63 protein-coding genes, 1 other RNA gene and 1 pseudogene (1 of these 65 running past the window's edge) are annotated in these 52499 nt (G+C 63.8%); 30 read left to right on the top strand and 35 right to left on the bottom strand.

Annotated features, from left to right (window positions below):
• A protein-coding gene (locus QMX83_RS00945; RefSeq protein ID WP_282294850.1) for a DNA cytosine methyltransferase crosses the window boundary here: on the bottom strand, nt 1-1299 show its 5' portion. Its footprint begins 621 nt before the window's first position; 1299 of the gene's 1920 nt are visible here — the first part of the coding sequence; the start codon lies at nt 1297-1299; its stop codon lies beyond the left edge, outside the window.
• Nucleotides 1292-1432, bottom strand: a complete 141-nt coding sequence (locus QMX83_RS00940; RefSeq protein ID WP_282294849.1) for a hypothetical protein — start codon at nt 1430-1432, stop codon at nt 1292-1294. Before QMX83_RS00940 ends, QMX83_RS00945 begins: the two co-directional genes overlap by 8 nt.
• A 29-nt stretch (nt 1433-1461) precedes the next feature.
• Here QMX83_RS00940 and QMX83_RS00935 point away from each other — a divergent pair, with 29 nt between their 5' ends.
• Entirely contained in the window at nt 1462-2184 is a 723-nt protein-coding gene (locus QMX83_RS00935) for a hypothetical protein (protein ID WP_282294848.1), read from the top strand.
• Between the two features lie 17 nt (nt 2185-2201).
• On the opposite strand, the gene QMX83_RS00930 is transcribed toward QMX83_RS00935, so the two are convergent.
• From QMX83_RS00930 to QMX83_RS00875, 12 genes are all read right to left on the bottom strand, one after another.
• Nucleotides 2202-2393: a hypothetical protein gene (locus QMX83_RS00930; protein WP_282294847.1), complete on the bottom strand. Its 192-nt coding sequence runs from the start codon at nt 2391-2393 to the stop codon at nt 2202-2204.
• 412 nt (nt 2394-2805) lie between these two features.
• Nucleotides 2806-3060, bottom strand: coding sequence for a hypothetical protein (locus QMX83_RS00925; protein WP_282294846.1), 255 nt, complete (start codon nt 3058-3060; stop codon nt 2806-2808).
• Nucleotides 3002-3742 carry an HNH endonuclease gene (locus QMX83_RS00920; protein ID WP_282294845.1) on the bottom strand — a complete coding sequence of 247 codons (741 nt, stop codon included), beginning with the start codon at nt 3740-3742 and terminating at the stop codon, nt 3002-3004. Before QMX83_RS00920 ends, QMX83_RS00925 begins: the two co-directional genes overlap by 59 nt.
• 99 nt (nt 3743-3841) lie before the next feature.
• On the bottom strand, nt 3842-4198 hold the full coding sequence (locus tag QMX83_RS00915) for a hypothetical protein (protein WP_282294844.1): 357 nt from the start codon (nt 4196-4198) through the stop codon (nt 3842-3844).
• A complete protein-coding gene (locus QMX83_RS00910) occupies nt 4195-4878 on the bottom strand; it encodes a hypothetical protein (RefSeq protein ID WP_282294843.1) in 684 nt (227 codons plus the stop codon). The genes QMX83_RS00915 and QMX83_RS00910 overlap by 4 nt, the downstream gene beginning before the upstream one ends.
• On the bottom strand, nt 4871-5191 hold the full coding sequence (locus tag QMX83_RS00905) for a hypothetical protein (RefSeq protein WP_282294842.1): 321 nt from the start codon (nt 5189-5191) through the stop codon (nt 4871-4873). The genes QMX83_RS00910 and QMX83_RS00905 overlap by 8 nt, the downstream gene beginning before the upstream one ends.
• 12 nt (nt 5192-5203) lie before the next feature.
• On the bottom strand, nt 5204-5704 hold the full coding sequence (locus QMX83_RS00900) for a hypothetical protein (RefSeq protein ID WP_282294841.1): 501 nt from the start codon (nt 5702-5704) through the stop codon (nt 5204-5206).
• Between the two features lie 14 nt (nt 5705-5718).
• Nucleotides 5719-6012 (bottom strand): hypothetical protein, encoded by a 294-nt coding sequence (locus QMX83_RS00895; RefSeq protein WP_282294840.1) that lies wholly within the window; start codon nt 6010-6012, stop codon nt 5719-5721.
• The gene (locus QMX83_RS00890; RefSeq protein WP_282294839.1) at nt 6009-6281 is read right to left on the bottom strand and encodes a hypothetical protein; all 273 of its coding nucleotides are present in this window, start codon (nt 6279-6281) and stop codon (nt 6009-6011) included. The genes QMX83_RS00895 and QMX83_RS00890 overlap by 4 nt, the downstream gene beginning before the upstream one ends.
• A gap of 13 nt (nt 6282-6294) precedes the next feature.
• The gene (locus QMX83_RS00885) at nt 6295-6600 is read right to left on the bottom strand and encodes a hypothetical protein (protein WP_282294838.1); all 306 of its coding nucleotides are present in this window, start codon (nt 6598-6600) and stop codon (nt 6295-6297) included.
• Nucleotides 6601-6748: 148 nt separating this feature from the next.
• Nucleotides 6749-6952 carry a hypothetical protein gene (locus tag QMX83_RS00880; protein ID WP_282294837.1) on the bottom strand — a complete coding sequence of 68 codons (204 nt, stop codon included), beginning with the start codon at nt 6950-6952 and terminating at the stop codon, nt 6749-6751.
• Nucleotides 6949-7179: a hypothetical protein gene (locus QMX83_RS00875; RefSeq protein WP_282294836.1), complete on the bottom strand. Its 231-nt coding sequence runs from the start codon at nt 7177-7179 to the stop codon at nt 6949-6951. Before QMX83_RS00875 ends, QMX83_RS00880 begins: the two co-directional genes overlap by 4 nt.
• Before the next feature lie 342 nt (nt 7180-7521).
• Between QMX83_RS00875 and QMX83_RS00870 the strand changes: the two genes are divergently transcribed.
• Nucleotides 7522-7941: a hypothetical protein gene (locus tag QMX83_RS00870; RefSeq protein ID WP_282294835.1), complete on the top strand. Its 420-nt coding sequence runs from the start codon at nt 7522-7524 to the stop codon at nt 7939-7941.
• Nucleotides 7942-8350: 409 nt separating this feature from the next.
• Here QMX83_RS00870 and QMX83_RS00865 read toward each other — a convergent pair whose 3' ends face one another.
• Nucleotides 8351-8788 carry a helix-turn-helix transcriptional regulator gene (locus tag QMX83_RS00865; RefSeq protein WP_282294834.1) on the bottom strand — a complete coding sequence of 146 codons (438 nt, stop codon included), beginning with the start codon at nt 8786-8788 and terminating at the stop codon, nt 8351-8353.
• A 72-nt stretch (nt 8789-8860) separates the two neighbouring features.
• On the opposite strand from QMX83_RS00865, the gene QMX83_RS00860 reads away from it, so the two are divergent.
• From QMX83_RS00860 to QMX83_RS00840, 5 genes are all read left to right on the top strand, one after another.
• Nucleotides 8861-9052, top strand: coding sequence for a helix-turn-helix transcriptional regulator (locus QMX83_RS00860; protein ID WP_282294833.1), 192 nt, complete (start codon nt 8861-8863; stop codon nt 9050-9052).
• Nucleotides 9053-9435: 383 nt separating this feature from the next.
• Entirely contained in the window at nt 9436-9963 is a 528-nt protein-coding gene (locus tag QMX83_RS00855) for a hypothetical protein (RefSeq protein ID WP_125361681.1), read from the top strand.
• Between the two features lie 413 nt (nt 9964-10376).
• Nucleotides 10377-12788: a DUF5906 domain-containing protein gene (locus tag QMX83_RS00850; RefSeq protein WP_282294832.1), complete on the top strand. Its 2412-nt coding sequence runs from the start codon at nt 10377-10379 to the stop codon at nt 12786-12788.
• Between the two features lie 360 nt (nt 12789-13148).
• The gene (locus QMX83_RS00845; protein ID WP_282294831.1) at nt 13149-13793 is read left to right on the top strand and encodes a hypothetical protein; all 645 of its coding nucleotides are present in this window, start codon (nt 13149-13151) and stop codon (nt 13791-13793) included.
• Nucleotides 13790-15757 carry a phage terminase large subunit family protein gene (locus QMX83_RS00840; RefSeq protein WP_282294830.1) on the top strand — a complete coding sequence of 656 codons (1968 nt, stop codon included), beginning with the start codon at nt 13790-13792 and terminating at the stop codon, nt 15755-15757. Before QMX83_RS00845 ends, QMX83_RS00840 begins: the two co-directional genes overlap by 4 nt.
• Before the next feature lie 696 nt (nt 15758-16453).
• On the opposite strand, the gene QMX83_RS00835 is transcribed toward QMX83_RS00840, so the two are convergent.
• The 7 genes and pseudogenes from QMX83_RS00835 to QMX83_RS00805 all read right to left on the bottom strand — a co-directional run bounded on the left by QMX83_RS00835 (nt 16454) and on the right by QMX83_RS00805 (nt 21572).
• Nucleotides 16454-16837 (bottom strand): response regulator, encoded by a 384-nt coding sequence (locus QMX83_RS00835; RefSeq protein WP_282294829.1) that lies wholly within the window; start codon nt 16835-16837, stop codon nt 16454-16456.
• Between the two features lie 30 nt (nt 16838-16867).
• Nucleotides 16868-17422: a cysteine hydrolase gene (locus QMX83_RS00830; RefSeq protein ID WP_282294828.1), complete on the bottom strand. Its 555-nt coding sequence runs from the start codon at nt 17420-17422 to the stop codon at nt 16868-16870.
• 13 nt (nt 17423-17435) lie between these two features.
• Nucleotides 17436-17933: a ferritin-like domain-containing protein gene (locus QMX83_RS00825; RefSeq protein WP_282294827.1), complete on the bottom strand. Its 498-nt coding sequence runs from the start codon at nt 17931-17933 to the stop codon at nt 17436-17438.
• Nucleotides 17934-18078: 145 nt separating this feature from the next.
• Nucleotides 18079-19841, bottom strand: a pseudogene (locus QMX83_RS00820) (glycoside hydrolase family 15 protein).
• A 72-nt stretch (nt 19842-19913) separates the two neighbouring features.
• Nucleotides 19914-20780 (bottom strand): SDR family oxidoreductase, encoded by an 867-nt coding sequence (locus QMX83_RS00815; RefSeq protein WP_282294826.1) that lies wholly within the window; start codon nt 20778-20780, stop codon nt 19914-19916.
• 108 nt (nt 20781-20888) lie between these two features.
• The gene (locus tag QMX83_RS00810) at nt 20889-21374 is read right to left on the bottom strand and encodes a DUF4126 domain-containing protein (protein ID WP_282294825.1); all 486 of its coding nucleotides are present in this window, start codon (nt 21372-21374) and stop codon (nt 20889-20891) included.
• A gap of 30 nt (nt 21375-21404) precedes the next feature.
• The gene (locus QMX83_RS00805) at nt 21405-21572 is read right to left on the bottom strand and encodes a hypothetical protein (protein ID WP_282294824.1); all 168 of its coding nucleotides are present in this window, start codon (nt 21570-21572) and stop codon (nt 21405-21407) included.
• A 155-nt stretch (nt 21573-21727) separates the two neighbouring features.
• On the opposite strand from QMX83_RS00805, the gene QMX83_RS00800 reads away from it, so the two are divergent.
• The 7 genes from QMX83_RS00800 (at nt 21728) to QMX83_RS00770 (ending at nt 26727) form a co-directional block, all read left to right on the top strand.
• A complete protein-coding gene (locus QMX83_RS00800; RefSeq protein ID WP_282294823.1) occupies nt 21728-22891 on the top strand; it encodes a zinc-dependent alcohol dehydrogenase in 1164 nt (387 codons plus the stop codon).
• A 1-nt stretch (nt 22892) separates the two neighbouring features.
• Entirely contained in the window at nt 22893-23855 is a 963-nt protein-coding gene (locus tag QMX83_RS00795) for an acyl-CoA dehydrogenase (protein WP_282294822.1), read from the top strand.
• The gene (locus QMX83_RS00790; RefSeq protein ID WP_282294821.1) at nt 23843-24601 is read left to right on the top strand and encodes a PIG-L family deacetylase; all 759 of its coding nucleotides are present in this window, start codon (nt 23843-23845) and stop codon (nt 24599-24601) included. The genes QMX83_RS00795 and QMX83_RS00790 overlap by 13 nt, the downstream gene beginning before the upstream one ends.
• The gene (locus tag QMX83_RS00785) at nt 24598-25185 is read left to right on the top strand and encodes an SAM-dependent methyltransferase (protein ID WP_282294820.1); all 588 of its coding nucleotides are present in this window, start codon (nt 24598-24600) and stop codon (nt 25183-25185) included. Before QMX83_RS00790 ends, QMX83_RS00785 begins: the two co-directional genes overlap by 4 nt.
• Entirely contained in the window at nt 25182-25892 is a 711-nt protein-coding gene (locus tag QMX83_RS00780) for a glycosyltransferase (protein WP_282294819.1), read from the top strand. Before QMX83_RS00785 ends, QMX83_RS00780 begins: the two co-directional genes overlap by 4 nt.
• A gap of 2 nt (nt 25893-25894) precedes the next feature.
• Entirely contained in the window at nt 25895-26161 is a 267-nt protein-coding gene (locus QMX83_RS00775; RefSeq protein WP_282294818.1) for a PQ-loop repeat-containing protein, read from the top strand.
• Between the two features lie 89 nt (nt 26162-26250).
• Complete coding sequence (locus QMX83_RS00770) at nt 26251-26727, top strand: YetF domain-containing protein (RefSeq protein ID WP_282294817.1); 477 nt, start codon at nt 26251-26253, stop codon at nt 26725-26727.
• Between the two features lie 572 nt (nt 26728-27299).
• On the opposite strand, the gene QMX83_RS00765 is transcribed toward QMX83_RS00770, so the two are convergent.
• Nucleotides 27300-27449 (bottom strand): SOS response-associated peptidase family protein, encoded by a 150-nt coding sequence (locus QMX83_RS00765; protein WP_282294860.1) that lies wholly within the window; start codon nt 27447-27449, stop codon nt 27300-27302.
• A gap of 211 nt (nt 27450-27660) precedes the next feature.
• On the opposite strand from QMX83_RS00765, the gene QMX83_RS00760 reads away from it, so the two are divergent.
• The 3 genes from QMX83_RS00760 to QMX83_RS00750 all read left to right on the top strand — a co-directional run bounded on the left by QMX83_RS00760 (nt 27661) and on the right by QMX83_RS00750 (nt 29886).
• A complete protein-coding gene (locus QMX83_RS00760; protein ID WP_282294816.1) occupies nt 27661-28089 on the top strand; it encodes a BLUF domain-containing protein in 429 nt (142 codons plus the stop codon).
• Nucleotides 28090-28786: 697 nt separating this feature from the next.
• Nucleotides 28787-29086 carry a hypothetical protein gene (locus QMX83_RS00755; RefSeq protein WP_282294815.1) on the top strand — a complete coding sequence of 100 codons (300 nt, stop codon included), beginning with the start codon at nt 28787-28789 and terminating at the stop codon, nt 29084-29086.
• Nucleotides 29087-29625: 539 nt separating this feature from the next.
• Entirely contained in the window at nt 29626-29886 is a 261-nt protein-coding gene (locus QMX83_RS00750) for a hypothetical protein (protein ID WP_282294814.1), read from the top strand.
• A gap of 40 nt (nt 29887-29926) precedes the next feature.
• On the opposite strand, the gene QMX83_RS00745 is transcribed toward QMX83_RS00750, so the two are convergent.
• The gene (locus QMX83_RS00745) at nt 29927-30415 is read right to left on the bottom strand and encodes a hypothetical protein (protein WP_282294813.1); all 489 of its coding nucleotides are present in this window, start codon (nt 30413-30415) and stop codon (nt 29927-29929) included.
• Between the two features lie 429 nt (nt 30416-30844).
• Here QMX83_RS00745 and QMX83_RS00740 point away from each other — a divergent pair, with 429 nt between their 5' ends.
• The 3 genes from QMX83_RS00740 to QMX83_RS00730 are packed head-to-tail and all read left to right on the top strand — an operon-like array spanning nt 30845 to nt 33065.
• Nucleotides 30845-31513 (top strand): nucleoid-associated protein, encoded by a 669-nt coding sequence (locus QMX83_RS00740; RefSeq protein WP_282294812.1) that lies wholly within the window; start codon nt 30845-30847, stop codon nt 31511-31513.
• A 57-nt stretch (nt 31514-31570) separates the two neighbouring features.
• Complete coding sequence (locus QMX83_RS00735; RefSeq protein WP_282294811.1) at nt 31571-31882, top strand: hypothetical protein; 312 nt, start codon at nt 31571-31573, stop codon at nt 31880-31882.
• The gene (locus QMX83_RS00730) at nt 31863-33065 is read left to right on the top strand and encodes a hypothetical protein (protein WP_282294810.1); all 1203 of its coding nucleotides are present in this window, start codon (nt 31863-31865) and stop codon (nt 33063-33065) included. Before QMX83_RS00735 ends, QMX83_RS00730 begins: the two co-directional genes overlap by 20 nt.
• A gap of 171 nt (nt 33066-33236) precedes the next feature.
• Here QMX83_RS00730 and QMX83_RS00725 read toward each other — a convergent pair whose 3' ends face one another.
• From QMX83_RS00725 to QMX83_RS00710, 4 genes are all read right to left on the bottom strand, one after another.
• Nucleotides 33237-33719, bottom strand: a complete 483-nt coding sequence (locus tag QMX83_RS00725) for a hypothetical protein (protein WP_282294809.1) — start codon at nt 33717-33719, stop codon at nt 33237-33239.
• Nucleotides 33720-34084: 365 nt separating this feature from the next.
• Nucleotides 34085-35338, bottom strand: coding sequence for an integrase arm-type DNA-binding domain-containing protein (locus QMX83_RS00720; RefSeq protein ID WP_282294808.1), 1254 nt, complete (start codon nt 35336-35338; stop codon nt 34085-34087).
• A 161-nt stretch (nt 35339-35499) separates the two neighbouring features.
• Nucleotides 35500-35891, bottom strand: a transfer-messenger RNA (tmRNA) gene (gene ssrA, locus QMX83_RS00715).
• A 149-nt stretch (nt 35892-36040) separates the two neighbouring features.
• The gene (locus QMX83_RS00710; RefSeq protein ID WP_282294807.1) at nt 36041-36352 is read right to left on the bottom strand and encodes a hypothetical protein; all 312 of its coding nucleotides are present in this window, start codon (nt 36350-36352) and stop codon (nt 36041-36043) included.
• A gap of 199 nt (nt 36353-36551) precedes the next feature.
• Here QMX83_RS00710 and QMX83_RS00705 point away from each other — a divergent pair, with 199 nt between their 5' ends.
• Nucleotides 36552-37763 (top strand): hypothetical protein, encoded by a 1212-nt coding sequence (locus tag QMX83_RS00705; protein WP_282294806.1) that lies wholly within the window; start codon nt 36552-36554, stop codon nt 37761-37763.
• Nucleotides 37764-37799: 36 nt separating this feature from the next.
• On the opposite strand, the gene smpB is transcribed toward QMX83_RS00705, so the two are convergent.
• Nucleotides 37800-38303, bottom strand: a complete 504-nt coding sequence (gene smpB, locus QMX83_RS00700; RefSeq protein WP_282294805.1) for an SsrA-binding protein SmpB — start codon at nt 38301-38303, stop codon at nt 37800-37802.
• A 57-nt stretch (nt 38304-38360) separates the two neighbouring features.
• On the opposite strand from smpB, the gene QMX83_RS00695 reads away from it, so the two are divergent.
• Nucleotides 38361-38789 carry a type II toxin-antitoxin system RatA family toxin gene (locus QMX83_RS00695; RefSeq protein WP_282294804.1) on the top strand — a complete coding sequence of 143 codons (429 nt, stop codon included), beginning with the start codon at nt 38361-38363 and terminating at the stop codon, nt 38787-38789.
• Between the two features lie 3 nt (nt 38790-38792).
• Entirely contained in the window at nt 38793-39050 is a 258-nt protein-coding gene (locus tag QMX83_RS00690; RefSeq protein ID WP_282294803.1) for an RnfH family protein, read from the top strand.
• A 6-nt stretch (nt 39051-39056) separates the two neighbouring features.
• Here QMX83_RS00690 and bamE read toward each other — a convergent pair whose 3' ends face one another.
• Nucleotides 39057-39452, bottom strand: coding sequence for an outer membrane protein assembly factor BamE (bamE, locus tag QMX83_RS00685; RefSeq protein WP_282294802.1), 396 nt, complete (start codon nt 39450-39452; stop codon nt 39057-39059).
• 103 nt (nt 39453-39555) lie between these two features.
• Here bamE and fur point away from each other — a divergent pair, with 103 nt between their 5' ends.
• Nucleotides 39556-39963 carry a ferric iron uptake transcriptional regulator gene (gene fur, locus QMX83_RS00680; RefSeq protein WP_282294801.1) on the top strand — a complete coding sequence of 136 codons (408 nt, stop codon included), beginning with the start codon at nt 39556-39558 and terminating at the stop codon, nt 39961-39963.
• Between the two features lie 59 nt (nt 39964-40022).
• Here the strand turns inward: fur and recN are convergent, their stop codons facing one another.
• Nucleotides 40023-41684, bottom strand: a complete 1662-nt coding sequence (gene recN, locus QMX83_RS00675; RefSeq protein ID WP_282294800.1) for a DNA repair protein RecN — start codon at nt 41682-41684, stop codon at nt 40023-40025.
• Nucleotides 41685-41795: 111 nt separating this feature from the next.
• Here recN and hrcA point away from each other — a divergent pair, with 111 nt between their 5' ends.
• From hrcA to QMX83_RS00645, 6 genes are all read left to right on the top strand, one after another.
• Entirely contained in the window at nt 41796-42863 is a 1068-nt protein-coding gene (gene hrcA / locus QMX83_RS00670) for a heat-inducible transcriptional repressor HrcA (RefSeq protein WP_282294799.1), read from the top strand.
• An 81-nt stretch (nt 42864-42944) separates the two neighbouring features.
• Nucleotides 42945-43460, top strand: coding sequence for a nucleotide exchange factor GrpE (grpE, locus tag QMX83_RS00665; RefSeq protein ID WP_282294798.1), 516 nt, complete (start codon nt 42945-42947; stop codon nt 43458-43460).
• 153 nt (nt 43461-43613) lie between these two features.
• On the top strand, nt 43614-45548 hold the full coding sequence (gene dnaK / locus QMX83_RS00660) for a molecular chaperone DnaK (protein ID WP_282294797.1): 1935 nt from the start codon (nt 43614-43616) through the stop codon (nt 45546-45548).
• A gap of 117 nt (nt 45549-45665) precedes the next feature.
• Nucleotides 45666-46790 carry a molecular chaperone DnaJ gene (gene dnaJ, locus QMX83_RS00655; protein WP_282294796.1) on the top strand — a complete coding sequence of 375 codons (1125 nt, stop codon included), beginning with the start codon at nt 45666-45668 and terminating at the stop codon, nt 46788-46790.
• 64 nt (nt 46791-46854) lie between these two features.
• Complete coding sequence (pdxY, locus tag QMX83_RS00650; protein ID WP_282294795.1) at nt 46855-47763, top strand: pyridoxal kinase; 909 nt, start codon at nt 46855-46857, stop codon at nt 47761-47763.
• Complete coding sequence (locus QMX83_RS00645) at nt 47760-48872, top strand: prephenate dehydrogenase (RefSeq protein WP_282294794.1); 1113 nt, start codon at nt 47760-47762, stop codon at nt 48870-48872. The genes pdxY and QMX83_RS00645 overlap by 4 nt, the downstream gene beginning before the upstream one ends.
• Before the next feature lie 151 nt (nt 48873-49023).
• On the opposite strand, the gene QMX83_RS00640 is transcribed toward QMX83_RS00645, so the two are convergent.
• The 4 genes from QMX83_RS00640 to QMX83_RS00625 all read right to left on the bottom strand — a co-directional run.
• Nucleotides 49024-49203, bottom strand: a complete 180-nt coding sequence (locus QMX83_RS00640) for a hypothetical protein (protein WP_282294793.1) — start codon at nt 49201-49203, stop codon at nt 49024-49026.
• A gap of 67 nt (nt 49204-49270) precedes the next feature.
• Entirely contained in the window at nt 49271-51037 is a 1767-nt protein-coding gene (locus tag QMX83_RS00635; protein WP_282294792.1) for an ABC transporter transmembrane domain-containing protein, read from the bottom strand.
• Nucleotides 51034-51639, bottom strand: coding sequence for a YigZ family protein (locus QMX83_RS00630; RefSeq protein ID WP_282294791.1), 606 nt, complete (start codon nt 51637-51639; stop codon nt 51034-51036). The genes QMX83_RS00635 and QMX83_RS00630 overlap by 4 nt, the downstream gene beginning before the upstream one ends.
• Before the next feature lie 38 nt (nt 51640-51677).
• On the bottom strand, nt 51678-52499 hold an 822-nt coding region (locus tag QMX83_RS00625), incomplete at its 5' end, for a hypothetical protein (RefSeq protein WP_282294790.1).

Raw genomic sequence — 52499 nt, 5'->3', positions numbered from 1 at the left:
GCCGGATCCGCCGCCGTAGTAGGGAGCCACCAGCGGCGTGGCCACCGCCTGATCGCCGCCCTTGGCCGTGGTAATGGTCCGGATCGGCTTTGCCGCCGAGCGCGGCACGCCGGCGCTGCTGGTGTTGGAGGTCGGAACGATGATCGGCTCGACCAGCTGTGGCCGTGCGCAGCCCGGGCGCTCGCTGCCAGCACCACCGGTGGTGATCGTCGGCAGAGGCTGCTCGACGTCCCGCGCGGCACCGCCGCTGCCGGTCGCCAGCACCAGCCCGACATGGCCGCCGCCGGCCGTCAGAGTAGGCAGCGGCTGATTGATCGACGCCGCGCTCGCATGCAGGTGCTGCTCGCTGGTGCCGCTCAGGGTGACCAGCATCGGCTGCACCGCGATCAGGCCCAGCTCGATGGCCTCGGCCCGGGAGAACACCAGACGCGGCTCCGTGCTGTCCAGCAGCGCCTGCACCGCTTCCTGGTAGGGCTTCGGCCAGCTGTACTTCACCGCGCCGGCCTTGATCCGCTTCAGCGTGTTCGGGCGCAGCGGCTTCTTCCGGCGGAAGATGCTCTTGCCGGTCATGGACCAGTCGATGACCTCACGGGCACCGCGCCAGCGCTCCCGGGTGCCCAGCAGGTCGGTGCTGCCGGCGCGGTCGTGGGTGGCCTCGGGCCAGGTCAGCGGCTTGCCATCGCTGCGGCCGATCAGGAAGAAGCGGCGGCGAGTGGTCGGGTCGCCATAGTCGGCGCAGTTGAGCACCTTCCAGTCGACCTTGAAGCCGATGGCCTCCAGCGCCTGCACCCAGGCACGGAAGTACTCACCGCGGCGGGACTTGATTGGCCGGCCGGTGTGCAGGCTGCACGGACCCCAGTCCATGAACTCCGGCACGTTCTCGACCAGGATGCGCTTCACGCGCAGTTCCGAGCACCAGCGCACCACGTGCCATGGGTCCATGCGCTGCTGATCGTGCACCGGCCGGCCGCCGCGCGCACGGCTATGGAACACGCACGAAGGGGCGGCGATCAGCAGATCCAGCCAGCCTTCCGGCACCAGGGACAGGGGCAGGACGGATTCCAGGTCGGCGCAGTGGATGCGGTCGGCGTCCTCCGGGTGATTCCGGCGGTTCGTCTCGATGGCGACCGGCCAGTGGTTCACCGCGACCAGACGCGCGGGGCGACCCAGCTCGCGCATGGCACGCTTCGCATCGTTGGACAGCCCGCCAGCACCACAGAACAGGTCGCCGATGATGGCGGACCGGACGCGCGACCTCGACGTGATGCGGATCTCGGGGGGGCGGGAACCGTCAGCCATTCCGCTGCTCCCCGCGCGCTGCTTCCAGCATTTCGCGCAGGTCCAGCTGCACGGTCAGGTCGGAGTGGTTCTCCTGGGCGAGGCGGACGGCCTCTTCCAAGGCATGGACACGGTCATTCAGGCTGACGCTCATGGCAGAATCGGCTCCAACAGGGAGGGGTTATGGCTATCGAGATTTGTCCGCTTGCCGCGGACTTCGGAAACTGGGCGGACTGGGCAGGGGTAGCGACGTCTGCGTTCGCATTGATCGTCGGCACAGTTGTGGGTGTAGCCACCGCAGCGGGCACAATTGGGGTTGCGCTGCTCGCTCACAAAACAAGTGAGCGAGCTACACAGATTTCTCATGATGCAAAGGCCATTGCCGAGAAGCAGCACAGTGATTCTGTTGCCGCCAAGCTTGGCGCTGGACGGATACTCGGCAGTCTGCTGGCGATTGAGATTCGAGTTCTGCCGATGAAGATTGCTGATGCCTTGCATAGATACGAAGCAGCCGTGGATTTCAACGGTCTCGTCGTGGCAGATATTTCCAAATTTGAGCAAGTCGTGAGCGAACTCGCTCGGGGCTTTATGCCAGCTGCGCAAGGTCTTCAAGAGCAGCTTCATAACCTTCCCGTCCAGCTGGGAGGAGATGTTGCGACCTTGATTGGAATGACCCGCGAACTTGGGAGTACCAGCGTTCTTGTCAGCAGCAGAATTCTCAGAAAACAAGACGAGTATGGAGATATCGTGTTCGCTGGCTACATGACATCGAAGCTCGATCTGATCTCTCTCAAAGAGCAGATCCAAGCCATGCTTGCGTTTAGTGTTCGCACAGCTACGGACTTCAATGCTTTCGCAGGCGGAGAAGCGAGTGACTACGGACCTGAACGCGCATTTCTTGAGTAGATTCTCCGTCGTGCCAGTCACGCCGCCACCCCCGTCGCCAGCAAGTCGATCTCGTCCACCAGGTCGCGCAGGTGGCGGCGTGCGCGGCGGAGCTGCGCGGCAGTGACGGTCATCTCGGTGTCGGCGATGAGGGGCAGCGCGTGCGAGTGCGGGGCTTTCTCATGGTCCCGACGTGGCAGACGGAAGGCGATTGCATGGGTGTCTTCCATCAGGACGCAGCTCAACGTGGTCCCATTCGCCTACTCCGGTAGGCTTCGTGATCCTGATCTCTCTCGCTGACGAGCGCCTGAATCCAGGCATCGACCTCCGCTTCTAGCCACCTAACCGAGGCCCCTACGGCGATTTGTCTAGGAAAAGTCCCCGACGCGATCTTGGAGTACAGCGTCGACTTGGGCAGCCCAGTGCGATCGACGACCTGCTTGATACGGAGAAGCCGTGGAGGTGGTGGTGACGTCGTAGGCAATTTGTCTTCCTGTCTAGCAGAGTGCATAACGGTGTTCTTTTCATGTTGGTAGGTGGTCATGCGGCCACCCACATCGGTAAGCTGGAACGGCTGGATTTGTTGGACATTTGCGCGCTCTTTTTAGCCATTAGGAAGGGTGGGTGTGGGGTTGGATCTGATCACGAGCGCCCTTGGGGAAGCTGCGGTGCCTGTTGCGGCGCGGTGATGGCGGCGGCGAGCTTGCCGGTCTCGTCCATCAGTCGAATGGCGTCGAGCTCGACCTTGACTGCGCCGATGTAGGTCGTGGCCACGATGGAGCTGGTCTTCGCGCGTTCGATCACGTGCTTCATCTGCTCGGTGTCGAGCGTGTCGTCATCAAGCCGCTCCAGCATCGCCACCAGGTGATCGCGAACGTGACTGACCTTGTTTTTCATGTTGCTGCTCCTGCGTGCGTCTATTGATTCGTCGCGTGATTCGCGATTTCAGGTGGATGAGCTCTTTCACTTCCGCTGGATAGCGGTTGTGAAACGTGTTGCGGCGCATGTTCTCCGCCAGCGTCAGGACTTCCAGACGCTCCGCTGTGATCTCGGCTGATACGAAGGTCTTCATGCCGGGCTTGAACACCACGATGCTTCCGTGCGGAACCGGCCCGTGCGTCTGCTCCCAAACGATCACGTGGACCGGTCGCCAGCGCTTGACCGGGAAGATCGTCGGGTCGTCGGTGATCTTTCGGATCAACACCTTTCCCCGGGAATCGAGCTTTTCGGTTCCGATGGGCACGTAGTTGGGTGCATCAGAGGCGGGCCGGCCCTTCTTGAACTGCGTCTGTGCCATGCGACCGGTTGACCAGCCAGGGCGTCGGACACCCTTGTTGACAGGCACGTCTCCCGGCTTGAAGCGCGCCGCGATAGAGGCGGGTTCGTCACTACCGTTCCAGAGCCTGGCCATCGGCTGCGTTTCGAAGTCATCGGCCTTCTTTAACGCGAGCTTTGCCGCACGTCGATAGACGGATGCTCTTTCGCGCCCTAGCACGTAGGCGATCAGGAAGGCCGGGAAGCGAGGCCAGTTCAAGCGCAGCGTCTCGTCTTCGTCAGGTGTCCACGTCCTGCGGCTCATGCGAGTAGACCCAACTGTACCGAGGTCGAGCCGGATGCGATGGCCGCAGCGGACAGGAACGCGAAGCGAGAGCGCTCCATTGTGTTGAGCGGGAGAGCGTCAGCCACGTGACACGTCTCCCACCGCCGGACGCACCAGCCAGGCCATCGGCCCGTCTTCGGTATCCAGCACGGCGGCCACCAGCCAGCCTTGGTAGTCGCCCGTGGCGGGGTTCCACGCGCCCAGCTCGGCGTAGTAGGCATCGCCGCCGTCGATCAGCGCTTCCTCGGAGAAGGCGTCGTCGTAGTTCTCGCCCCACACCACAGCGGCCTCGTAGCCCTGGGCCGCGATGAGCGGTTGCAGATCCGTCGATTCGTCGGCCTCTGGAACGTCCGGATGAAGGAACATGCCGTGGTAACGGTTTGCAACGAAACTCTGGTCATAAAGCGGAAGGCCGGTTTTCTGGCTGATGGTCATGCCTGGATCCTCTTGAACTCGATTACCCACACCCACGGGTTGCTTACCCAGGTGCCCCCCGTGCTGGTCCACAGGTCCTGGAAGGCGAACCCGGCAGACCGGTGCCTGCCGGCAAGGGCGTAGCCGTTCATCCGTTCGTGATCGATGCCTTCGGCCACGGCGTCGGCCTCGCTGATGGCGTGCAGGCGCTCGACGCGCACGGCGGTGATTTCCACCAGCAGCCGACACGCCCAGCGCGGCATGTGGATGCTGGGTCGCCAGCCACGAGGGAGTTCACCGTCGGCATCCACCCACTCCGGTGCCGCAGCCCCATCGGCTGCGTACACGCAGTGCGCGGTGTCCTGATACCGAGCGATGTTTCTGGCCCAGTAGCCGTCCTCATCCATTTCCTGCTCGGAGACCAACGGGCCTTGCCAGGTCTCCCGCACCCATAGGCGTTCGCCGGGCCGTCCGAACGGGCAGGGCCAGGAGTGGAAGCGCTCGTCAGCCGGACCGAGCGTCCACCACTGCCCGCTGTCATCCTCGGCGGTCCAATGCGAGGGGTCGTTGGGGTCTGCACCCATGCCACCGTTGAAATCAAAGCCGGGCGGCAGCTTCACGACACGCCGGGTCTGTGTCTTGCGACCGTCCAGGATGGCGCGCACCATCGGCCCGTTGAACAGGATGGGGTGCTCAGACATGGGGAATCTCCTGCCTTGCCGACAGCGGCGAGGACTCCTGGTCCAGTCCTGCAGGCGCAACCACCAGCGGGATGTTGAAGCAGCTGGGGCGGTGTTCTTCGATCAGCGTCTTCTCACGCGGCGTAATGGCACGCTCGCCGCCGTCCCAGTACATGACCACGGCACCTGGCGTGCCGCCGGCAGCCACGAGTTCTTCGCTTGGCGACAGATCGACGGCTTGGCCGGGCGTGAGTACGAGGTCTTGAGGCGTGCGCTTTGCCACGTGGGGCGAATCGCGGCGCACGGTCTTGCGGTGGACGATGCGATATTTCATGGCGTTCCTCGTTCAGAAGGTCGCTTTGCAGAAGTCGGGGCTGCGGAAGATCGCGGCGGCGTCGTTGATTTGCCGCCGGCTCTGGTCGGGTCGAAGCGGGGTGTTCTCCATCACCTGGATCTCGCCGCCTTCCGAACGGAAGCGTGCGACGGCAGCTGCCAGCTCCTGGCGCTCGGCCTCCTTGTGCCGGATCGACGTGGCGTGGGTGCTGATGGAGCGACTGGGCGGCAAATCCGGCTCGTCCATCGAACGCGTGCGCGGGATGACCGCGTCCGGTGCCAGCATCAAGCGGCGCGTGCGATCGCTGAGCAGCCACAGGCGTGCGCCGGCCTTGGTGGTTTCGCACAGCTGGCCCGTGGCACACATGGCGTGCAGGGTGTAGTCCAGCTGCGCGTGCGTGCAGTCGAACCGCCCCAGGGTCAGTAGTTCCTCTGTGGAAGCGCCTTCCGGTCGGTCCAGGAGGAGCGTGCGAAGCGTCGCGGTGCGAGCAAAGGATCGGGTCTTGCCAGCCATGTTTCTTCTCAAGTTCAGGATTTGGGAGAGGGGGCGTTGCGAACGGACACGCCGTTGCGATCCAGCCAGCGCCGGATGGATTGAAGGCAGGTGCCGGAGAGCGGATAGCTCTTGCCACCCACGATCAGGCGGCGCGTCGCGACGGTTGCGCGCAGGCTGGGGGCGACGGATACCTCGGCCGGGGTGGCGCTGTAGGGACCTGCGTACAGGCCCGCCCACACCCAGTTGGTGCAGATCATCAGAACGAGCGTCGTACCCTGATGGCCAGTTGCAAACTCCCGGCTGAGGGAAGCGCGGGGCGCGCTCATGCCAGGCCTGCCTTTTCGACGCCCTGCGCGACCAGCTCGTCGGCTGCGACCACGCCTCGCGCGGTAAGCGTGGCCGTTCCTGGGCAATCAGGGTCGTCAAAGTCCAGCAGGGCTCGCTCGTACAGCCAGTTCACTACCCGGCGACTGAAGATCCGCGCAGGGTTCTTGGTTGAGCAGAACCCCCCGCGCGTGCGTCGCAGTGCGTTGTTCTTGTCGCCGCGCGCCACGATCAGGGCGGCGCGTTCCATTGGTTTGAGTGCAGCGGCCATCGTCCTCTCCTGGTCAGGCCGCTTGCGGCGCGGCAACGGCGGCCAGGCGGGCGAGCACGTCGGCGCGAGCGCGAGCGAGGTGGGAGATGGAGATGAGCAGTTCCGCCTTGGTCGGGTCTGTCCAGCGCAGTTCGGCGATGGCCAGCGACGGGCTGGGCACGGTGGCCAGTTGGCACTGGTGGCACTCAATGTGAATCAGCGGTGGGCAGGGCGCGCCCAGCTGGTGGCCGGAGGGCGCGCCGGTGGTGGTCACGATTTGCGGCCGGTGGCCGGGCTTGCACAACGGAACGTCGGCAGGGCAGGGGCGTGCGACTTGCATGGCAGTCACCTCTGAGCGGTTGCTTGATGGGAGGCCGTAACGCCGGGCGCGGCAGTGGACTGCGCGTTCCAGATTTCAAGAACGCGCAGGGGCACGACGACGGCAGCCACGATGGCCAAGCCGATCCAGGTGGCGCGAAGGCGCGGACTCATGCGATCGGCCTCGCGTGGACGCGGGAAGAAAGAGCGAAGGCTTGGCGGGCGTAGTCACGTGCCAGCGACTCATGGCAGAAGGCCGCACCGTGCATGCCCTTGGCGCGGCAATCCGTTGCGCCGGAAAGGTTGATTTCGCAAAGCTCGGCCAAGCGCTGCACGCGATCGAGCTCGGCGGGGGTAAGGCTGGTGCGCTTCATGAGCGCACCTCGGAGACCATGTCCCGGGATTCGGCTTCCACCCGGCGGCTGGCGACTGCCATACGACGGGAACGGCGCAGCTGGTTGCGGCTGTGTTCGCCAGCGCTGCGAACCCACAGTTCGTTGGCACGGGCATGGTCACGGGCGGCCTGCGCCAGCAGGCAGCACGCTGCCCTGATGGGCAGAGGGGCGATTGCGGTCGATTCCGCGACACTGCTATCGAACATGGCGCTCTCCGAGTGAGAAGAGGACGCCGGCGGGCCATGTTGCCTGGGGAGTGGCAGCGGCAGACCGGGCAGGGGAGGACCCGTCATGCCGGGCGGCCCGCCGGTCGCCCGCCAGCACTGCTGGCAGAGCGAACATTAAGCGCGCTTTACGATCGGTGTCAAGCGCGCTTAGCGAATTGGTTGGGTGGCGCTCGGGTGGCCATTGGTATCATTGGCCTGCGGCAGGAGGCCGCCTCAGTTTGGGGAGAGGGTATGAAGGTATGGGTAGCGGGTCTGATCGCGCTGGGTGTGGCAGGCGCGGGGGTAGGTCTATGGCGGACTCTTGAGGCTGGGAGTGACGTGATGGTCGAGCAGCCGAGCGAATGGCGACCGTCGAAGCAGGTCACGTTAGCCACGCCGGATGGGGGCACCAGAACCGTTCACTTGCAACCGGACGAGAAGGCGTCGCGCGATGCTTCCATGGCGCGCATTGTCGCGTTCGATCTACTATGGAATGATGCTGTGCGATTAGCGTCTAGTACCCCACGCATCCAGTTGGCTGGCCCAATCCGAGAAATGCAGAGTTTGGTAAGGGAGAGCGCTAGCGTCGAGTTGTCGCCGTGCTTCGATGCGGGTCGGCCGTACTGGACCGGCGGTCTGGATGCAGAGGTCCGTGCAGCTATTGCCTTCATGGCTTCCCAGAGGCAGGCCAAAGATGAGGCTGAGCAGGACTCCAGCGTCAATCTGAGCAACTGGGCGAAGGTGGTGGACGCCTGTCGATAACAGGCGTCCCGCTCGGTCACATGGCGGGGGGCGCGTCAGGCGCGCCCAAGCCCTGCTGGGCACAGTCCTCTAAGCACCTCATGCGCTCAAGCAATTCGTGCAGTTCGTCATCTGGAAGTGACGACATGAAAAGCGAATTATTGCGGTCCAGGACGCGTTGAATCTCATTGGTCCACCCGTACCACCCAGCAATGCGAGTGATCTCGCGCGAAGCAACAGCACGCCAGTCAGACTGCAGTGGAACCGGCGCGCTGTAGGTCTCGAAGTGTTGGAATCTACGCCAGGCTTCCGTCTGGCTTTCAGAGTAGCGAGGTGGGTTTTCGCGGATAGGTGTTGCTTCGCTGAGTAACTGCCGCAACCGCGACACCTTTTCCCGTGACGACATCCTGTGTACCCCCTGTTGCCGCTCTTAGGCTGCGGCAGCTTGGACGAAGCGCAGCACCTTCGCCCGTGGCAGTTCCTCTTGAAGCAGGTCGTACGCTAGAAGCGTCACTTGAGCCCGCTTGTCGGGTGGTAGTTCCAGTCCTCGTCCGTCGAGGGCTTCGGCCACCAGCTGGAACGCAACTATCCAGCTATCCAATGTCACAGGTTGAGACGGCGGTGAGTGTTCAGCTGGAGAGGTCGTGCTGCGCTGTCCTAGCAGCAGCTCGCGCGCATCCATCTGCACAGCGTCGGCAATCTTGAAAAGCTGTACAGCCTTGACGTGTTCCGGAACGACGTTGTCGTTGAGCCAGTTACTTATGGTGGCTGTGGTGGTATCCGAGGCGCGCGCAAGGTCGGCCGGCTTGTTGATCCGGGCGGTCTGCATAGCGCGCTGGAGGCGCTGTCCGAGGCTAGTGCTGGGCATAAGCCAGCTTAACAATTGAGTTGATAAGGGGGCTTGACTCAGAGTTAAGACCTCTTAATACTGTGGCCGAATATGACCCAGCCACTGACCAAGCATGAAGTGAGAACCGCCCTCGGCTTAGACACCGATGCGGATTTGGCGGAGCTGTTCGGCATTTCCCGAGCTGCCGTCGCCCAATGGGAAAGGGACAAGCCGATTCCGGAGTTGCGGTGGCTGCAACTGCAAAGGCTTAGACCTGACGTTGGGGAAGGTCCGGAGAAATGACTGAGCATCAAATGATCCTGCTAGATCCCGCGCTGGGCAACAGCGACGTGGGGCTACTAGTCGATCCAAGCCTTCTTGTTACCTGGCACCCGGACAGCGTGGCGTTTGATGCTGACGGCTGGGTGGCGCTTCGCAGCTTCGGACAAGCCGAAGAGCGGCCGTTTCATTGGAGGGAGGTGCCGGCACATGGGTAGCTGTCTGCTCGAACGTTGTGAACAGGACCGCTATGACACCTCCGATACCACCCAACGCGGAGTAGGAGCGCAGGGCCGTGAATCGCACCCCGCCTTGGAATCGGATCAGTTCGCTCATAGCTGCCATCGTGTGGCAGGGCGGGTTGCAGGCGGAACGATGAAACGCCTTACCTCTCAGGGGGTAGCCGCATGACCTGTGCCCGTTCCGACATCTACTGGCGCGACGCGGCCTACAACGCCGTCTCGCGCATGCCCGGCAGCGTCAACGCTGCCGCCGCGTACCTGACCAAGCGCCGAGGTGCCGCCATCAAGGGCGAGTCCCTGCGCAAGAAGCTGCGCGGGCTGGAGGGTGAGTCGCTCTCCATGGAAATGATGGAGATGCTCACCGACTGGATGGTGGAGCAGGCGGCGGGCACATCCGTGGCCACCGACTGGATCCTGTCCCTGGCCGCTCAGTTCAACCTGACCATCGACCACGTGCCCGTCGCTCCCGACGCGGTGGCCGATGAGATCGCCGCGATCCGGGACAAGCTGCTGCACGTCTCCAAGTTCTGCGGGCAGCTGTCAGCCGTGGCCTTGGATGTTCTGCAGGACGACAAGGTCACCCTGGAAGAGGCGGACCGCATGCTCGATGCATTGCAGGATCTGCGCTCCATGTGTCACCGGATCGAGCGAAACCTGCGCCGGGCCTTGAAGAAGAGCAGGGCGCGGGCATGACATGGTCACTTACCGCGCGCCCCGGGCACCACGTGCACACGGCAAGCGCATCGTCAGTGCGGCCGCGCGCCGTGAGATTGAACGGATCGAGCAGCTGCTGTCCGGGTCTGAGGCTGGACCAGTCGGTGATGCCGCGCTGGCCGAACGTGAGCGCACCTGGGCGGCGCTGGAATCTGTGGAGCAGAGGCAATGTTCCCTACAGCTTGAGGTCTGCCGCGATGGCGAGCCCTGATCGCGCCCCTTCCCCCCGGGGAGCAATGGAAACGCGGTCGCGTCGATTCAGTTCGCTCGCGCCTTCGAAGCTGAACGTCGAACCTGAACGAGCGCCGGTCGATGGGTCCTCCTGGGTCATGCGTTTTGCGGGTGATCAAGCGCGCACTGCTCGGGTACACAGCGGCTCTGGAACTTACTGAATGTCTGCCAATTACTCTGATGTCCTCGGCCAGCTGACCGCAGCTGGCCTGCTGATCGATACTTTGGACACCAGCGGGCGCATGGTGCGCTGCCGGGTCGAAGGGTCGCGCGAGCGCCGCGGCTGGTACGTGCTGCATGAGCTCAACACCAGCAGCGGCGATACGCTGGTCGTCGGCACCTTCGGGGTCTGGCACGGCAACGACAACGGGGCGCAGAAGGTGGAGCTGCACAAGCGCGACTGCGCTTTCTGCCAGGAGCAGCGCGAGGCGCTCAAGCGCCGGCTGGCCGAGGACCGCCGCCGGGCAGAGGCGGCGCGGCTGGAGCAGAACCGCCGTGCGGCCGCGCGTGCGACGGCCGCCTGGAACAGGGCGCTGCCGGAAGGCGAGGCTGACTACCTGGTCGACAAGTCGGTGCAGGCATTCGGGCTGCGCTATGGCCGCAGCGGTGTCGCATTGGTGCCTCTGCTGGATCCGAACGGCTCCGTGCACGGCCTGCAGGTGCTGCGCAGTGCCAAACAGGCCAAGGCCAGCAACAAGCCGGCCAAGGAATTCTGGCCGCCTGGGCTGGCCAAGAAGGGCCACTTCCACCTGATCGGCGGGACACCGCAGTGGATCCTGCTGGTGGCCGAAGGCTATGCCACCGCGTCCACCCTGCACATGGCCACCGGCTACCCGGTGGCCGTGGCCTTCGATGCCGGCAACCTGATGCCGGTCGCTTCATCCTTGGCAAAGCGGTATCGCAGCGTCAAGGTGCTGGTCTGCGGCGATGACGACGTGCTGCAGAAGTGCCGGCGCTGCAAGTCGCGCCTGGTGCTGGCCGACGCCCCGGAGATCTGTCCGACCTGCGGCGAATCGCACGGCGCATCCAATGCCGGCCTGCTCGGCGCGGAAGCGGCGGCAATGGACGTGGGCGGCGCGGTGCTGTTGCCCAGCTTCGCCGACGAGGAAGACCGGCGCGAGCGCTTCATCGACACCGGCCGCAAGATCAGCGACTTCAACGACCTGCACGTGCTCGAAGGCCTGCACGTCGTGCGCAGCCAGGTCGAGGCCCGCATCACGGAGCTTTCGTGGCGTCCCCGTAGCGAAAATTACGCGCCTTTGCTCACCACCACCGGGGACGGGGGCAAAGCCAAGCTCAAGCCCATCGACTCGCTGGACGAACTGCTGGAGCGCTTTGCGCTGGTGTACGGGCAGGGCGGCACGGTGTTCGATCACAAAGAGCACATGCTCATGGCGCTGGCAGACATGGGCCACGCCTGTGTGCGCCGCGAACTGCACCGTGCCTGGATGGAACACCCCGGCCGATCCATCGTGCGCGTGCGCGAGGTGGACTTCGACCCGTCCGGCACGAAGGAGGGCGTCACCTGCAACCTGTTCGCCGGCTGGCCGACCGTACCCAAGGCCGGTGAGTGCTCCAAGCTGCTGCACCTGCTCTGGCACATGTGCGGCAACGAGTCCAACCAGAAGGCCCTCTACGACTGGGTCCTGAAATGGCTGGCGTACCCGTTGCAGCACCCGGGGGCCAAGATGAAGAGCACCATCGTCATCCACGGCCCGCAGGGCACCGGCAAGAACATGTTCTTCGATGAGTACATGAAGCTGTTCGGGGACTACGGCCGGGTGCTGGACCAGGCCGCGCTGGAAGACAAGTTCAACGACTGGGCCAGCCGCAAGCTGTTCCTGCTGGCCGACGAAGTGGTCGCCCGCACCGAGGTCTACCACCTCAAGAACAAGCTCAAGGCGCTGATCACCGGCGACCGGATCCGCATCAACCCCAAGAACATCCAGGCCTACGAGGAAGACAACCACGCCAATCTGGTGTTCCTCTCCAACGAGGCCATGCCCGTCGTGCTCGAAGAAGACGACCGCCGCCACGCGGTGATCTGGACGCCGGACAAGCTGACACAGGCGTTCTACGAAGAAGCGCTGGAGGAGATCCGCAACGGCGGCACCGCCGCCTTGCACGATTACCTGCTGCGGCTGGACCTGACCGGGTTCACCAACGGCACCAATCCGCCGATGACCGATGCCAAGCGCGAGCTGATCGGTCTGAGTCAGGACAGCCCGCAGCGGTTCCTGGATGAGCTCTATGGCAACGACATACCCGGGGTTAAGCCCCGGCCGGCGCTGTCCAAAGAGTGGTATGAGCTCTACAAGGTGTGGTGCAACAAGGAGGGCGTGCGGCCTGCGCCCAACCCCAAGTTCGTCAATGCCCTGGTGCGCAAGCGACAGATCCTCCACCCGGACCGGGCGCGCAAGCGCTACATCGTGGGCCAGAACACCCTGGGCCCGCACGGGTTCTTGATGCTGGGACCGACCAAGCCGGAGGACGACCGCAGCGAGCAGGCCTTCCTGGGCGATGAACTGGTGGCCTTCCGCAATGCTTTCAACGACTACCGGGGGCGTGCATGAGTCGCTCGCCTGTAGACGTGCGGGACGTGCGGGATGGTGTGCGGGCATCTGTGCGGGCATTTGGCCTAGTGGCAGTAGGGCTGTGCGGGACGTGCGGGACTGCCCTAACGCACCTGCGCGGGCGTGCGCGTAGCGATGCGCCGCTTTGCACACACAGGGGTGCGCCCGCCCGCGCGTATAGGTGCCCGCACATCCCGCACGTCCCGCACAACGCAGGCAGCGCAAGCGTTTCGAGCCTCTGCGTTCCCGCACGGCACGCCGCACGTCCCGCACGCACGCTTGCACGTCAGGCACCTACGCTCGCGCGCGCGTTTTCTTCTGTCACTGCTCTTTTGAAAAAAATGGAAGGGGAGGCTGTAGATGGCTTCTGAGGACGTACAGGTCACGGGCAAAGAGCTGGCGGTGCTGATTGGCTGTCGGCCGTCCTACATCGTGGAGCTGAAGAAGAAGGGTCGCCTGGTCAGCGCTGAAGACGGCAAGGGCTACCTGCGCGACGCCTCCCTGGCGCTGTACGCCCAGACCCAGGATCCGGCCTACAGCGCCGTCGCCGCCCGCCATGCGCAGGCGCGGGGTTCTTCGCTGGCGGGGGCGGGGGAAGGGGGCGTCACCGACGCAGGCTCTGACGCTGAAGAGCTGGACGTAGACGCAGACGCGGATGGCGAAGGCGAGGGCAGGGAGGGCTCGCCGGCTCCTGCGACCCCCGATGCCAAGCGCAAGGCTAAGGCCTTGGCCGACAAGGCCGAGATCGACGCCAAGGCTGCTGCCCGCGACTACGAGGTCAGCATGGGCAAGCTGCTCGATGCCGCCCAGGTCGAGCACGAACTGGCCGAGGCGGCCACGGCGATTCGCGTGGAACTGGAGCGCATGGCCGACACCTTGGCACCGCAGCTGGCCGCTACCAGCGATGAGGCCCGCTGCCGCGAGCTGATCTGGAACGAGGTCAGCCACGCCCTGGAAGAGATGAGCCGTGGCTTCCGCGTGGCCGCGATGGCGGTGGCCGAATGACCGCCCAGGCCCGCATCCACACCGTGCTCGCCCGCTCGCTGCAGCCGCGCCGCCCGCTGACCGTCTCGCAGTGGTGCGACGAACACATGCGCCTGTCCACCAAGGGCAGCAGCAAGGCTGGCCGGTGGGTGACCGACCGCAACCCGCCGCTGCGCGAGCCGATGGACAACATGTCCGCGCGCAGCCCGGTGCACGACCAGGCCTGCATGTTCCCGATCCAGTTCGGCAAGAGCCAGATCGCCACCAATTCCATCGCCTACTGGATGGACTACGCCCCGGCCCCGATCATGTACGCGCTGCCGGGCGAGGCATCCATGAACAAGTGGGTGAACCAGAAGCTCAACCCGATGATCGAGGTGTGCAAGGCGGTGCGCAAAGCCCTGAGCAGTACCGCCAGTCGCGACAGCTCCAACCAGCGCACCTTCAAAGACTTCGCCGGTGGCCAGCTCTACGTGGAGCACATGGGCAGCCCGCAGCGCCTCAAATCCACCACTGTCAAGAACCTGGTGGTCGATGAGATCGATGAAGCCCCGCAGGTGCTGCTGACCGGCGATGACCCGGTCAAGATGCTGGACGGTCGCACTTCGTCCTTCCCGACCACCTACAAGCGGCTCTACATCAGCACCCCCGGCATCACCGGGCTGAGCCGGATCTCGAAGCTGTACGAAAAGTCGGATCAACGTCGTTACCACCTGCCGTGCCCGCACTGCGGCCACTTCCAGCACCTGCAGTGGAGCGGTCTGCACTGGTCGCCCGATGCCAAACATGCGTGGTACGCCTGTAGCGAGTGCGGTGCATGTATCGAAGAGCACCACAAGGCCGACATGATTGCGGCCGGCCGTTGGGTGCCCGCCAACCCGGACTCGCCCATTCGCGGTTACCACATCAACTGCCTGTACTACCAATTTGGCCTCGGCCCGCGCTGGGTCGCCCTGGTGCGCGAGTGGCTGGACGCGCAGAACGACCCGGCCTCGTTGAAGACCTTCGTCAACGACCGTCTGGCCGAGACGTGGGAAGACCCCAAGATGCGGGCGGTGAAGCACAACGTGATCGCCGACCGCGCCGAAGGCTACCGCCTACGCCACGCGCCGCGCGGCGTGCTGGCCATCACCGTCGGAGTGGATACCCAGGACAACCGCCTCGCGGTTCACGTGGTCGGCTGGGGAAGGGGGATGACTGCCTGGACGATGGACTATGTGGAGCTGGCCGGAGACCCGGCCGAGGAAGACGTGTGGGTGGCGCTGACGGATCTGCTCAATCGTCCCATCGAGCGCGAGGACGGCGTGCAACTGCGCCCATCGGCCACGGCCATCGATGCCGGCGGCCACCGGACCGAGGCGGTCAAGAACTACGTGCGTCAACGCAAGATCACCCGCGTCATGTGCATCTTCGGCGCGGTGCCCAACAACGCCCCGATTCTGTCCAAGGGCAAGCTGGTCGATGTGACCTGGAAGGAACGCACTGACAAGCGTGGCATCACCATTCATCACGTGGGCACCGTGGCGGCCAAGCACTACCTCTACAGCCGCCTTGCGGCCGACGCCGAACGGCAGGCCGAAGCGCGGCTGGTGCGCTTCAGTGATGAGCTGCCGCAGGAGTTCTTCCCGGGCCTGGTGTCGGAGGTCTACAACCCGGTTAAGAACCGGTTCGAGAAGCGGGTCACGCGCAATGAACCGCTCGACACATGGGTGTACGCCTATGCCGCCGCGCACCACGCCGAGGTGCGTCTGCACCGATTCACCAAGTCCGACTGGGACGCTTTGGAGGCAAAGTTGGCAGCATCAGTTGCAAGCGCGGGTGCGGATTCCCGTGAAACCGACTCGGGTGCCGAGAACGCTCTTTGCGATGTGCAAGGACAGGGCGAAATGGATTCCCGTGGAACATCGATGTCGCCCAAGAGACCGAGTGACCAAGGCTTACGTCCGCGCAGCTCTGGCTTCGGTCGAGAGGGGTGGGGGCTGTAATGGCAGACGGTAAAGTGAGCACTCCGCAGCTGCGTGCGGCCCCTGCCGCAGAAGCAACTGCTGGTTGCGTAAGGGACAAGGAACTACGAGAACTGCAGCCAGTAGACCTTCTGCTTTCCTTTGCTCCCGATGAATGTACCTGTCTACGCGACCGTGATTCCCGTGAAACATTAGAAGTTCCGAACGATGGAGGAGTCGAATGCAAGAAAAAGAGCTCGAACGGAAGGATGGTGAGAGGGGGCAGTGATGGCGAAGCGTAGCGAGGTTGCCGACCAGTTGCGCGAGCGGCTAATGGCCGCAATGCTTGCGGATATTGGAATCAGCGAACGGATGGCACAGCCCTTTGTGGAATCAGTTATGGACTGCTTCGCAGGGGAGCAGCTCTACTTCCCGGCACGCGCTCGGGTGAGGGTGTACCCGGTCGATGAAATAAGCGCGGCGCTCTTAAATGGTGCTACCGTCAAGCACGTCCTAAAAAGGTTCGGGATGTCCAGATCCAAGCTGCATTCGCTGTTTCCCGGGGGATTGCCTCGGTCGAAAGAAGGCGCGAACCCTAAGTATGGCTAGGGAAGAGAGGGATCTTGGGCGAAACCTCATTCTAAAGTGGAACGTGCACACTACATTAGCTACAAGGTGGTCGCGTCGGGGCAAAGAGTGTATTTCCAGTCGTTTTTATTGCTTTTGACACTCGGTCCATCAATACGATGCGTGCGCCAAAGTCGTGCGGACAGCCTCTTGAAGCAACTCAAGGTGGAATGGTTTGGCGATGAATGGAGCATGCTGATGGCGCGTTGGCACTAGCTGTCCGTAGACCGCAGAGGCAAACAAGTACGGGGTATTCGCCGTGGCGAGTCTGTCGGCCACCGGAAACACCGCTCCGTCGCGTAGTTCCACATCCAGTACCGCTAGGTCGAATATTCCGGTTTCAAGCTGCCACAACGCGTCCAGAACGCTGTAAGCGTGGATGACCTCATGGCCGAGGTCGGTGATTGCCTCTTCCACGAATCCCGCCAGGTGCATGTCATCTTCCACCAACAGGATTCGGGCGGAAGGGCGGGTGAGTGACGGCATGTTCTGCATGTTTCTTGTCCATGAGAGTTTCGGGCTGCTTCAGCCCATACATTCCTTGATCAGGTCCGGGGTATCCAGCACTTTGGCCGCGCCCGAGCGCGCAAGGACCTCAAGTGCCGCTTCGCGCCGGTCCGGCAGCGCGGCCACTGCCCGTTTGGCTACCACCGTCCTGTACTCGCGTGAGTTGGCGTCCAGTGCGGTGGCTAGCACGCAGGAGTCCAGTGCCATACCACACAGCACCAACTGGCTCACCTGCAACTTGGCCAGCAGAATGCCAAGGGGGGTGGCGAGAAAGGCCGAGTGCTTTGGCTTCAGGACAAAGTAATGACCCGCGCCAGGGCCGAGATGTTTTACCACCTCAGCAGAACTGCCGCCGTTATGGCGGCAGTCCCGTACCAGTTGCGGAAAATCCCGCTGCCAGTCACCGAAGTTGTCATTGGCGTAGATCACCGGCAGCTCGCGCCTGTCGAACTCGCGGCGGATGCGCGCGGCCTCCTTGGCCGCATCAATCGCAGCCGGGGCCAGCTTGTCCGACTCAGGGAAGTCAAACAAGCTGAATGCATCAATGATCAGCAGCGCGGTTCTGGACGCCATGGTGCTTTCGGGCTCAAGCCGCTTGGACAGCCTTGGCATTGCCGCCGCTCTTGGCGAGAATGGTCAGCTTCTCGTCGGCGGCCTTTTCTTCCTGCAGGGTTTCCAGCAACAGCGGCAGCGCATCTTTGTAGTCCAGCTGCTTGGCCAGCGCGGCAATGGTGCCATACGAGGCAATCTCGTAATGCTCGACCTTCTGCGCGCCACCAATCAGTGCCGCATCGCGCACCGGGCCTTCCTCGATGGAATCGATGACTTCCTTTCCTTCTTCCACCAGGCCCTCCATCGCGGCGCACTTGATGCGCTTGAGGCGAATGCCGAGGATCTCCACCACCTGGTCAATGCGGTCGATCTGCCCCTGGGTTTCCTCCAAGTGGGTTTCGAATGCGGTGGCTAGATCCGGGTTGGAGGCGGCACGAGCAAGGCGCGGCAGGGCCTTGGTGAGCTGCTTTTCAGCGCTGTAGATATCGGAGAGTTCGTGGATGAACAGGTCTTCTGCGGTCCTGATGGCCATGGAAGGCACTCCGTATAAAGTGAGTGGATAACTTAGCGCGGCCGGCGTAGTGCGATGGGCTAGACGGAGTGAATACAAATGGAAGGAAAAGGCCAAAGCAATCGCACCACATTTACATAAACTGTTCATCCATTCATCGGCGAACCTACACTCCATCAACAGAAAACGGCGCGTGCACCAGCGCGAGGTGACTCAGAGCCTGAGGCGTGTTGCCCAGTCCCTGATCGGTGAACGGATCCCACATCTCCGACATCAGCCCGACATCGTTCTGGACCCGGGCGAGCAGGCTGCTGAACAGTCGCCTGGCTTCCTCCGTGTCACCCAGCAGCCCGTAAGCTTCCACCATCCAGAACGCGCAGCTGATGAATGTGCCTCGCAGTCACGCATGCCGCTGTACCGCCACAACAAGTCGTCGCTTTCGTCGGACAGTTCGCGGCGAATCGCCTCGCGTGTGGAAATGAAGCGTTCGCGTCGCGCCTCGGCCAGGCCAAATCGTGAGGCGAGCATGAGGCTGGCATCCAGGCGATCGCTGCCGGCGTACATCACGTAAGCCTGGCGCGCTTCGTCCCAGCAGTGCGCGTCAATCCATTCCAGAATGCGGTCCCGCTCCCTCTGCCACCGAGGCAGCCGTGCCGTGGTGAGGTGCCCGGCCTGGGCCAGTTCGCAGGCACGGCGAAGCGCCGTCCAGAACTCCACCTTGGACATGGTGTAATGCTGCAGCTCTTCCCGCTCCCAGAAGCCACTATCCTTGCGCATCCAGATGTCCGCACACTCGTCGGCCAGCTCGAACAGCAGCCGGGCGGTGGTAGGGTCGAGGATGTGTCCGGCATCCAACATGCGGCTCGCCATCTCCAGCACGTCGCCGTAGGCACAGGTCTGCAACTGGTCGGTGGCCGTGTTGCCAATGCGCACCGGCTGACTGTTGTGGTAGCCGGGGACATCGATGAAGCGCTCCTATCGATGAAGCGCTCCTCTTGTACACGCTCACCCCGCAGGGTGAAGCAGGGGGCTACGCCCGGCCGATGCTTGCCAATAGTGGTCATGAGCCAGCTGAAGCCGGCCTTGGCGTCGGGCAGGGCACCCACACGCAGGAAGGTTTTGATGACATAGGCTGCATCGCGCACCCAGGCAAACCGGTAGTCCCAGTTCTTGTCGCCGCCGATGCGCTCGGGCAGAGAGGCACTCACCGCCGCAGCGATGGCACCGGTCGGCGAGAACCACAGGAACTTCAGGGCAAGCGCGGAGCGGATTACCTCGGCGCGAAGACTGGCGTCGCAGTGCAGATCATCCACCCACTGGTGCCATTCCCGGTCCGAGCGGTCAATGCGCGTATCGATCTCCTCCAACGGCGGCACCGGCAGCACTTCATCTTGCGACGCCAGAAGCGCGACAACCTCGCGGTCACCCGCATGCAGGGTGAGGCGACCGCGGACTTCGCGGTCATCGCAGTGGGTGATCTCGGTATGCTCGGGATAACGCAGCATCGTCATCACCGGGCCAGCGTGATGCACACGCCCATTCGGCGTGCCGCTCAGCCAAGGCGAGCAGGTACCACTGCGGGCACCCGGCTTGTAGACCAGGTCGAAGGTCGCCACGCCTTCCAGACCCTCTACCCTCCGTGCCAGCTCCGCCCATGGAAGTCGACCGGCGGGACCGCTGTTGAGGGATTCGGTAACCAGAGCGGTGCCCGTGGCCGTGCGCACGCGTGTCTCCAGCATGTTGCTGCCTTCGCGGTACGGTTTTCAGTTCGCGCGCCTGCAGCGCGAAGCGGCCGCCGTTCGGCGCATCTAGCATCCGGTCCAACCGAGGGGGCGCGTCCATGCAGGGGGCGCACCACCAGTCAATGCTGCCATCGGGGGCGATAAGCGCACTGGAGCGCCCATCGTCAATGGCCGCATAAGTGTGGATGGGAGCGTATCCATCGTCATCCCGGAGGGGCGTGGCCCCCGGGGCGACTTCAAGCTGCGGCGACTCCACCACTTACAGCGTAACTGCACCGCCGGACACCGTGAGCAGCGCCCCGGAGGTGTAACTGGCGCTGTCAGCGGCCAGCATCACGTAGGCTGACGCCAGTTCCGCCGGCTGCCCAGGACGCCCGAACGGGGTCTGGCTGCCAAACTGTTCCACTTCCTCGGCGGCCATGCCTGCGGGAATGAACGGGGTCCAGATTGGACCAGGCAGCACCGCGTTCACGCGTATGCCTTTCTCGGCCAGCAGGCCCGCCAAGCCAATGGTGAGGTTGGCGACTGCGCCTTTGGTAGCGGCGTAGGGCAAGATGTTGGGAGTGGGCTTCTTGGAGTTGACCGAGGCGGTGTTGATGACCGAGCCACCGTCCTGCAGGTGCGGGACGCACAGGCGGGTGAGGTTGAACACTGCATGCACGTTGGTTTCGAACGTCTTGCGCCAGTCGTCAAGAGTGATGTCGTCGAACGACTCGTAATAGCGCTGGTAGGCCGCGTTGTTGACGAGGATGTCCAGGCCGCCCAGCTCAGTGGTGACCCTTTCGATCAGGGTCTTGGCTTCGGCGTCGTCGCTGATGTCACAAGGGCAGAGCACTACTTTCTGGCCCGCCTCCTCGACAAGCGAGGCAATGCCCTGTGCGTCCCTCTCCTCACCCTTGAGAAATGCGATGGCGACATCCGCTCCTTCGCGGGCGTAGGCAATAGCCACAGCTGCGCCGATGCCGCTGTCCCCGCCGGTGATCAGCGCCTTCTTGCCTTTCAAAAGCCCGTTCCCGACGTAACTCTTCTCGCCATGATCCGGCCGCGGATCCATCTTGTCGGTCTTTCCGGGGAAGGACTGCTGCTGGGCCTTGAAAGGCGGCTTGGGATAGTTGGGAACGGGCATGTTATCGGCCTCTGCGGTGAAAGTGAGGGCAGTGTGCGCGGCCGCAGGTAAACACTGCGGCCTGACGATGTGGATGTACCGTGCACGCAACGCGGTCAGCGTGTGGCGCTACCGCCTGGCCGGACGACCCTGCCCACTGCGTGACGCCCATTGTGTGATCAGTGCCGCACTTCCGACGGCAATAGCATCCTCAACCGCACCGGTGCTGGTTTGCCCATACCGCGCAATCGCGCGCATGCGCAGGTTGAAGGTGAAGTAGGCCATTCCCACCGCAGTCGCGGCACCCAGCACAGCGCCCAGCTTTCGCTGGCGATAGGGTGCCAACGCCGCTCCGGCGATTACGCCAGTGCCAACGCGAGCCACCATCCCTGCTGGCACAATGCGGTCGGGCGCGGACTTCATTTTGTCGCCTGCCAGCTCGCCACCGGCCAAGGCCAACACGGCGGCCGAGGCCAGCTTGTTGCCCAGCAGGCGCGGCGCTCCGTTGTCGGCAGGTAGCTGGCCGGTGCGGGCGGCGTTGGTCACCGCTGCAAGTGGCGTCATGGCGCGCATGCCTGCAACCGCGCCCATCAGGATGGAGTGAATCAAAGCCATGTCATTCTCCGTGAAGTTGAGGGCGGCATATCAAGGCTTGGGCGGACGTTCGTAGTCGTCGGGTTCGGCGGTGTGCTCCGCGTCCGGCATGTCTTTCTCCTTCCACTTGGCGTCGTCGTTGCGAAGCCTGTCCGGGGTGTGAGCCTTTTTCTGGTCGTCGACATCCGCACCAGGATTGAAAGGCAGTTTCTCGTTCATGCGTCTGCTCCGCATCTAGGGTTGAACGCATGCTGCGCTTGCCGCCATGAGTACAGAGTGTGGGCCGAGTGCACAAATCGACCACACAATGGTCACCGTCGCCGGACATGAGTGGGTCTATTCCTAGGCTAAACGACATGGCGAGGGCCCTATCAATGCGCGCATTGACTTACCACGGCAGCAAAGACGTCCGCGTGGACACCGTCCCTGACCCGACGTTGGCTGCTGACGATGACCTGATTCTTAGGATCACGGCGACCGCCATCTGCGGCTCTGATCTGCATCTGTATCGCGGGAAGATTCCCGACCTGCATACCGGTGACGTACTCGGTCACGAATTCATGGGGATCGTTGAAGAGGTCGGCCGCGGGGTTACCGATCTGCGTCCCGGCGATCGTGTGGTGGTGCCGTTTGTTATTGCGTGCGGTGAATGCTTCCACTGTCGTCTGGCAGAACATGCCGCCTGTGAAACCACCAACACCGGCAAGGGCGCGGCAATGAACCAGAAGGGCATCCGCCCGCCGGCTGCCTTGTTTGGCTATAGCCACCTGTATGGAGGAGTGTCCGGCGGCCAGGCTGAATACGTCCGCGTACCTAAGGCAAACGTCGGGCCGCTGAGAGTTCCCGATGCATTGCCGGACGAGCAGGTACTGTTCCTTTCCGACATTCTTCCCACCGGCTACCAGGCGGCGATCAACGCCGGGGTCAAGCCAGGCTCAACCGTGGCGATCTTCGGGGCAGGGCCGGTCGGGTTGATGAGCGCGGCATGCTGCCGCCTGCTGGGGGCCGAGACCATCTTCATGGTGGATCATCTGCCTTACCGGCTCGCGTTTGCTGCACAGACCTATGGCATAACGCCAGTGGACTTCAGCAAGATCGATGACCCCGCTGAGTATATCGTCACCCAGACCAATGGCCGCGGCGTGGATGCCTCCATTGAAGCGGTTGGGTTTGAGGCAGAAGGCAGTGCCCTGGAGTCCGCGCTTACCACCCTCAAAGTCGAGGGCAGCAGCGGTGTCGCCATCCGTCAATGCATCGCCGCCACCCGCCGCTGCGGCACGGTGAGCATTCCCGGCGTCTACGCAGGCTTCCTGCATGGGTTCCTGCTGGGTGATGCGTTCGACAAGGGGCTCACCTTCAAAATGGGCCAGACCCACGTCCAGGGACTGATGCCGGAGTTGCTGGATTACATAGGGGAGGGTGCGTTGGACCCGGGTGTCATCATCACCCACCGCCTGTCGCTGGAAGACGCGGTGCGAGGTTACGAGATCTTTGATCGCAAGGAAGAGGATTGCCGCAAGGTGATTCTGACGCCCTGACATGGACTGCCTTTCCGACCACGCCGCACCCGCGCTCGAGGCTAGAGTCCGCGACGTGCTGTCCAGACAGCCGACACTCCCGCTACCCGGTCGCGGCAAAACACTCGATCGCTGGCGGGCATTGGCGCGCATTGCAGGTCACGACCTGTGTGTGGCCAAAGCGCTGGAAGCCCACTACGACGCGCAGGCGATTCTGGAGGATCTGGGCGCTGAACCACTGGCGCAGGGCGTGTTAGCCGCAGTATGGGCCTCCGAGGGCCCGCAAGCCACGTTGCGCTTCGACCCGGCCTCCGGGACCATCAGTGGCCTGAAGCCGTGGTGCTCTGGTGCGGGTCTCGCAGATGTCGCACTGGTGTCCGCGGCAAGCGAGGCGGGCGGCCGCCTGGTTCAGGTCCGCGTGGACGCGTCGGGCGTGAGGCACCTCCCGCAGTCCTGGCATGCCACTGGCATGGGAGGCATCCCCAGCGGCAGTGTGGAATTCGCCGAGGTGCCCGCTGAGCCGATCGGCAAACCCGGTGCGTATCTGGCCCGTCCAGGGTTCTGGCACGGTGGCGCGGGCATTGCCGCCTGCTGGTATGGCGCGGCGGTGGCCCTCGCGGCACCGTTGCATCGCTCACCACGGGTAGCAGATGATTCGCAGCAGGCCGCGCTGCTCGGCAAGGTTGATATGACCCTTAGATCGTCCGCTGCCTTGATGCGCGAGCTGGCCGCTGCCATAGACGATGCTTCGTCCTGCTCGCACCAAACCGATGTCCTCCGGCTGCGCTGCGTGGTTGAACGCAGCTGCACGCACGTGCTAGACGCCGTCGGGCGCGCCCTAGGTCCTGCCCCGATGTGCTTGGACTCAGCCCACGCGCGACGGTGGAGCGACCTGACCGTCTTCATCCGTCAGAGCCACGCCGACCGCGACTGGGCCGAACTGGGACGCGCCATCCAGACCGGGGAGACGCCATGGGAGCTGTAGCTCGACGCATTGCGGGGCAAGGCAACCTGCAGGCGGACTGGGAGGCTAGCAGGTGGCTGCAGGCCCTGCCTGAAAGCACTGCCTCCGCCGTACTGCATGACGCACGCAGGCTTGTTGTGATCTCGCCGCACCCCGACGACGAAGTGCTGGGGTGCGCGGGAATCATGCAATCGGCGGCTGCTGCCGGCATTGCGATACACGTTATCTCCGTCACGGATGGAGAGGCCTGTTATCCGGATCAGCCACTATGGCCGCCGCTACGCCTGCGTGACGCGCGTCGCTGGGAACTGGCGTCCGCCATGCGCGAGCTCGGGTTGGACGGCGCGCGCGTAACCCCGTTGGGGCTACCGGACGGCGGGGTAACCGCCCGCGAGGACGAACTGACCCAGGCAGTGGCCAGCCAGCTGGTATCCGACGACGTCGTACTGGCTCCTTGGGTCCTCGACGGGCATCCCGACCATGAAGCCGTAGGAAGAGCGGCTCTGGCTGCCGCCGCCGATAAGCGTGCACGCGTCCGCCAATACCCCGTCTGGGCATGGCATTGGCTGGATACTCATGCCGCCAGCAGCCATTGGACTACCGCGACCCGAATCCCCATGAGCACGGCAGCCATGAAGCGCAAGGCAACGGCGATACGCGCGTTCGCCACCCAGATCGGCGACGTCGAAGGCCTGAACTGCGAACCAATCCTGCCGCACCACGTGACGGCACGCTTCCACCGACCGTTCGAGGTGCTAATCGGATGAGCATCGCCGCCTACTTCCAGCAGATCTATCAGCAGGCCGATCCATTCCGTTACCGTAGCCGGTGGTATGAGGAGCGCAAGCGCGCCCTTACCTTAGCCTGCCTGCCGCGCCGCCGCTACGCACACGCGTGGGAGCTGGGGTGCTCGAACGGGGTGCTGACCGCGGAGCTGGCCACCCGGTGCGACGCGCTTCTCGGCACCGACATCAGTGGCGATGCGGTGGCACAGGCGGCGCTGTCCACCCGGGACTGCCCGCAGGTCGTCCTGCAGCGGGCCACGCATCCCCAGGACTGGCCGGAGGGAGTCTTCGACCTGATCGTAGTAAGCGAGGTTGGTTACTACTTAGACGCAGGTGCCTTGGCGCTGCTGGGGCAGAAGCTGCGCAGCAGCCTTGCTGACGGGGGATTGTTGCTGGCCTGTCACTGGATCCATCCATTCGATGAGGTGAGAAGCTCCGCATATGCAGTACACCAAGCGCTACGCGCAGACCTGCCTGAAGTATTCAGCTACCACGACGACGATTTCCATCTTGAAGGCTGGAGCACTTCGACCACCAGCGTCGCCGAGCGCGAGGGCCTGCGGTGATCGCGATGATCGTGCCCGCACACAATGAGGCCGAAGCGATCGGTCGTTGCTTGGCCGCATTGCGTGAAGCGGCAACGCATCCGGGCTTGGACGGCGAGGAGGTGCTTACGGTTGTGGCACTGGATGCCTGCAGCGACCAGACAGCGGCAGTCTGCGCGCGCTACGGAGCCGTAACAGTCGCCGTTGATGCCAGGTGTGTTGGAGTGGCGCGCGCCTGCGCAGCAAACCACGCACTCGCGCTCGGCGCACGCTGGATCGCCAGCACCGACGCCGACACCACCGTGCCCCCGGATTGGCTCTGGAAGCAGACCACCTGCGGCGCGGAGGCGTTCTGCGGAATCGTGGAGGTGGTCGACTGGCTGGACTATCCCAGCTCTCTGCGTGAGACATTCGAGCGCCGAGAAGTCGCCAAGGATGGTCACGCCCATGTACACGGCGCAAACCTAGGCGTCAGCGCAGCGGCCTACCGCACCGTCGGCGGGTTCGCGCCCCTCACCACCGGCGAAGACGTCGCGCTGGTGCGGGCCTTGCAAAAAGCCCGACTGCCCATCGCATGGCACGCCCGCCCCGTGGTCGCGACCAGCGCCCGACGGGCGGCGAGGGCTCCCAACGGCTTCAGCGGCTTCAGCGGCTTCCTGCAGGCGCTCGAACGCGAGGCGCTGGGAGCAGGTGTCCGATTGCTGCCTTCCCCGGCGGCAGCGGGGTGAGCATGTCCCCGGACCTGCTTGGTTGGGCGGCAACCGCCGTCCTAATAGCCACCCTGACGCGGCAGATCTACAAGCAGCACCAAGCGGGTTCGACCGACGGAGTCTCGACGTGGCTGTTTGTCGGACAGATCACCGCCTCGGTGCTGTTCATCGTCTACAGCGCGCTCATGGGGTCGCTAGTATTCGTCGTCACGAACAGTCTAATCTTCGTTACGGCAGTAGTGGGACAGGTCTTGGCGGTCCGCAGGCGTCGCTCCCAGACGAGATGAAGGTATAGATTCCGGCAAGCCCACTGGATCACGAAGATTCCACGGCCCGTCTTATATCAATCCTCTGGAGCAAATCCATGAGCGTGAGAATGTCTGACCTTTTTGACCTGGGTATGCCCTGGTTCGAGTTCATACTCCGGGCGGCGGCGGTCTACATCGTGGTACTGATGCTTACACGACTCAGTGGCAAGCGCTCCATCGGCCAGTCCGCCCCCTTTGACATGCTGGTAATCGTGCTGCTGGGTACGGCCGTGCAGAACTCGCTAATTGGCGAGGACACCTCCTTACTCGGTGGCTTGATCCTCGCGGCAACGCTGCTGACACTCAACTGGCTGACGGGCTATATGACTGCCCGCAGCCACAGGCTGCATGCCTGGGTGGAAGGAACGCCTATCATTCTTGCCCGAAATGGGAAGGTTTTCTGGGATCAGTTGCGCCGCTGCAATGTCGCCCCAGAAGACCTTGATGTGGCAATGCGCAAGGAGGGATGCGAGGGGCACCATCGGATCAAGCTAGCAGTGCTGGAAACGTCTGGAGACATCACTGTAGAGATCGAAAGCGGATAGGCTGTACGCCGAATAGGCCGCAACTGGGCGATGAGTACGGGCACCTCTTTCGGGGCGGAATGTATCGTTCAGGTAGCACTTCGGATTTCAAAGCTCAGAGCGGCTGGGTAAAACTGACCGCCCCCAAGCTACAGGCCATCGCCCAAGCGATCTCTTCCCATGTGTAGGCGTACCTCTGCGCTGAGCGGGCGCGCCATGATGCTATCGGCCTGATCTAGAGCTAGAAGAGGCAAATGCGTACGACGTGTCCCAAGGCTGTTCCGAGACGGTCGGTTAGCCGGCGACTGGCTTCAGCAGCTCTTGGCGGTTGTTCTTAGGGCGTGTTGACCGACCGGCTTACCCGACAGGCTTCCATCGGCGGCACTGCGGCGGCCAGCAGCATGGCCATTGCGGCATCTCTGTCCGCGGCGATCTATTCTTCAGCGTGGGCGGCCGGCAGCCAGACCGGCATGCGGTCGTAAATGTTAGCGGAAATCCCGCTGCTGTCCCCGGTGATGACGGGGAAGGTGCCCAGGTTGTCGGGTTCAGCAGCGGGCTGGTGTTCTCCCTGAGCCCGGCGGCCCACAGCGGCTCTACCGCATGGATGAACCACCGGTCTTTCTTGCTTCCTCGGCGTTGATCGACCGTTCGTAGTAGCCGGTAGTTGGCACCAGGCAGCGCTGCTTCTTGAAGGCGGCGCGGAATGCTGGCTTTGTGGCCACGGGTTCGATTCTGGCGTTGATGGTCCAGCTCTGCAGGCCCTTGGCCTTGGCCCAGAAGGGCAGGAGCCCCCAGGCCCGTTCCGGTCCGGCAGCACGGACGCGCTGGGTCGGGGGCGAGGTTGTAGCTGGCCGGTATGGCGACTAGGTCGCCCACAGCGTATTTCACACCCGGGGTATTGAGTGCCTGTTAGGGTGGAACCAGCAGGGGGCGATTCACACTGGAGGGCAGGGCATGACGCTTCACGCTCTCGTTTATTTCAGCCAAGCGGTGCCTAGGCTGACTATTGACAAGATCGATGATTTGACCCAGGACGCAGCTGAGCACAACCACCTTGCGGGTGTGACAGGCATTCTTCTCACGGACGGCAGTCACTTCCTGCAGTACATTGAGGGGCCGAGGGACGGGCTGGCCTTGACCTACTCTCGCATTCTCAATGCTCGCAGCCATACTGAGATTGTTGAGCTCGGGCGAAGCCGAGGCGGCCAGCGCCGCTTTCCATACTGGTCGATGCGCTGGATCCCTGTGGACGAGCCTGAGCTGCGCATCGCAGTTCGCAGTGATTGGCGCGGATTGGCTCAACGTCGCGTCGGGACGATAGAAGGCATCGCGCATACGGGGATTGATCGAATGCGCTCATTGGTTAGCCCGTACATCAACTAGGCGACGAAAGCTCGGCCTTGGCCGAGCTTCTTCTTTCGCGGTAGCCCAGCAGAGCTAGCTTCTGTTAACACGCAGAAGCAGGTCGCGACGCTGTTGGTCATCCAGCATTGTCGCAAGTTCCTTTCGGAGTAATGTCGCTACCTGGGTGCAGGAGTGGCAGGTGAGCTCCGACGTCACCCCATCATCTTCCAGACCTGCAGAAGGCGCGAAGGTGCCTCGCTCGCCGCACCGATAGCAAGTAGCGTCGAAGGACTGAACCGATTGGATTTCGCCCGTGCGGCGCAAGATGGTTGCGAAGACGCGATGAACCCTAAAGTGGGCTGAAAAACCATCTGACATTGGGTCACGCTTCTCGAAGGGCTAAACGCGGTAGCAACTCTTGTTGCGCCGCCAGAAGCGTTGTGGTTTCCACTATACGCACTTTACTCACTCTGAGGTGAAAACCTATCGACATGTGGTAGTCCCCGAGCCGATTTCGCGCGGCCTTAACGTCCCGAACTCCACATTTGGTGTTAGTGAGGGCGGGAGGCATCTCGCCCCACTGGCAGCATCAGCCCCGCTGCCTTCCTGGCCGCTTTACCGGATGCGCTGGCTATCCGCCGCTGTTCCCTCAGCAGCTGGTGCATCCGGGGCCAGGCTTTCGGCCGGGGCCGACCTCTCGCAGGATTGGAGACGGCCGTCCGCAGGATTGCGCGCCATGCTCCCTCCAGACTTCCGCTGGCACGCCATTGGCGGTGCAGATCACGACCGCCCAAATCAGCTGCTGCTCGACTGTGTTGAGGTGGCTCGGCTGTACCGGCGCGTGGACGATCACACTTGGTGGATTAGCCTAAACAATAAGCGCGACCGGGAGCTGCGGAAGCGCAAGCTTTGCAGCGGGTATCGGCAGGGCAAGGCCGGCGCGGAGATCTGGGCGGAGCGGCACCAAGACCGGTTCCGGGCGGAGGTGGACCGCTATCTGCAAGGCTTGAAGGCCAACCAGCGACCGACGATTTAGACCTCTTTTAAGCGGTTCCACGCCGCAGGGGCTGGGTTGTATTATGTGAAGATCAAGTGAGCTGAGACCGTGTTCGTGAAGCGGAAGTACTGGTATGTCTCCGAGGACCAAGGAAATTGGTATGTCAGAGAAGGCTGGCACGGCCTTAGTGACGATCTCGGGTCCGGCCAAGACGCTAAAAGTGATGCGGTCCGTGAAGCCTGTAAGCAAGCCAAGGAGCGCCACGAAGAATCCGGGGCACCCACGGGGGTTCGGGTCCAAGGCTTGGACAGGCGATGGTGGGATGAGTTCGCTTATGGCAATGAGAGTTGACTGTCCATTGCGCGTCTGCGATTCAAGCCGCCCTTCTTCGCGCGTAATGCACTTATATGCCGTCAAATTCGCCGCCAGTGCCGTCGCCCAGCAGTGGGCTGAGCGTGATGTGCACCTTGGCGGCTCAACCCGAATGCGTGGTCAACCCCCGCCGATTCTCTCGGCTAATCTGCGCATTCGGGGCTAGGTCTCTGCCTCTGCGGGGATGCGGGAAGACCGTCCGTAGAATGGCGCTCCATGCTCCCCCCAGACTTCGCTGGCATGCCGACAAGCCCAACCAGCTGCTGCTCGACTCAGTCGAAGTGGCCCGTCTCTCCCGCCGCGTCGATGACCACACCTGGTGGATCAGCCTCAACAACCAGCGGGACCGGGAGCATCGGAAGCACGTGATCTGCAGCAGCTACCACCAGGGGAAGGCCGGCGCGGAGATCTGGGCCGAGCGGCACCAGGTGCGGCTCCGCGCCGAGGTGGACCGCTATCTCCAATAGCTGACGGCCAAAAAAAAATCACGCCTGATGCGGTGAGCACTCAGGGATCTTCTTGCTCCCTTATCCACTCCAACACGGCTTTCAACTCGCGCTGATCGTAATACGTCGGTGCCGAGCGTGGTTCAAATGCACCGTCCGAAATTGCAGCTTCGAAAGAAAGCCGCGCGGCTTCATAGTTTGGGATATGCAAGCGTTTGATCATCTCTAGAACCTGATTGGGGTCTGAGAATCGCTTCTCTGCAAGCCAAGATAAAAGAGTGACGAGTCCATCTGGGCCGACGAAGCTCGAAAGCGGAAGGTCGGCAACTGTGTAGCGCTTCGCTGCCACCCACTTGGCCCCATCGTGGTAGCAGGCATTTCGATGATTTGCGAAGGGAGAAGCGAGCCGATGGTGCACGAGCCTGAGTTCATGGAGCCCGCCTTCCCATTGCTCCGAGACGGTCCCGTTAAGCCATTCGACCCAGCCGTCCTCCACGCTCAGGATTGGGTGGCCGCACTGATCGCACTTCCAAGGTGGATCAACTTCCATAACGCCTCCTTGCTTGATGATGACTATAAGTTGTAGCGTGGGCCCAAGACGGCTGCAAGTATTTCCGCAGCTGTCCAGCGGCTACCGGCAGGGCATGGGTGGTGCGGAGATATGGGCCTACTGGCACCAGGTGCGGTTACCGGCGAGGGTCGATCTGTACCTGCAGCGTCTGAAGGCAGCCAGGCCGCCGGTGTTGTAGGGAGGGGGGCAACCGATTCCTCTCTGGCCTGAACCCTGGCCCGACATCGCGGGTTGTTCCTGGGTATCAACAAAGTAGTAACTGCGAGCGCTAGGCCTAGCGGGCTCCAGTTGGCAATCTCAGCCTGTGCGAGACTGGCCTGTATCATGGGTAAGGGGCGGATTCACCAAGCGAGGGGCTACTCAAGTAAGCTATCTATGCGATTCGCACGGACGTGCCAGGGGGGCGCTATGGAAATTACGGATGCAATCATTCACCGCTTGCATAAAGAGCAGCATACGTCGGGACCTGAAAGTGTTCAGATTCACGCGCGGGCAGATCAGCTTCCTTTAGATGAGACGCTGGAGTCAGTTTGCAAGCAGACTTTGCTGCTGTTCAACCGGAAGGGCAACAATACTGGCACTTTTGGTGAGAACGAGGATGTCCATCGTTTCCCGATTCGAGTACAGGAATGCCTAGATGAATGGACCACTTTCGTGGAGTTCACCGGCCATGCTGTTGAAATAATAAAAGGTGCTATGTCAAAGGCTTCGGCAGCCAATGGTGGGCATGCATTTTTCGTCCGGTATAAAGCCGGCGCGGACGAGTTCCTTATGGTGGCGATGCTGAAGCTGCGAGAAGGGGCAGGAATCGATGAGGATAGCCTGGGCTTGTTGCCTACGCTGGTGATCGACACGGACAAGTTGCATGAGGCGGCCCGTTTGAATATCACGCGTTGGAAAAATTCGGAAGAGCCGTATCTGACGTTTATTAAGGGAAAGGGTGCCGACGAAGTCACTGCGTATTTCAGAGAGGCTCTCGCCTGCGAGTCGTACACTAGTGGTAGGCACCATACGAGCCAAGTCATTGCAGCCGCAGAGGCCTACGTTAAGTCGCTCGCCCTCAGCCCTGAGCAGTAGCGAGAAAGATGGACGGAGGTTCGTGAGCGGCTATTTGACACCTTTGCGCAAAATAAGATGGAGGTTGGTCTTACTGCGATAGCTGTCGCGGTCGAGCCTCTTTCGCCAGAAAATTTTGAGGGTTTTGTGACAACGGGTGGTGGCGCGGCTCAGTTTCAGATCAGTCATCAGTTTAAACCTGACAGAGAGTCATATCGTGGTTTGAAGCGAGTGCGAGCGAAGATTGGTTCGATCTCGCTCGCTTTTGACATTGATGACGTCAAGCAAGGGCGAGTCGCCTACGACGAGGGCGCAAACGCGCTCCTGATTCGAGACCCGACCGATGAAGTGAAGAAGGAAGTAAAAGACAATGCGACCCCCGGCGCTTAATACGCCCCACGAAGCAGCTCTTTGGCTGGAAGAAGTGTTTCAGAACACAGAGGAGTCGATGTATGTCGGTGACCTCGAAGGCGTCCTGCCGGCAGAGTTCGACTTCCAAGGGGTGTGCGACGCGTTGGAGGTAGTTGGCGGGGGAGTCTACTGTGCTGGCAATCCAAACACGAGACGCATCCGGTTTAATCTTGCATCGGGTGGAGTGTATCGCAACCTGGCGGAGTTGATTGAGTATCAGAAGGCTAATCAAACTGAGCTCCCTGTTCGCTTTGCGCTGCAGGATATCGGATACCGTTACGCTGGTGACGCTTCAAACGCGCCGAATGATGTGCTTGGCTACCTGGACATGGTTCAGCTCGCTGCCCTGGTGAAGAATTTGGCGGATTACGCGACCTCGGCTGAGCTTTATCGTAACTTCGTGGTGAGACCAGATGCGAGGTTTCGCATACGAATGCAGTATGACGTTGCCGACCTGCGACCCATCCCTGACTTGCAGGGTTTCGTTCGAGATTTCATTAGTTCTGAATATCATTCGGCTGAAAAGAAGGATATCGCTAGAGATAGCCTCGCGGAGATCGTCGGTTCGCGTGAGGAAGTCTCACTTGGAGAAGTTGCGTCGTCATTTGAGAGGATATCGAAAAGTGCACGGACGTCTTATGCGATGCTTCTATCCAAGTTCTCCGTAGCAAGTGTGAGAAAGGAGATTGATAAGCAAAACTTGGAAGATACGTTGCGGCTGAACAAGACCTTTTCAGAGATACAGAATCAGTTGCTCGCACTGCCTGCAGCGCTTCTGATCGCTGGTGCCACTATCGAAGTGGGAAAAGCATACAAGAATGCAGCGGTACTGATAGGCGTCACGATCTTTGCGATCCTGATGTGGCTCCTTATACATAATCAAAGAAGTTCCGTCTTGGCCATTCAGGCCGAGGTCGACACTCGTAAGGCCAATCTGAAGGATCAGCCAGAGCTTGTCTCCGCTCAGTACTCTGAGCAGTTCCAAAAGCTGGGAGTGCGCGTGAAGAAGCAACTCCAGACGCTCATGGTTGTGCGGGGCTTGGTAATCCTGGCGTTGGCTGTTGTGCTCTACGCAGTGGTCGACAGTGCAAATGATGGGCGGTTGTCGGAGGGACTTATTGCGTTGTTTAGGCTTGCCTTTTGTCTGAACGGCTCTCCCTGATCCGTTGTCGGGCGTGGGATAGTCGTTCCGCAATGTTTCCAATGGACCTTGAGGGACAAGAGCTGCGGCGGTCAAGAAGCAGTGATGATGCGTAACAGATCTGCGTCCAAGTAGCGGAGACTGAAGTAAATTGCCTCAGACTTTTAATCTTTGGTGCGGCCGGTTGCGTGTTCACTGGTGCTTGATAGGGAGTACGAGGTAGCCCCTCTTTCTTGCGTAGTCGAGTCCGCCTCCGGCAAGCGAGTACGTCTGCGCTAGGTCATGGTTCCATCCCGTTCTAACCCAGCCCACTCTCTGCAGAGCTTGTAAGGCTTGCTCAACGTCGGATTGCGGATAGGTGGATGAATCCATCTCAGGGAGCGCGAGCAGTTCCGCGAGCTCGCCGACAGTGAGCTCTTTGTGGTCGACTAGGCGCAAACCTCTGATGCAGTCGGTCTGGATGCTACTGGGGAAGAAAAGTCGCTTCCTGGCCACAGACCCTAGTTGCTTCCACACGCCATCTTTAGGTCGCTTGGCCTCCGTTGCCCTCCGCGTCATCGCTCTCCAAGCGCTGTGCGCGTACCAGCCCGCAGTGGCCCCCAGGAAAGCAGCCCACAGAAACGCCCAGGGGTACTGAACAATTATTGGCCAATAACCCTTCAGCTCTTCGATCATCGGTCATCCTTGGGCGGCACAGAGGGCGGGCTGGATTCCGCTCCGCAATCGTTGGAAAGATGACAATTCTACCGGCAAATTCGATTGTCCTGCGAGACGGATTGCGGAGCGGTTCCGTGGCTTAGGTCATTGATTTAAAAGGATAAATTCGGAGATTCCCAGCCTACTGAGCGAGGTCTCTGTGGGGCCGCAGGACACAGCATCCGGCACAGCTTTGGCACAAGTAACCCCCAAACCCTTGCTGCGTCTAGATGGGTCGCCCCCCTCCTAAGGGGACAATGAGGAGCGTGTACTGAAGTGCCGGGTCGCAGACCGGGGCTAGGCCGACTGTGTTCAGCGTGGTGCGGCCGAATTAAGCGCGATCTCTACCCGGTCGGAGCCAAGCTGGATGAGAGGGCAGGGGGATGATCCGATCGATTCCGCACCACGCTGCATGACCGAAGGCTGTCGAGATAGTCGGCCCATTCCTGCATCATCCGGACCCGCTCCGCCAGATGGGTGGTGCGGTTATACGCTCGACCATTGGGATCTTTCACCGCGTGCGCCAGCTGATGCTCGATGATATCGGGCCGGAAGCCCAACTCCTCGTCAAGAAGCGTGCGAGCAGTGGCGCGGAAACCGTGCCCGGTGACAGTGTCCTTGTCGAATCCCATGCTCCGGAGCGCAGCCAACACCGCCACCTCCGACATCGGCCGTGAGTCCGAGCGCAGGCCAGGGAACACGTAGTTGCCGGCGTAATCCGTGGGCATCGTCTCCTTCAGGTCCCGGAGGATGTTCACCGCTTGGGTTGCCAGCGGCACGACGTGCGGCTGCCTCATCTTCATCCTGCCGGCCGGGATGCTCCACAGGGCAGCATCCAGATCAACCTCTGCCCACTCCGCTGCGCGCAACTCGATCGGGCGCACGAACACCAGCGGCATCAGCTTCAGGGCAGCGTTGACCACGGCGGTGCCGCGGTAGGAGTGCAGTGCCCGGAGCAGGCCGCCCAGCTGCACCGGGTCGACCACGGCGGCATGGTTCTTCTCAGGTGCCGGCACCAGCGCACCGCGCAGGTCTTCCACCGGGTTGCGCTCGGCGCGGTCAGTGGCCACGGCATAGCGCATGACCTGCCCGCAGTTCTGCATGACCCGGTGCGCGGACTCGAAGGCCTTGCGCTCTTCCATTTTCCTGGCAACAGCGAGGAAGTCCGACGCCTTCAGGTCCGCTGCCCGGCGCTTCCCGATGGTGGGGAACACGTCGTTGTCGAACCAGGCGATGACCTTCTTCTCGTAGCCCGGCACCCACTGCCTGCCGCGAAGCCATTCCCGGGTGATCGCCTCGAAGCTGTCCGTAGGGACGCCGGCGGGCGAGGCGGTCGCTGCCTTCCGCTGCTCACCGGGATCGATGCCGACGCGCTGCAGGCGGCGGGCGTCGTCGCGGGCGTCCCGGGCCTTGGCCAGGGTGACATCGGGATAGAGGCCCAGGGTCAGCAGCTTCTCTTTGCCGCCGATGCGGTACTTCCAGCGCCAGCTCTTCGCGCCTGCGACGGTGATGTAGAGATAGAGGCCGCCGCCGTCAGCCAGCTTCTGCGGCTTGTCGGACGGCTTGGCGCGACGAACAGCGACGTCGGTCAGAGGCATGGGGGTATCGTGTTTTTGGGCGGATGCGATACCCCTAGATATACCCCCACCGTCTCATGGGCTGCAACGGAATGCCCCGGACTGCGTTGGACAAAAAGAAAGCCGAGAGTCCCGTTCTATAAGGATCTCTCGGCTTCTCTGGGTCTTCTCAGACCCTTCGTTGGTGGAGGTGGGCGGAATTGAACCGCCGTCCGAAGGCACTCCATCCCCAGTTCTACATGCTTAGCTCACCGTTAAATCTCGCCCTGAAGCAGTACGGTGTGCGAAACGCACCCCAGGACCAGCCTGCTTTAGTTAGGTCGTGACTGGCAGGCAGCCATCACAACCGGTTCCATGTTAATGACCCTACACCGACGAGCATGGACACAAGTGGGTTCGGGGCTCCGCCTAAGTCGGCAGAAGGTAACAACCGCAGTTTTTAGGCTGCGATTGCCACCGGAGCGAAGTCGCTATCGTTGGCAACTAGAGTTTTGCCGCTGGATTTACGAGGAAAGCTGCCCCCTCGGCATGCACCAGGTAACTTCACAACCCCCGTCGAAACCAATGCACCCCCGGTCTCTTCAGTTCTTGCAAGGCTTTCAGGCTGCTGGACGGTCGAAACCGGTCAACAACCCTACCCGATGGCGGGAATGCTACGCCAAAAAGGCTGAACCGTCACCTGTGGCACAGACCAGCCGGGCAGAGCCCGGCTCTACGGGGATCCTAGCGGTTGCGCAGGTTCTCGGCCCGGTGCCGGGCCTTTTCACGGCGCTGGTTGCTCTTCTCGTGCTTCAGCGCGGTGATCTGGCGCTCAGCCTCGGGCTGGACCTGGGCCAGCAGGGTCTGCAGCCGGGTGATCCGAGCCTGCAGCAGCGGGCTGTCGGCTTCGGTCGCTTCGCGCTGGGCGTTGCGCAGCAGGTAGTTCAGCACCTTGAGCAGGGCGGCCGGCTCCATGGTGCGGCTGAACTCGGTGAAGATGAACTCAAATGCCGCAATGTCTGCCTGCAACTGGGCCGGGGTGGAGGTCTGGGTCACGCGCGGCTCCTGCCGTAGGGAATGGAGGGCATTCTGACATCGTGGAACGAAAGGGCAACGGCACGTCACCGCGGGTCAAACGGAATACGCCGCCCCTCACCATGCTGATCGCGTCGCCACCGCCGCTGCGGAGCGACGCGGCGCTCCCGTTCCCCCAACGGGAACCGCCGCCCCCTTTCTACATGGTGGAGGCGAACGTATGGGTATCTTGGACGGTAGACCGCTGGGCTTTGAGTGCGCGGACGTGGTGCAGGCGCAGCGCGAATCGGATGTGATCTTCGGGTGTGTGTTCCTGGGGCTGCTCAAGGATGCGCTGCAGGACGGCATCACCCTGAGCTGGGACGTGGAGTCGCTCGACAGCGAAGCGGCGACCCAGTCGAACAGCACGGAAAAGAACCGGGTCATCGATCAGGACGTGAATGACCTGAAACAGGTGCTGACGCACCTGCAGGCCTTGACCGGGGGTGACGGTGTTACGGTCACCGCCGGTCGCAGTCCGCAGTACGATCAGGGCAGGAGTCTGCAGGTGGCCATTGCGGCGGGTAAGAAAACGGACGGCAATACCACCCGGGTGCCCATCAAATGGGAGCAGGCGGTCGAAGACCACGTGGTGGCACTGCTGAAGAACAAGGAGCTGGTGGCCGAGAACTTCGACAAGGAATTCGGTGCTTACTACGGCATCGTGGACGCCAAGGACAACACCCTGCCGAAGGTGATCAGTTCAGTGCGTCGCCTGATCCCCTACGCGACGGAGGGCGGTCGCTGGAACCGCGCCGTGCCGTTGCATGGCCTGATTGGGTATGACGATCCCAGGCGAGTCTGCACGGCACAGGACTCGCCCAAGCAGGCCGGTTCGATCGAGCCGACCGAGTTGATCAGCCGCTGGAATGGCAAGGATGAAGTGTGCGGGTACTGCCACGGCATGGTCTGGGCGGTGGCCGAGCAGCGCTGTGATTTCCCGCAGGGCAAGGCCTACGAACTGGCGCTCGGCAAGAACACGCACAAGCTGTCGTCGTGCTTCGGCTGCAGCACCTTCCTGCTGGCCAACGGGCATGTGCCCAGTTCCATGCACCTGGGGCGTTCGGATTCGTGGGTGCCGTTGCCGGAGGGGCCGAACGCGACCGCACCGTTCAGCACCAGCAAGGACAAGGAGATCGCCGACCGCAAGGTGTTCGCCCAGCTCAATCGGGAATGGGCGGAGCACGTGTCCGGCTGGCTCACTGCCGGTGCGCATCGGGTGGTGGAGGCGCGCAGGGACACGTTCCCGGCAGAAGTGGTCGAGACCGTCCGTCGGTTGTTGCAGGAGGTTGATCGACGCAGGAGCGTGCAGTCGGTCGCCAACCTGTTCCTGGACGCACTGACCGTGCACGACAAGGATCTTCCGCGTCTGAAGCGGTTTGTCGGCGTGTGAGTAATGCAGCCGGGCAGCGCCCGGCGTCACCCAGCGTCAGGCGTCGCGGTTGCCGCGACGCATGGCGCGCTGCTTCTCGATAGCCCAGTCGCGGTCCTTGGCGGCGTCGCGCTTGTCGTGGGTCTGCTTGCCCTTGGCCAGCGCGACTTCCAGCTTGATCTTGTTCTTGCTCCAGTACATCGCGGTGGGCACGATGGTGTAGCCGTCGCGCTCGACCTTGCCAACCAGCTTGTCGATTTCCCGGCGGTGCAGCAGCAGCTTGCGCTCGCGGCGGTCGTTGGCCACCACGTGGGTGGAGGCCTGGATCAACGGGGTGATCTGCGCGCCGATCAGGTAGATCTCGCCGGACTTCACATAGGCGTAGGCGTCGACGATGTTGCCGCGGCCGGCGCGGATCGACTTGACCTCCCAGCCCTGCAGGGCCAGGCCGGCCTCGAAGCGCTCTTCAATGTGGTACTCGTGGCGGGCACGCTTGTTGAGCGCGATGGTTTTATTGGCCGTCGCGTTCTTTGCTTTATCCTTGGCGCTGTTCTTGCTCATTTACCTATTGTCTCCGATTCCGGCCGCTCGTGGTCGATTCGCCAGCCAAGCCAACGTATGACTACCATCCGCCGCAGTGCCCTGGTCGAACATTCCGCCGCCCGCATGTTCGACCTGGTGAATGATGTTGATGCCTATCCCCGCCGCTTCCGCTGGTGCTCGGCTTCGCAGGTGCTGGAATCCAGCCCGGACCGGGTGGTGGCGCGGCTGGATCTGGGTTTGGGTTCGTTCTCGACCTGGTTCATGACCGAGAACACCCTGCAGCGGCCGCACCATATTGATATGCAGCTGCGCGACGGGCCGTTCAAGCAGTTGCATGGGCGCTGGGAATTCCACGCCCTGGCCGAAGACGCCTGCAAGGTCACCCTGACCCTGGAGTTCGAAGCGACCAGCCGCCTGCTGGGGCCGGCGCTGGCATTGGGCTTCCAGGGCCTGGCCGACCGCATGGTCAATGACTTCATCCGCGTTGCCGACGGCCAGGACTAGGCGGTGATCCGGGTCGAGGTGGTGTTGGCGTGGCCGGACCGGGTGGAACGCCGGGCGCTGGAGCTGGCCGAAGGGGCAACCGTGGCCGACGCGCTGGCCGCAGCGGCCCTGCCGGGCGCTGACGACTGCCCGGCGGTGTCGGTGCATGGGATCCTGGCCCGGCCGGCACAGGTGCTGCACGACCAGGACCGGGTGGAACTGCTGCGGCCACTGCTGGCCGACCCGAAGGACAACCGCCGGCGGCGTGCGCGCGGCGGTTGATCGGGCTTAGCGCCCGCGCTGCTTCTTCTTGTCCTTGGGCAGGTTGCGGCCGAACTGGCGCACCGTGTCCTGGGCCAGCTGGGCATCGCGGGTGGCGAAGAAGTCGCCTTCCCAGCGGGTGACCAGGTCGTTCTCGAAGAACACGGTGAAGTTCTTCACCTCGGTGCTGCCCACGCGGTTGGTACGCTCGGTGGCGGTGTAGTCCCAGCGCTGGGCGTGGAACGGATCGGGAATGGACGGGGTGCCAAGCAGGGCGTTGACCTGCTGCTTGCTCTGGCCGACCTGCAGCTGACCGACGGCCTGCTCCCGGACCAGGTTGCCCTGATAGATGGGTTGCTTGTAGATGATGCCGCACCCGGTGGTGGACAGGGCAACGGCGGCGACCAGCAGGAGATTGCGCATCGGAAAGGGCGTTTGGGGAAATCGAGTCGATGATACACTCCCCGCGTGTCGCCGCGACCCAATCCGAGGCAGCTGGCGCTAAATCGCCAATGAACGGAGACTTATGGAAACCAACGACCTGCGCAAAGTCGGCCTGAAGGTGACCCACCCGCGGATGCGGATCCTGGCCCTGCTGGAGCAGCGCAACGCCCAGCACCACATGACCGCTGAAGACATCTACCGCCAGCTGCTCGAGCACGGGGATGAAATCGGGCTGGCCACGGTGTACCGCGTGCTGACCCAGTTCGAGGCCGCTGGCCTGGTGCTGAAGCACAACTTCGAGGGCGGCCAGGCCGTCTACGAACTGGACCGCGGTGGTCATCACGACCACATGGTCGATGTCGACAGCGGCAAGATCATCGAATTCGAAAGCCACGAAATCGAAGAGCTGCAGCGCAAGATCGCCGCCGACCACGGCTACGAGCTGGAAGAGCACTCGCTGGTGCTCTACGTGCGCAAGAAGCGTAAATAACCGCAAAGCGGTTGTTTACGACGGGCATCCATGTTTCATACCGCTACCGGATCCATCCGTCACACCTGCAGCAACTTCCGCGCGGCCGCCCGCGCCTCCTTGCTGACCTCCACGCCGCCCAGCATCCGCGCGAGCTCTTCCTCGCGGGCCTTGCTGTCCAGCTTCTCGACCGCGCTCTGGGTCATCCCGTCGACCGGGGCCTTGCTCACGCGGTAGTGCGCGTGGCCCTTGGAGGCCACCTGCGGCAGGTGGGTCACGCACAGCACCTGGCGTTTTTCGCCCAGGGCGCGCAGTTTCTGGCCGACGATGTCGGCCACGGCCCCGCCGATGCCCGAATCCACTTCGTCGAAGACCATGGTCGGTACCGCGTCCAGGTCCAGCGCGGCCACCTCGATGGCCAGCGAAATGCGCGACAGCTCACCGCCTGAGGCCACCTTGCGCAGGGCGCGCGGGGGCTGGCCGGCGTTGGCGGCGACCAGGAATTCGACCCGCTCGGCCCCGTTCGGGTCCGGTTTGGCGACGGTCTGGGGTTCGATCTCGATCAGGAACTGACCGCCGCCCATGCCCAGCTCGCCAATCAGGGCGGTGGTCGTGGCCGACAGCTCGGCGGCGGCGTTGCGCCGGCTGGCACTCAGGGTGGCGGCCACGGCCTGCCACTGCGCGGCGGCGCGGTCGATCTCGCCGGCCAGGCGCTGCAGGCGGGCGTCGGCCCCGCGCAGCTGCTCGACCTCGGCTTCCAGCGCGTCGCGGTGCTCGCCCAGCTGCTCCATCGGCACCCGGTGCTTGCGCGCCAGGTCGTGCAGGCGGCCGAGGCGGCGCTCGATCTCCTCGAATTGGTCCGGGTCGGCGTCAAGGTCGCCGTGGACCCGGTCCAGCAGGGCCAGGGCTTCGTGCAGCTGGATGGCGGCCCCGTCCAGCAGGGCGTCGACCTCGCCCAGGCGCGGGTCGTGTTCGGCCACGCGTGAGAGCTCGTGCCGGGTCTGCTGCAGCTGCTGCAACACGGACGTGTCGTCGTCGCCATTCAGGCGCGCGGCGGCCACGTCGCAGGCGGTCAGCAGCGCCCCGGCATGGGCCTGGCGGCGGTGGCTGCTGGTCAACCCGGCAATCGACGCGGGCTCCAGGTCCTCGCGCTGCAGCTCGCCGAGCTGGTGTTCCAGAAAACCAATGCGGTCACTGACATCGCCCTGGCGCGACAGCGCCTCGGCCTCGTCGACCAGGGCCTGCCAGCGCGCGGACGCCTGGCGGACCTGGGTGCGCTCGGCGTCGTTGCGGGCATACGCGTCGAGCAGGGCCAGCTGCGACGGGCGCGCCAGCAGAGCCTGCTGATCGTGCTGGCCGTGGATCTCCACCAGCATGCCGGCCAGCTCGCCGAGCTGGGTGAGGGTGACCGGGCGGCCGTTGATCCACGAGCGGGAGCCGCCGTCAGCGCGGATCACCCGGCGCAGCTGGCACTGGTCGTCGTCGTCCAGTTCGTTGTCACGCAGCCAGGTCCGCGCCGGGGCGTCGAGCGCCGGTGCGAACTCGGCGGAAAGCTCGGCGCGGGCCGCGCCATGGCGGACCACGCCGCTGTCGGCGCGCAGCCCGGAAAGGAAGCCGAGCGCGTCCACCATCAGCGACTTGCCGGCCCCGGTCTCACCGGAAACCACGGTCATGCCCGGCCCGAACTCCAGTTCGGTGGCACGGACGACGGCGAAATCCTTGATCGAAAGATGTCTGAGCATGGTATTGGGTTCTTGAGCCGCGCAACGCTAGCATGGGCGAGGGGCCACTCCAATGACTTGCCAACGTCCACGTCAGCCATTATCAAGGCGGGCGTCTCACAGGCTGATTCCATGCACGCATCTTCGCCACCGCTGGCACCGCGCGCCCGCCATCTGCTGCGGACCCTGATCGCGCGCCATATCCAGGACGGCGAGCCGGTGGGGTCGCAGACGCTGGCGCGACTGGCCGGGCTGGATGTCAGTCCGGCCACCATCCGCAACATCCTGGGCGACCTGGAGGACCTGGGCCTGCTCAGCTCGCCGCATGCCTCGGCGGGTCGCGTTCCCACCGCCACCGGCTACCGGGTGTTCGTCGACAGCCTGGTCAAGATGCAGCCGCCGGGCGACGGCGAACTGCAGCGGCTGCGCAGCGAGCTGTCCAGCGGCGCGGGCACCCAGGCGCTGCTGGGCAGCGCCTCGGAACTGCTGTCGGCAATGAGCCATTTCGTTGGCGTGGTGGGCGCTCCCCGGCGCGAGCAGTTCGCGTTCCGGCACATCGATTTCGTGGCGCTGGACGCGCGCCGGGTGCTGGCCATCCTGGTGTTTGCCGACAACGAGGTGCAGAACCGGGTGATCGAGCCCCGGCGGACCTGGGAACCGGCTGAGCTGGAGCGGGTCGCCAACTACCTCAATGCCCACTGCGCCGGTCGCACGCTGGCCGAGATCCGCGCCGGCCTGCTGCTGGAACTGCGCCAGGCCCGCTCGGAAATGGAGCAGCTGCTGGCCCACAGCGTGGAGCTGGCCGAGCAGGCGCTGGCTCCGCCGGCCGACGACATCGTGCTGGCCGGCCAGACCCGCCTGATGGGGGTACAGGACCTGTCTGACCTCGAGCGGCTGCGCGAGTTGTTTGACGTATTTGCCAGCAAGCGCGAGATCCTGCAACTGCTGGAGCGGACCAGCCAGGCTCCGGGAGTACGCATCTTCATTGGTGAGGAAACCGGCGTGGTGCCGCTGGAGAGCGTGTCGCTGGTGACCGCACCGTACTCGGCCGGCGGTCAGGTGCTGGGCGTGCTGGGGGTGATCGGCCCGAAACGGATGGCCTACGACCGCATGATTCCACTGGTGGAGGCGACCGCCCAGGTGCTGGGGGCGGCATTGGACGCGCCCTCCACGGGCGGATTGTCCCGTGACCGCACCTAAAAGCGTCTCTGGCTCTTGAATCGGTCCGCCGCGCCCACATAGGGGGTGTGGAGGCGGGGAGTGACCGCCAAGGACCCCAACATGAATCAAGATCAGCCCGATACCGCCACCCCGTCCCCGGCCGACGCCGCCACTGAAGGCACCTCGCTGCAGCAGCAGCTGGAGGCCCTGCAGAACGAGGTCGCCCTGCTGCGTTCGGAGTCGCTGCGCGAGCGCGCCGACCTGGACAACCAGCGCAAGCGCGTGGCCCGCGATGTGGAACAGGCGCGCCGCTTCGCCAATGAAAAGCTGCTGGGCGAACTGCTGCCGGTGTTCGACAGCCTGGACGCCGGGCTGAATGCCGCCGGCACCGATGCCAGCCCGCTGCGCGAAGGCCTGGAGCTGACCTACAAGCAGCTGCTTAAGGTCGCCGCCGATAACGGCCTGACCCTGCTGGACCCGACCGGCCAGCCGTTCAACCCGGAACACCACCAGGCCATCAGCCAGGTCGACGCCCCCGGCGCGGCTCCGGGCAGCGTGGTCCAGGTGTTCCAGAAGGGCTACCTGCTCAACGACCGCCTGCTGCGCCCTGCGCTGGTGGTGGTTGCAAGGGATTGATCAACCGTGCAGCCGGGCAAGCCCGGCTCTACGGCAACCCTGGTTGAACACAGCGTTCGGGGAATGGGTTGAATGTGACAGACCCATCCCCCACATCCCATTCATAACCCGGCAGCCGCCGGACAGAACATAAGAACTTTCAGGAGTCTCCCCATGGGCAAGATCATTGGTATCGACCTCGGCACCACCAACTCGTGTGTGGCGATCATGGACGGCGGCAAGGCCCGCGTCATCGAAAATGCAGAGGGCGACCGCACCACGCCTTCCATCGTCGCCTACACCAAGGACGGCGAAGTGCTGGTGGGTGCCTCGGCCAAGCGCCAGGCGGTCACCAACCCGAAGAACACCTTCTACGCCGTCAAGCGCCTGATCGGCCGCAAGTTCACCGACGCTGAAGTCCAGAAGGACATCGCGCACGTGCCGTACTCGATCCTGGCCCACGACAACGGCGACGCCTGGGTCGCCACCAGCGATGCCAAGAAGATGGCTCCGCAGGAAATCTCCGCCCGCGTGCTGGAGAAGATGAAGAAGACCGCCGAAGCCTTCCTGGGTGAGACCGTCACCGAGGCCGTGATCACCGTGCCGGCTTACTTCAACGACAGCCAGCGCCAGGCCACCAAGGACGCCGGTCGCATTGCCGGTCTGGAAGTGAAGCGCATCATCAACGAGCCGACCGCCGCGGCCCTGGCCTATGGCCTGGACAAGGGCGACGGCAAGGACCGCAAGATCGTCGTTTACGATCTGGGCGGCGGCACCTTCGACGTCTCGATCATCGAGATCGCCAACGTCGACGGTGAAAAGCAGTTCGAAGTGCTGGCCACCAACGGCGACACCTTCCTGGGCGGCGAAGACTTCGACAACCGCGTCATCGAATACCTGGTTGACGAGTTCAACAAGGACCAGGGCATCGACCTGCGCAAGGATCCGCTGGCCCTGCAGCGCCTGAAGGACGCCGCCGAACGCGCCAAGATCGAGCTGTCCACCAGCCAGCAGACCGAAGTGAACCTGCCGTACGTCACCGCTGACGCGTCGGGTCCGAAGCACCTGAACATCAAGCTGACCCGCGCCAAGCTGGAAGCGCTGGTGGAAGACCTGATCAAGAAGTCGATCGAACCGTGCCGCATCGCGCTGAACGATGCCGGCCTGCGCTCGAGCGACATCAGCGAAGTGATCCTGGTCGGCGGCCAGACCCGCATGCCGAAGGTGCAGCAGGCGGTGACCGAGTTCTTCGGCAAGGAACCGCGCAAGGACGTCAACCCGGACGAAGCCGTCGCACTGGGTGCGGCCATCCAGGGCGGCGTGCTGGGCGGCGACGTCAAGGACGTGCTGCTGCTGGACGTGACCCCGCTGTCGCTGGGTATCGAAACCATGGGCGGCGTGTTCACCAAGATCATCGAAAAGAACACCACCATTCCGACCAAGGCCTCGCAGGTGTTCTCCACCGCCGAGGACAACCAGTCGGCAGTGACCGTGCACGTGCTGCAGGGTGAGCGCGAACAGGCCCGCTTCAACAAGTCGCTGGCCAAGTTCGACCTGTCCGGCATCGAGCCGGCGCCGCGCGGCCTGCCGCAGGTGGAAGTGTCCTTCGACATCGACGCCAACGGCATCCTGCATGTGTCGGCCAAGGACAAGAAGACCAACAAGGAACAGAAGGTCGAGATCAAGGCCGGTTCGGGTCTGTCCGAGGACGAAATCGCGCGCATGGTGGCCGATGCGGAAGCCAACCGCGAAGAAGACAAGAAGTTCCATGAGCTGGTCCAGGCCCGCAACCAGGCTGACGCGCTGATCCACGGTACCCGTACCGCCATCACCGAACACGGCAGCAAGGTCGGCGGCGATGTGATCGGCAAGGTGGAATCGGCCCTGGCCGACCTGGAAACCGCAATGAAGGGCGACGACAAGGCGCAGATCGAAGCCAAGTCGAAGGCGCTGGAAGAAGCCGGCCAGTCGCTGTTCGCAGCGGCGTCGGCGGCTGACCAGGGCGGTGCCGCCCCGGGCAGCGAGTCGGCCGGCAACGGTGGTTCGGCGGCCCACGACGACGTGGTCGACGCCGAGTTCACCGAAGTCAAGGGCGACAAGAAGTCCTGATCCAGACGCGACACGGGACGCTGCGCAGGCAGCGTCCCGTTGTCACATCTCTGATCCTGACCGCCGCAGCCCGGTGTGTCGGGGGCGAAACCCGACTGCCGGACAACGATTGAAGTTATGAGCAAGCGCGACTATTACGAAGTGCTGGGCGTGACCCGCACCGCCACCGAAGAAGAACTCAAGAAGGCCTATCGCCGTTGCGCGATGAAGCACCACCCTGACCGCAATCCGGGCGATGCGGCGGCCGAAGCCGCCTTCAAGGAGTGCAAGGAAGCCTACGAAACCCTGTCCGATGCCAACAAGCGCCGCATGTACGACGCCCACGGCCATGCTGCGTTCGAGCACGGCATGGGCGGCGGTGGTCCGGGCGGTCCGGACATGGGCGATATCTTCGGCGACATCTTCGGCAACATCTTCGGCGGTGCCGGTGGTGGTCAGCGTCAGGCCCGTCGCGGTGCCGACATCGGTTACGTGATGGAGCTGGACCTGGAAGAAGCGGTGCGTGGCATCGAGCGCCGCATCGAGATTCCGACCCTGGCCGAGTGCGATGACTGCAACGGCAGCGGCTCGGAAGACGGCAAGGTGGAAACCTGCTCGGTGTGCAAGGGCCACGGCCAGGTGCGCATCCAGCGTGGCATCTTCGCCATGCAGCAGGCCTGCCACAACTGCAACGGCCGCGGCCAGATCATCCAGAATCCCTGCAAGACCTGCCACGGCAATGGCCGTGTCGAGGAAGACAAGGTGTTGTCGGTCAAGGTGCCTGCGGGCGTCGACACCGGTGACCGCATCCGCCTGGCGGGCGAGGGCGAAGCCGGCCCGGCCGGTACGCCACCGGGCGACCTGTACGTGGAAGTGCGCGTGCGCGAGCACGCCATCTTCCAGCGCGATGGCGACGACCTGCACTGCGAAGTGCCGATCCGCATCTCGCAGGCCGCACTGGGCGACACCGTGCGCGTGGCCACGCTCGGCGGTTACGCGGAGATCCGCATTCCGGCCGAAACCCAGACCGGCAAGCTGTTCCGTCTGCGCGGCAAGGGTGTGCGTTCGGTGCGCAGCCGCAGCGAAGGTGACCTGTACTGCCGCGTGGTGGTGGAAACCCCGGTCAACCTCACCGCCGAGCAGCGCAAGCTGCTGGAGCAGTTTGAGACCACCTTCGTTGGCGAGGAAGCCCGCAAGCACTCGCCGAAGTCGGCGACCTTCATGGACGGCGTCAAGGGCTTCTGGGATCGCATGACCTCGTAAGCGCGATTGGTTCCATCAGAAACGAAAAACGCCGGCCATGCCGGCGTTTTTTTATAATGGACGCATGAACGAACCCCTCGAAAGCCACCTCGTCCACGGTCGCCGTCAGCGCCCGGACGGTCCGTCGCCGGTCGACGTCATTTCGGTCCAGTCGCAGCTGGTGTACGGCCATGCGGGCAACAGCGCGGCGGTGCCGCCGCTGCGCGCGCTGGGTGTGCGCGTCGCGGAGATTCCGACGACGCTGCTCAGCAATGCGCCGTTCTATCCCACCACACGCGGCCGCGTGCTGCCGTCGGACTGGTTTGCCGACCTGCTGCTCGGGGCCGGTGAGCGTGGATTGCCGCAACGCGCGCGCATGCTGGTCTCGGGCTACTTCGGCAGCGTCGGCAACGGCGCGGCGTTTGCCGACTGGCTCGATGCGGTACTGCCCGCTTCGCCGCAACTGCGCTATTGCCTCGACCCGGTGATCGGCGACACCCACACCGGCCCCTATGTGGAGCCGGGGCTGGAAACCATCTTCGCCGAACGCCTGCTGCCGCACGCGTGGCTGGTCACCCCCAATGCCTTTGAACTCAATCGCCTGACCGGGCTGCCGAGCCTGGAGGAGGGCGACGCCATCGTCGCCGCCCAGGCCCTGCTGGCACGAGGGCCGCAGTGGGTGCTGGCGCATAGCGTGGGCGGTGAACCCGGACAGCTGGTCACCCTGGCGGTCAGCCGTGAGGCCATCTGGCGCTGGTCCTCGCCGCATCTGCCGGTGGACGTGGCCGGTACCGGTGACGTGCTGATGTCGCTGCTGGTTGCGTTCCTGCTGCGCGGCGAGGCGTTTGAACAGGCCATTTCGCGCGCGATTGCCGGCGTGCACGTGGCGCTGGAAACCACCCTGGCCAATCATCACGAAGAGTTCGACGTGCTGGCCGCCGCGCCGGCCGCATTGGCCTTCCCGGATCGCTTTGTCGCAGAGCGTCTGGCATGAGCCTGCGTCCGCTGATCGGCATCGTCGGCAGTGCCGGTGCCTACGGACGCTGGCTGCAGCGGTTCTTCGAACAGCAGATGGGACTGGAGGTGATCGGCCACGATCCGGCCGATCCTGCGTCGAGTTCACCCGATGACCTGCTGGAGCGCGCGCAGGTCCTGATTTTCTCCGCACCGATCCGGCACACGCCGGCGCTGGTGGCCGAGTACGTGGAACGCTCGGCAGGCCGCGAAGCGGGGCGACTGTGGCTGGATGTGACCTCGGTCAAGAGCGCCCCGGTGGCGGCGATGCTAGCCTCACAGGCGGACGTCGTGGGCCTGCATCCAATGACCGCGCCGCCCAAGGCCCCCACGCTGAAAGGCAGGGTGATGGTGGTCTGCCAGGCACGCGTGGGTACATGGCAACCCTGGGTGGATGCGCTGTGCGCGGCGCTGCAGGCCGAATGTGTACAGGCTACGCCTGAGCACCACGACCAGGTGATGGCACTGGTGCAGGCGATGGTGCATGCCACCCATCTGGCCCAGGCCGGTGTCCTGCGGGAGTACGCGCCGCTGCTGGGCGCGCTGCCGACACTGATGCCGTATCGCTCGGCCTCGTTCGAACTGGACACCGCGATCATCGCGCGCATCCTGTCGATGAATCCGGTGATCTACGAGGACATCCAGTTCGGCAACCCGCACGTGGCTCCGATGTTGGAACGTCTGCTGGGTCAGCTGCAGCAGCTGCACCAGCAGGTGCTGCAGGGCGATGACGCCGCGCGGGCCGACTTCCGCCACCAGCTGTTGCGGGTGAACCGCGAGCACCAGGGCGACCAGCAACTGGCCGAAGGCAACTACACCTTCGAAAGGGTCGGGTATCTGCTGGCCGACCTGACCGAGCGCAACGCGATCAGCGTGCACCTGCCGGAAGATCGACCGGGATCACTGCGTGAGCTGTTGCACGTGTTCGAGCGTCACGGCGTGAGTCTGGCCTCGATCCATTCCTCGCGCACGCCCGCTGGCGAAGTGCACTTCAGGGTCGGGTTCGTCGCCGGCAGCGACGCCCAGGCGCTGCTGCTGGCGGCACAGGAAATCGACAGCAGCGGTATCGGGCGCGTGCTGTCACGCTGACCCCGCGACGCAGTTCATCCACAGGGGGTGTGGATGAACTGCGCACAAAGGTGTGGATAAGTGCGTGCGGCTCCCGGCAGGCAACGCTGTCAAGAGACCTGGCGATTAATTGACCACAATCTAACATCGCGCAGCCACGCAGGGCGTGGCGCTACGTGTTCAAGGTCAGTGCACCATCGCGCGTGTGGTACTGGCGGCCATCCCGCTCGAGCGGCTCGCCGGAATCGAGTTCATAGCGCTTCTCAGCGCCGTCGCCCTGGTCAGAGACAAACTCCAGAATGATGCGGGTCTCGCCATTGGCATCAGTGGCGGGGAACTGGCGGAATGACATGCAGCACCTCCTGCGACGGTCGGATGGGTAGCGCCACCATGCGACCGCTGCCGTTACCGCGACGTCATCAATCGATGAATTGCAGCTTGGCCAGTTCAGCGTACAGACCGCCTTCGGCGAGCAGCTGCGCATGCGTGCCCTGGGCGACGATGCGGCCATGGTCCATCACCACGATCCGGTCAGCCTTCAGCACCGTGGCCAGCCGGTGCGCGATCACCAGCGTGGTGCGGCCGGCCATCAGCCGCTCCAGTGCCTGCTGCACGGCACGCTCGCTCTGCGCGTCCAAGGCGCTGGTCGCTTCGTCCAGCAGCAGGATGGGGGCGTCCTTGAGCAGCGCGCGGGCAATGGCGATGCGCTGCTGCTGGCCGCCGGACAGGCGCGCGCCGCGCTCGCCCAGTTCGCTCAGGTAGCCGTCGGGCAGGGCCTGCAGGAAGTCGTCGGCCTCGGCGGCTTCGGCAGCGCGCTGCACCTCGTCGTCGCTGGCTTCCAGCCGCCCGTAACGGATGTTGTCCAGCGCGGTGGCCGCGAACAGGGTGGGTTGCTGCGGCACCAGCGCCATCTTCGCGCGCAGCTGTGCCGGGTCGAACTGACGTACGTCCACGCCATCGACTTCGACCGCACCGGCAGCCGGGTCGTGGAAGCGCAGCAGCATCGACAGCACGGTGCTCTTGCCGGCACCGGAGGGACCCACCAGCGCCACCGTTTCGCCCGGACGCACGTGCAGGTCGAAGTGATCCAGCGCGGCGGTGTCGGGACGCTGCGGGTAGTGGAACACCACGTCGTTGAAGCGGATCTCGCCGCGCAGCGGTGCGGGCAGCGCCTGCGGGTGCGCAGGCGGGGTGATCTCGACGTCTTCGTGCAGCAGTTCGGCAATCCGGCCCATGCCACCGGACGCGCGCTGCAGTTCATTCCAGACTTCCGCCAACGCACCGACCGAGCCGCCGCCGATGAGGGCGTACAGCACGAACTGGCCCAGGGTGCCGGCGCTCATGCGGCCATCGATCACGTCATGCGCGCCCAGCCAGAGCACACCGACGATCGCACCGAACACCATGACGATGGCGGTTGCGGTTACCAGGGCCTGTGCGCCGATGCGCAGCCGTGCCGCCTTGATCGACTCGACCAGGGCCGCGTTGAAGCGACTCCGTTCATAGGGTTCTCGCGCGTGTGCCTGTACCGTGCGTACCGCGCCCAGCGTCTCGGCGGCCAGGCTGTTGGCATCGGCGATGCGGTCCTGACTGGCACGCGCGATGTTGCGGACCCGACGCGCGCCCAGAATGATCGGCAGGATCGCCAGCGGAATACCGACCAGCGACCACGCGGCCAGACGTGGGCTGGTCACGAACAGCATCACCAGGCTGCCGACCACGGTGACACTGCTGCGCAGGGCGACCGACATGGTCGAGCCGATCACGCTGCGCAGCAGCTCGCTGTCGGCGGTCAGCCGTGAGACCAGCTCGCCGCTGCGGCTGCGATCATGGAACCCGGCACCCAGGCTGATGAGATGGGCATACAACTGGCTGCGCAGATCCGCGACGACCTTTTCGCCCAGCAGCGATACGAAGAAAAAGCGCGCTGCCGTGGCCAGGGCCATGACCACGGCCACCAGGAACAGCAGGGCAAAGGCGCGGTTGATGTCGCCGTTGCTGCTGAAGCCGTGGTCGATCATCTGCTTCACCGCCGGTGGCAGGCTCAGCGTGGCGGCCGAGGACACCGCCAGCGCCACCAGCCAGGCTGAAAACAGGCCGATATGTCGACGCACGAACGGCCACAGCGTCCCCAGGCTGCCGAGACGGCGCAGGGGCGGAGCAGGCGAGGCAGCGGTGTCGGTCATGCGGGGGGCCCTGAAGCGGAGCGCAGATGGATGCGGATACGATCACGTGTGGCGTCGCGCAGGCGCGTTTTCAACGGCTCCACCTGATCGACGGGCAGCCGCAGTTGCAGGTCGACGCCGTCGGCGGTGAAGTGTTCGCCGCTTTTTTCGGCCGCATGCGCGGCCGCAGCGGCATGCAGCGCACCCAGATCCTCGAACGCCGCGTGCACGTCCAGCTCCGCCAAGGCCACCAGTGGCAGGCGCGGGGCAGTCCGCAGGCACTCGGCGGCGGTGCCGCCATAGGCACGTACCAGCCCGCCCGCACCCAGCTTGATGCCCCCATACCAGCGGATCACCACCACCATGACGCGGTCGAACCCCTGGCCATCAATGGCGGCCAGGATCGGTCGACCGGCAGTGCCGGCGGGCTCGCCGTCGTCACTGGAGCGGTACTCGCCGCCGTAGCGGTAGGCCCAGCAGTTGTGGGTGGCATCGGCGACCGACACCTGCTGCAGGAAATCCAGCGCCGCGTGTGCACTGTCGATCGGCGCGGCATGCGCGATGAAGCGGCTGTGCTTGACGTCCAGACTGTGGCTGACGGGTTGGGCGAGCGTATCGGGCATTACCACCATTCTAGTGGCGATACCGCCCGACCGGGTACTCAGGAGTCGAGCAGTGCGCGCAGGTCGCGCGGAACGCGCACTTCCGGATAGTGCTGCAGATAGCGCTCCAGGCTGGCACGTGCGGTATCCACGTCGCCGGCATCACGGCGTTCGCGTATGCGCTGGATCCACTGTCGCCGTGGAAGCAGTGCATCGGCCTCCACCGCCGTGGCCATCGCTGCCGGATCCAGTTGTGTACCGATGTCCGCGGATGAAGCCAATGCGGCAGCCGGTGCGGGGGCTGCGTTGCTGTAGGTCGACGCCGCCGGTGCCGCGCGCTGGTTGCGCTGAACGACCTTTTCGCGCGATCGCTCGACGCTCGACCCGGTCACCACGATCGCGTCCAATGCCGCGCGCTCCTCTGCCACTGGCGCGGCAGCCGGTGCCGCCGGGGCCGGCGCGGGGCTGGCGGGCATCGGCGGCGGGGCCTGGACGGCATCGGTCGCGGCCGCTGCCGGGGCAGGTTCGGGGGCCGGTGGTGCTACAGGCGGTGCCAGGCGCTTGAGCGGGGCAGGTGCCGGTGCGGTCTCGATCTCCGCCTGGGCCGGTGCCGCTGCCGCCTCCTCGCGGGGTGCGGGCTCGGGCATGCCGGGCGGCGGTACCGGCGCAGCGGAGGCGGGCGTTTCGGCCACCTCAACCGCCGGCGGCGCGGTCGCGCTGGACGGGTCGTCGAACTTAAGCTGCCAGGCAATGCCGACCGCAAACACCACCGACGCCGCAAGGCCCAGAACGGCAGGCAGCCGTGTGCGGGGCCGACGCGCGTGGGTTGCCTGGACGGGCGCAGCGGCGGTCGCGGCGGGCGGCGTGGCGGTGCCTGCGGC

Origin of the sequence: Stenotrophomonas sp. PS02289 (assembly GCF_029960115.1) — a bacterium.
GTDB lineage: Bacteria > Pseudomonadota > Gammaproteobacteria > Xanthomonadales > Xanthomonadaceae > Stenotrophomonas.
Note: the sequence above shows the minus strand (reverse complement) of the source record. Positions and strands in the feature narration are given on the sequence as shown.

What these genes read in the sequence shown, in the direction of transcription:
- QMX83_RS00940 (WP_282294849.1), bottom strand. Translation starts at nt 1,432, where the DNA reads ATGAGCGTCAGCCTGAATGACCGTGTCCATGCCTTGGAAGAGGCCGTC.
- QMX83_RS00935 (WP_282294848.1), top strand. Translation starts at nt 1,462, where the DNA reads ATGGCTATCGAGATTTGTCCGCTTGCCGCGGACTTCGGAAACTGGGCG.
- QMX83_RS00930 (WP_282294847.1), bottom strand. Translation starts at nt 2,393, where the DNA reads ATGGAAGACACCCATGCAATCGCCTTCCGTCTGCCACGTCGGGACCAT.
- QMX83_RS00925 (WP_282294846.1), bottom strand. Translation starts at nt 3,060, where the DNA reads ATGAAAAACAAGGTCAGTCACGTTCGCGATCACCTGGTGGCGATGCTG.
- QMX83_RS00920 (WP_282294845.1), bottom strand. Translation starts at nt 3,742, where the DNA reads ATGAGCCGCAGGACGTGGACACCTGACGAAGACGAGACGCTGCGCTTG.
- QMX83_RS00915 (WP_282294844.1), bottom strand. Translation starts at nt 4,198, where the DNA reads ATGACCATCAGCCAGAAAACCGGCCTTCCGCTTTATGACCAGAGTTTC.
- QMX83_RS00910 (WP_282294843.1), bottom strand. Translation starts at nt 4,878, where the DNA reads ATGTCTGAGCACCCCATCCTGTTCAACGGGCCGATGGTGCGCGCCATC.
- QMX83_RS00905 (WP_282294842.1), bottom strand. Translation starts at nt 5,191, where the DNA reads ATGAAATATCGCATCGTCCACCGCAAGACCGTGCGCCGCGATTCGCCC.
- QMX83_RS00900 (WP_282294841.1), bottom strand. Translation starts at nt 5,704, where the DNA reads ATGGCTGGCAAGACCCGATCCTTTGCTCGCACCGCGACGCTTCGCACG.
- QMX83_RS00895 (WP_282294840.1), bottom strand. Translation starts at nt 6,012, where the DNA reads ATGAGCGCGCCCCGCGCTTCCCTCAGCCGGGAGTTTGCAACTGGCCAT.
- QMX83_RS00890 (WP_282294839.1), bottom strand. Translation starts at nt 6,281, where the DNA reads ATGGCCGCTGCACTCAAACCAATGGAACGCGCCGCCCTGATCGTGGCG.
- QMX83_RS00885 (WP_282294838.1), bottom strand. Translation starts at nt 6,600, where the DNA reads ATGCAAGTCGCACGCCCCTGCCCTGCCGACGTTCCGTTGTGCAAGCCC.
- QMX83_RS00880 (WP_282294837.1), bottom strand. Translation starts at nt 6,952, where the DNA reads ATGAAGCGCACCAGCCTTACCCCCGCCGAGCTCGATCGCGTGCAGCGC.
- QMX83_RS00875 (WP_282294836.1), bottom strand. Translation starts at nt 7,179, where the DNA reads ATGTTCGATAGCAGTGTCGCGGAATCGACCGCAATCGCCCCTCTGCCC.
- QMX83_RS00870 (WP_282294835.1), top strand. Translation starts at nt 7,522, where the DNA reads ATGGTCGAGCAGCCGAGCGAATGGCGACCGTCGAAGCAGGTCACGTTA.
- QMX83_RS00865 (WP_282294834.1), bottom strand. Translation starts at nt 8,788, where the DNA reads ATGCCCAGCACTAGCCTCGGACAGCGCCTCCAGCGCGCTATGCAGACC.
- QMX83_RS00860 (WP_282294833.1), top strand. Translation starts at nt 8,861, where the DNA reads ATGACCCAGCCACTGACCAAGCATGAAGTGAGAACCGCCCTCGGCTTA.
- QMX83_RS00855 (WP_125361681.1), top strand. Translation starts at nt 9,436, where the DNA reads ATGACCTGTGCCCGTTCCGACATCTACTGGCGCGACGCGGCCTACAAC.
- QMX83_RS00850 (WP_282294832.1), top strand. Translation starts at nt 10,377, where the DNA reads ATGTCTGCCAATTACTCTGATGTCCTCGGCCAGCTGACCGCAGCTGGC.
- QMX83_RS00845 (WP_282294831.1), top strand. Translation starts at nt 13,149, where the DNA reads ATGGCTTCTGAGGACGTACAGGTCACGGGCAAAGAGCTGGCGGTGCTG.
- QMX83_RS00840 (WP_282294830.1), top strand. Translation starts at nt 13,790, where the DNA reads ATGACCGCCCAGGCCCGCATCCACACCGTGCTCGCCCGCTCGCTGCAG.
- QMX83_RS00835 (WP_282294829.1), bottom strand. Translation starts at nt 16,837, where the DNA reads ATGCAGAACATGCCGTCACTCACCCGCCCTTCCGCCCGAATCCTGTTG.
- QMX83_RS00830 (WP_282294828.1), bottom strand. Translation starts at nt 17,422, where the DNA reads ATGGCGTCCAGAACCGCGCTGCTGATCATTGATGCATTCAGCTTGTTT.
- QMX83_RS00825 (WP_282294827.1), bottom strand. Translation starts at nt 17,933, where the DNA reads ATGGCCATCAGGACCGCAGAAGACCTGTTCATCCACGAACTCTCCGAT.
- QMX83_RS00815 (WP_282294826.1), bottom strand. Translation starts at nt 20,780, where the DNA reads ATGCCCGTTCCCAACTATCCCAAGCCGCCTTTCAAGGCCCAGCAGCAG.
- QMX83_RS00810 (WP_282294825.1), bottom strand. Translation starts at nt 21,374, where the DNA reads ATGGCTTTGATTCACTCCATCCTGATGGGCGCGGTTGCAGGCATGCGC.
- QMX83_RS00805 (WP_282294824.1), bottom strand. Translation starts at nt 21,572, where the DNA reads ATGAACGAGAAACTGCCTTTCAATCCTGGTGCGGATGTCGACGACCAG.
- QMX83_RS00800 (WP_282294823.1), top strand. Translation starts at nt 21,728, where the DNA reads ATGCGCGCATTGACTTACCACGGCAGCAAAGACGTCCGCGTGGACACC.
- QMX83_RS00795 (WP_282294822.1), top strand. Translation starts at nt 22,893, where the DNA reads ATGGACTGCCTTTCCGACCACGCCGCACCCGCGCTCGAGGCTAGAGTC.
- QMX83_RS00790 (WP_282294821.1), top strand. Translation starts at nt 23,843, where the DNA reads ATGGGAGCTGTAGCTCGACGCATTGCGGGGCAAGGCAACCTGCAGGCG.
- QMX83_RS00785 (WP_282294820.1), top strand. Translation starts at nt 24,598, where the DNA reads ATGAGCATCGCCGCCTACTTCCAGCAGATCTATCAGCAGGCCGATCCA.
- QMX83_RS00775 (WP_282294818.1), top strand. Translation starts at nt 25,895, where the DNA reads ATGTCCCCGGACCTGCTTGGTTGGGCGGCAACCGCCGTCCTAATAGCC.
- QMX83_RS00770 (WP_282294817.1), top strand. Translation starts at nt 26,251, where the DNA reads ATGTCTGACCTTTTTGACCTGGGTATGCCCTGGTTCGAGTTCATACTC.
- QMX83_RS00760 (WP_282294816.1), top strand. Translation starts at nt 27,661, where the DNA reads ATGACGCTTCACGCTCTCGTTTATTTCAGCCAAGCGGTGCCTAGGCTG.
- QMX83_RS00755 (WP_282294815.1), top strand. Translation starts at nt 28,787, where the DNA reads ATGCTCCCTCCAGACTTCCGCTGGCACGCCATTGGCGGTGCAGATCAC.
- QMX83_RS00750 (WP_282294814.1), top strand. Translation starts at nt 29,626, where the DNA reads ATGGCGCTCCATGCTCCCCCCAGACTTCGCTGGCATGCCGACAAGCCC.
- QMX83_RS00745 (WP_282294813.1), bottom strand. Translation starts at nt 30,415, where the DNA reads ATGGAAGTTGATCCACCTTGGAAGTGCGATCAGTGCGGCCACCCAATC.
- QMX83_RS00740 (WP_282294812.1), top strand. Translation starts at nt 30,845, where the DNA reads ATGGAAATTACGGATGCAATCATTCACCGCTTGCATAAAGAGCAGCAT.
- QMX83_RS00735 (WP_282294811.1), top strand. Translation starts at nt 31,571, where the DNA reads ATGGAGGTTGGTCTTACTGCGATAGCTGTCGCGGTCGAGCCTCTTTCG.
- QMX83_RS00730 (WP_282294810.1), top strand. Translation starts at nt 31,863, where the DNA reads ATGCGACCCCCGGCGCTTAATACGCCCCACGAAGCAGCTCTTTGGCTG.
- QMX83_RS00725 (WP_282294809.1), bottom strand. Translation starts at nt 33,719, where the DNA reads ATGATCGAAGAGCTGAAGGGTTATTGGCCAATAATTGTTCAGTACCCC.
- QMX83_RS00720 (WP_282294808.1), bottom strand. Translation starts at nt 35,338, where the DNA reads ATGCCTCTGACCGACGTCGCTGTTCGTCGCGCCAAGCCGTCCGACAAG.
- QMX83_RS00705 (WP_282294806.1), top strand. Translation starts at nt 36,552, where the DNA reads ATGGGTATCTTGGACGGTAGACCGCTGGGCTTTGAGTGCGCGGACGTG.
- smpB (WP_282294805.1), bottom strand. Translation starts at nt 38,303, where the DNA reads ATGAGCAAGAACAGCGCCAAGGATAAAGCAAAGAACGCGACGGCCAAT.
- QMX83_RS00695 (WP_282294804.1), top strand. Translation starts at nt 38,361, where the DNA reads ATGACTACCATCCGCCGCAGTGCCCTGGTCGAACATTCCGCCGCCCGC.
- bamE (WP_282294802.1), bottom strand. Translation starts at nt 39,452, where the DNA reads ATGCGCAATCTCCTGCTGGTCGCCGCCGTTGCCCTGTCCACCACCGGG.
- fur (WP_282294801.1), top strand. Translation starts at nt 39,556, where the DNA reads ATGGAAACCAACGACCTGCGCAAAGTCGGCCTGAAGGTGACCCACCCG.
- recN (WP_282294800.1), bottom strand. Translation starts at nt 41,684, where the DNA reads ATGCTCAGACATCTTTCGATCAAGGATTTCGCCGTCGTCCGTGCCACC.
- hrcA (WP_282294799.1), top strand. Translation starts at nt 41,796, where the DNA reads ATGCACGCATCTTCGCCACCGCTGGCACCGCGCGCCCGCCATCTGCTG.
- grpE (WP_282294798.1), top strand. Translation starts at nt 42,945, where the DNA reads ATGAATCAAGATCAGCCCGATACCGCCACCCCGTCCCCGGCCGACGCC.
- dnaK (WP_282294797.1), top strand. Translation starts at nt 43,614, where the DNA reads ATGGGCAAGATCATTGGTATCGACCTCGGCACCACCAACTCGTGTGTG.
- dnaJ (WP_282294796.1), top strand. Translation starts at nt 45,666, where the DNA reads ATGAGCAAGCGCGACTATTACGAAGTGCTGGGCGTGACCCGCACCGCC.
- pdxY (WP_282294795.1), top strand. Translation starts at nt 46,855, where the DNA reads ATGAACGAACCCCTCGAAAGCCACCTCGTCCACGGTCGCCGTCAGCGC.
- QMX83_RS00645 (WP_282294794.1), top strand. Translation starts at nt 47,760, where the DNA reads ATGAGCCTGCGTCCGCTGATCGGCATCGTCGGCAGTGCCGGTGCCTAC.
- QMX83_RS00640 (WP_282294793.1), bottom strand. Translation starts at nt 49,203, where the DNA reads ATGTCATTCCGCCAGTTCCCCGCCACTGATGCCAATGGCGAGACCCGC.
- QMX83_RS00635 (WP_282294792.1), bottom strand. Translation starts at nt 51,037, where the DNA reads ATGACCGACACCGCTGCCTCGCCTGCTCCGCCCCTGCGCCGTCTCGGC.
- QMX83_RS00630 (WP_282294791.1), bottom strand. Translation starts at nt 51,639, where the DNA reads ATGCCCGATACGCTCGCCCAACCCGTCAGCCACAGTCTGGACGTCAAG.